Below are 57,671 nucleotides of genomic sequence, written 5' to 3'. Positions count from 1 at the left end.
GCCTTTATGGTTTCATCATTAGTTTATGTCGTCTATGCCCTTGCGAGTTTGGTTAATGGTTATGGTCATATAGGTCATAGCCTTGCATTAACTGGAATATTAATAGGGGCGTCTTTATTATTACTGGCCGTGTATTGGCATATGGTGAGAGCATGCTTGTTGTCAGTAGTATTGCCAAAAAGCCTTAGAGAGTATGTTCCGCCTATAACAGTCTCGTAATAATGGCTTAACAGAGATGATGCTAAACTCTAAGAAATGATTCAAGGTTGCTGAACTTAAGTTTATATGTCGAAAACAAGGTTTTATGAAACGGTTACTGCGTGTGATGAGTGTGATCATCTGCATGTTATACCGCCTTTAAAAAGTGGCGAGCGTTTTAAGTGTGGGCGCTGTCAGCATGTTGTCTTGAGTGTGCATGAACATGTTGAAGGCCGTATATTAGGTACTGTGTTCTCTGCTTTATTGATGCTGTCTTTAGCCTTAGTCTTTCCTTTTCTAGGTTTTTCTAGCCGTGGTGTTGAGCGCAGCTCAACATTGTTGGGTTCTGTTGATGTGCTAATTGGCCAAGACTATTTAATATTAGGCTCTATTGTTTGTTTAGCATTATTCATTTTTCCCGCGATCTACCTGTTTTCTTTGCTTGTTCTATTTTGGTCTTTTAAACACCCTGATATCAGCCTTAATGCACGGCGGCATTTAACTCGCTGGGTTGTCGCTATTCAGCCTTGGCTCATGGTGGATGTTTTTTTAGTAGGAGCTTTAGTTGCTTTGGTAAAAATGAGGAGTTTAGCCGATATAGAGTTAGGTCTTTCGTTTTGGGCATTCTGTGGCTATGTTGTACTTTTAATTAGGACGGTGACTTTAGTAGACCGCCGCTGGTTATGGAACAAAATGTCTGGAGCTGCACCTAACCATGTGATTGAAGACAAACAGCATCCTGACGAGCTGAAAACAGCAAAACTACATTCTTTGATTGGCTGTCATTTTTGCGGTGCAGTATCACCTAACTCCCATAGTCATTGTAGCCGCTGTGGGCATTCTATCCATAGTCGTCGTCCCCATAGCTTAACGGCCAGTATTGCATTTTTAATTGCCGCAGTGATTATGTTTGTACCTGCGAATGTTTTCCCTATAATGCAAACCACTTTTTTAGGTGGTTCGGAGCCCTCTACTATTATGGGGGGCGTTTTTTTGCTTTGGTCTTTAGGCTCATACCCTGTTGCATTAGTGATTTTTTTAGCCAGCGTTGTAATTCCACTGACAAAAATATTGTCGTTGAGTTGGCTGTGTTGGCAATGCTACTACCCGACAGAACACGATATTTTGAAGAAGGTATGGCTTTACCGCGTGACTGAGGTGATTGGTCGATGGTCAATGATAGATGTATTCGTAGTGGCTTTATTGGCGGGTGTTGTGCAAATGGGGAACTTGATTAGTATTTTGCCCGGGCAGGCTGTATTGTCATTTGCTGCTGTTGTGATTTTAACTATGTTGTCAGCTGTCATGTTTGATCCACGCTTATTATGGGACAAAGAAGACGAAATTATGCAGGCGTCAAAAGGGGACGATAAGTGAAAGAAGTTAATCAAAATGTCGAAAGCTTGAAGCGCGTACATTTTAATTCTATTTGGTTGGTGCCCCTTGTCGCTATTCTTGTCGCAAGCTGGATGCTTTACCAAAACTGGGCGAGTCAAGGTCCTGTTATTACCTTAATCGCAGCTGATGCTGAAGGGCTGGAAGCAGGTCAGACAAAATTAAAGGCTCGTAATGTCGATATAGGTAGAGTCATCGATATTCATCTAAGCGGTGAATACGATAAAGCCATTATTAAAGTTCGTATGAATCAGGGTACTCAAGCTATGTTGCTTGATGACGCGAAGTTTTGGGTGGTAAAACCGCGTATCGGTAAAGAGGGTGTAAGTGGCTTAGGGACTCTCTTATCTGGTGCCTATATTGATATGACACCGGGGCAATTAGGTGAAGAAAGTACCGAGTTTAGTCTATTAAACCAACCGCCTTTATCTTCCACTAAAGAAGGAGTGCGTATATTACTTCATAATAATGGCAGCGCTAAATTAGACGTGGGTGCACCAGTCCATTTTCGCGGCTATGAAGTCGGCTACATTGAAGAAGTTGGCTTTGATAGCGATACGAATGCCATCACCTATCGAGCGGTAGTTAACCCACCATATGATAAGTTAGTAAGTCGTAATGTTCAGTTCTGGGTTACCCCTGGTTTATCTTTTCGAAGTTCTGTTCAAGGTTTTGAAGTGAAATTCGATTCACTGGAAAACTTTATTTCTGGTGGTATTTCATTTGGATTAGGTAAAGGAAAAACACTAGGCGAGCCTGTTGAAGATCTCACGCGCTTCCCACTATTTACTTCTAAATATGAGGCGGATAATAATCTCTACAAAGAATCAATCGAGTACGTGTTTCTATTTGACTCCAATATGAGTGGTTTAGCGGCAGGAGCTGATGTTGAATACCGAGGTGTAGTAATAGGCACAGTATTAGAAATGCCATTTACAGGTTTTTCTATCGATGCTTTAGCCTCGCTAGACCGCCCCGTGATCCCAGTATTGGCGAAGATTGAACCACAACGTCTGAATGCCCTCCATGTACCAGAGTCTGAATCGATACAAGCATGGCAAGAGCAGCTTGATGATAAAATTTCTCAAGGGCTAAGAGCGACCTTGATGATAGGTAATTATGTTAATGCGGCTCGTGTAATTAGCCTAGATTACATGGAGGATGCACCAGCAGTCACTATGAATGAGTTTGGCGGCTATAAACTATTTCCAACAGGGCCTGATAGTTTTGCCAATATTGAAAATAAGGTTTCGATTTTATTAGATAATCTGGCTGACGTGCCTTTACAGTCTACATTCAATGACTTGAGTAATATCATGGCGGAAGCGAGTGAAAGCTTGCGTCAGTTACAGGAGTTGAGTAAAAGTGTTCAGCTTTTTATAGAAAAAACAGATACGCAGCAGTTACCCGCAGATTTATCTAAGGTAATGGATGAACTAAATCTAACGTTAGAAACCTATCAAGCGAATGGACAAATAGGTCGCCCACTAAGAGAAAATATGGTCTCCCTAGGTCGTACTTTAAATGAGCTTCAGCCGCTGTTAAGGCAGTTAAGGGAAAACCCAAATACTTTGATCTTTGATAGTGAAGAGCGTTCCGATATTCAGCCTAGAGCAGCAAAATAGTATTAAGAGTGAATAATATGCAGAAATGTAAACTGATCATTAGCCTTTCATTTATTTGGTTATTGACGGCTTGTGCCACCAAAGTGGTGCCCAGTAGCGAGTATTTGTTAGTCGACAAAAATATAAAACAGATAGAAGTGAAAACAACTCCTGCTATGTCGATACAGTTTATGCCTATAACCATGGCAAACTATCTCGCTGGTAATGAGATTGTATTGGTCACAGAGCAGGGGCAGGTATATCGTTCAAAAAACCATTTATGGGCTGAGACCCTATCTCCTCAATTAAGCCGCTTAACACTACAACGTTTAGAAAAAAGTTTACCTAATATTGCTTGGTTTGGTGGTCAACGATTACCTTCAGAAGCCATTGCTGTGCTTAATGTAGAAGTAGACAATTTTTATGCTGACCTTGATGGTACTATTTATATTTCAGGTCGTTGGCAGCTATTATCTGCTTTAGGTGAATTGATTGATTCGAAAACCTTTAATGTAACGGATACATTAAAGTCTGATGGTTATTTAACCATGGTGCAAACCCTTTCTGATACATGGTTTCATAAAGTTACTAATATGATGGCTGATAGCATTGCTGAATCATTGAATTAAAAAGTCAGATCAGAGTATAGAAAATCAAATGTTGTTGACCTTATGAAATATTTAATTTTCATTTTTTTCACGTCTATAGATAAGCTCTCATTATACTTTCGCATTCTCAACCATTAGGGTTGTTTGTAGAGCAACCTCTATAAGGTACTATCTCTTTCAATCCCTTTCTAACTTATTGTTATTTATTGTAATTTCTGTGGAAAAATCTACTTCATATAGCTATGGTTAGCTCGTATTTGAATTTGATGAATATTAAATATAAATATTATTTATTTTCTACTAGGCTTAACCAACAACAGATACTTTTCATTCAAGGTGAAAATACTGGTCACGGATAAAACAGTTTGACTGAATGGGAAATGATAGAACTAATTGATGTTAAAGGATGAATGTTTTTAGTTGATAACCGCTTTTGTATTTAGGTGTGTGGTTATTAAAAGCCGGAAATACTCTTTTAAATTAGGGATTAAAGAATGCTAGATAACGTTAAAATATCAAGAAAAGTCATGTTGTTGATGCTGATTCAACTGCTTATTATTTCAACTCTTGGCTATGTCAGCATGTCAAGTATGTCGAAAATCGGCATAGAAATAACAGACATCGCACATAAGAACATTCCTCTTACTACACAAGTTACTAACATCACAGAGCATCAGTTAGAAGAAGCTATTTTGTTTGAGAAAGTGGTATCTCATTTATTGATCGATTTAGTAAAAGGCAAAGGCACATCATCGGAAAGCTTGAAATTGGCTGATGAGTTAACCAAAAAAACAGCCTCTCTCCATAAGGAGTTAGTTGATTTAGAAAAAGTGATTACAGGCTATATAAAAACCTCTCACAGTGTACAAGAGGAAAGAAGGTACAGTAATTTCCTAACAACGTTCAAGAAAGTTGAGGAAGAATTCTTCCATCTTGAAGAGGCAACTAACAAACAACTTTCAGAAATTAAAGCGAATGGTATTAAAAGCCAGTTAGATAATATTTATAGTTTAGAAAAAGAAAGTGAGACAGTAACTGAACATCTTGTTGAGCTACTTCATGAAGCTCAGAAGTTTTCTATTGAAGCTGCAGAGACAGCTGAAGCGGATGAAATCAAAGCTATTTCATTTATTATTACTATATTAATCCTTTCGTACATTGTTGGTATTTTTGTATCAATTCTAATCGGCCGCTCTATAACTAAACCACTTGGTATTGTTATTGATAGAATTCGCGAGGTGGTGTCAGGTGATGGTGATCTAACTCAGCGTATTAACACAAGCCGAAAAGATGAATTAGGCGAAATTTCGAACCTGTTTGATGGCTTTATGGAAAAGCTGCAAGGCACCATTAAAAGTATCTACACTTCTTCTGAATCGCTTGAAAAGTCCTCAAATACGGCATCTGGAATAATTCAAAACACTCTGCAAAGTGTTGATGTACAAAGGTCTGAGGTCGAACAGGTTAAAGAGTCTGTACGTCACATGAATGAAGCAACAGCAGAAGTGGCTAGGAATGCAGTCGAAGCGTCCACAGTAGCGGATAAAGTAAAAGGAAAAGTATTAGAAGGTAAGACATCAGCGGATGATACACAGGTAATCATCAAACAGTTATCGAAAGAGGTTGCTGATACCTCCAAAGATATTGGTTTGTTGGTAAAAGAAACAGAAAATATTGGGGTATTCTTGGATACGATTCAAGGTATCGCTGAACAAACCAATTTACTTGCTTTGAATGCCGCAATTGAAGCCGCGAGGGCGGGTGAAACTGGTCGAGGTTTTGCGGTAGTAGCGGATGAAGTTCGTTCATTAGCCCAAAGAACCCAAGAGTCTACTGTTGATATACAAGCATTAGTAGAAAAGCTTCAAAAAGAAGCATCTAACGCGATGGAAGGCATGAATAAAGGTGCAGCGATTACCGAGCAATGTTTGACGAAAAGTAATGAAACGTCAGCTGTTTTTGATGAAGCGGCTAATGCAGTCAATGAAATTTCCGCATTCAATATGCAGATTGCTACCGCAGCTGAAGAACAATCAACTGTTGCTGATTTGGTACAAGGTAGTGTTGATAAGATCAATGACATTGCACAGAAAACTCAAGGTGATGCAGTACGTGCCGTAGAGTCGAATACTGAAATTGAAGATCGCTTAGGCGACTTGCATCAAGATTTGAATAAATTTAAATGTTAATTTATTAGTCTGCGGTAAATAAAAAGCCAGCTTTATTTAGCTGGCTTTTTTGTTTGGAACTTAGTTATAACGCTATATTGAATAAACGATCATGTATTCGATGTATTCCATGCAATACATTCTTCTAATGTGACGCCTTGGCCGCCAAAAATATCCAGTGCACTACCAATCGTTAAGTCTACATTCCCATTAGATAATTGCTTTACTCTATCTAGGTCTGCTAATGAACGTGCCCCGCCAGCGTAAGTTATTGCCACAGGGGAGTCATAACTTAGAAAGCGTACAAGGTCTTCATCAATGCCTGCTTGTAAACCTTCAACATCGGCAGCATGGATTAAAAATTCATCACAATGGTCGGCCAGCTCAAGTAAGTTTTCTTTGTTAATTTGAGTCGAAGTGACAGTTTGCCAGCGATCGGTGGCAATATACCAGCCGTCAGCAGTGCGGCGGCAGCTAAGGTCTAGTACTAGATTATCAGTCCCGGTTTCGCGTTTTACCTTGTCTAATCTATCCCAAGAAAACTCACCATCTTTAAATAGGTATGAAGTGACTATCACATGGGAAGCACCAGCTTCTAAGTAGCTTGCTGCATTGCTTTCTTTTACGCCACCACCATACTGTAAGCCATTAGGGTAAGCACGTAGGGCGTTCATCACTTCGCTTTGATTACCTTTCCCGAGAGCAATAACATGCCCGCCAGTAAGATTGTGCTCTCTGTAAAGAGAAGCGTAATACTCGGCATCGTATTGACTGACAAAATTTTCTGTAGCGCCTTTGTCGTTTAAACTACCACCAACAATTTGTTTAACTTTACCCTGATGTAAATCGATACAAGGACGAAATTGAGTCACGCATAGCTCCTATTTATGGGATCGGTAAAATAGCTGAGCAGCAAAGTATAGCCGATAAAAAGGCTTTAAACGATGATCCACAGCAAACTGCCCGTTGTGCTGTTACAATCTGTGCCACATTTTATTTGAATAACGAATAGGCCATTATGTTACAGCTCTCAATCGCGGTTACCATTCCCGACCATGAAATTGAATTAACTGCTATTCGTGCGCAAGGTGCAGGGGGGCAGAATGTCAATAAAGTTTCCTCTGCGATTCATTTGAGGTTCAATGTTCCCCAGTCGTCTTTGCCAGTATTTTATAAGGAAAGGCTGCTAGCACTGACGGATTCTCGCCTAACCAAAGATGGCGATATTATTATCAAGGCACAGCAACACAGAACTCAAGAGCTTAACCGAGAAGATGCCTTGCAGCGCTTAAAGTCTTTGATTTTGCAGGCTATACAGGTACAGAAATCGCGTCGACCAACTAAACCGTCTCGTTCTTCTCAAAAGAAACGTGTCGATAAGAAGAAACAAAAGGGTAAGATCAAAAGTTTAAGGCGTAATAACTGGGATTAATTGTTTTTTAAAGAATTTTTCCGATGTTTGTAATAAGTGGCTAACTTACACGTCCAATCTTAATACATCTTATTTTATCAAGCAGAAACTCTACTTTATGAACATATTGCCTTTATCTAATAGCATTGGCGCTTTAGTTGAAAACATAGATCTGTCGACAATCACAGAAGGTGATTTTCACTTCTTATATGCGGCTTTTTTACAACATAAAGTCTTATTCTTAAGAGACCAAAGTATGACGCCTGCAGAGCACCTTGCACTGGGGAAACGTTTTGGCAGTTTAGAACCAGTGCATCCCTTCTTTCCTCATGTGGAAGATAATGATCAGGTAATTATTATTGAAACATCACTGGGTAACCCACCGGGGGAAAGTTTTTGGCATACAGATATGACATGGAAAGATGTACCGCCTAAGTGTTCTATATTGCATGCGCAATATGTTCCTGAAGAAGGGGGCGATACTATCTGGTGTAATATGGCTGCAGTCTGGAAAAGCTTACCTGAAGATGAAAAAGCCTATTTACGAACATTAAAAGTATCCCATGAATTACATGCTTTTAAAGGTAGTCGTTATGATAAAGAGGAGTCTGGTGGCCAAAGCTATGCCGATAAGGTTGCTCAGCAATATGAGCCAATAGTGCGTTCAATGGTGCAAGTTCACCCCGAAACGCAAGAGGAAGTGCTATACATTAATGAACAGTATGTTCATTCCGTTATTGGTTTGTCGCCGCTAGAAAGTGATGCTTTGCTATCTCGCTTATTTGCAAAAGCGAGAGAAGAACAATTTCAAATCAGGTTTTCTTGGCAAGCCAACTCGGTTGCGATTTGGGATAACCGTATAACTCAACATTATGCAGTAACAGACTATGGTGATGCAGCAAGAAGGCTTCATCGTGTCACCGTCAGTGGTTAATTAGCTGTAAAAATAATCAACAGTAGTTATGGTCAATTAAATGAAATCTAGCGTATCCCAAAAAATTGAAAGTCCTTGTATCCGCAATTGTTGCTTAGATAAACAAGATGTTTGCGTTGGCTGCGGTCGTAGCCTTAGTGACATTATGAACTGGCAAGCTTTCTCTGATGAAGACAAGCTTGCTGCGTTGTCTAGAGCGGACATTAATCGTCAAAAGCTATGTAAGAATTAAATCGACAGAACTCTATAAATTATCTACTCCCTTTCTTTTTTGCATTCAGCATGCATTTCCCTGTATTTACAAATTCTTTGCACTTCCGCTTCTCTTGATCTAACGCAATGTTTTACGGCACAAGTAAGCCCATAATTCGTTCTGATAGTAGTTTCAGTGGGTGAAGCTACGTAGGGTGGTGTTCCGTAAAAAGCACAAGTCATCAGGGTGCTTTAATCTGGCCACCTGTTCTCAATCAAAGAATGGGGCTAATTCATATGATTAACGAAACTGTCGTGGAGTTATCACGTTTTCAGTTTGCCTTCACAGCGCTATACCATTATTTATTTGTACCTTTAACGTTAGGTATGACTTTCATGTTAGCCATCATGGAGTCTGTTTACGTTATTACAGGTAAGCAAGTGTATAAGGATATGGTGAAGTTTTGGGGCAAGTTGTTTGGTATCAACTTCGCATTAGGGGTCACGACTGGTTTAACCATGGAGTTTCAGTTTGGTACTAACTGGTCTTATTACTCTCATTATGTAGGCGATATTTTCGGGGCTCCTTTGGCTATTGAAGGCCTAATGGCGTTCTTCCTTGAATCAACATTAGTTGGTTTGTTCTTCTTTGGTTGGGATCGTTTGAGTAAGGTTAAGCATCTTATGGTGACATGGGGTGTTGCTTTAGGCTCTAACTTATCGGCCCTATGGATTTTGATTGCCAACGGCTGGATGCAAAACCCAGTAGGTTCAGAGTTTAACTATGAAACCATGAGAATGGAGCTGGTAGATTTTGGCGCATTAATCATGAACCCAGTTGCCCAAGTGAAGTTTGTACATACCGTATCGGCAGGTTATGTGACTGGGGCGGTTTTTGTGCTGGCGATTTCCAGTTACTACCTATTAAAAGGCAGAGACCTTGCTTTTGCCCGTCGCTCTTTTGCAATCGCGGCTGCATTTGGCTTGGCGTCGACGTTGAGCGTTATCCTTTTAGGTGACGAGTCAGGCTATGAACTGGGTGAAGTGCAAAAAGTAAAATTGGCTGCAGTAGAAGCGGAATGGGAAACCCATGAAGCACCAGCGCCATTTACCGTGATCGGCTTCCCTAATCAAGAATTAGAAGAGACTGAATACGCGATCCGTATACCTGCTTTGATGGGGATTATTGCGACACGTTCTTTGGACGAAGAAGTGCAAGGTATCAAGGAATTGAAAGAGCATAACCGTCAGCGAATTATCAACGGTATATATGCTAATCAATTGCTTGAGGAATTACGTTCAGGCTCACAAGACCCTCTTGTTAAGGAAAACTTTGATAAGGTCAAAGACGACCTAGGTTATGGTCTTTTAGTAACCGCATTCAATGAGGATATCAATCAAGTCTCGTCGGAAGATATTGATAAAGCGGTTGAATACTCTATCCCTCAGGTTGCACCGTTATTCTTCTCGTTCCGAATTATGGTGGCGAGCGGCTTTATTATGCTGTTTATGTTTGCCGCTGCGTTTTACCAAAATGCACGCCGTCGAATTGGTCAAAACCGCACCATCTTGAAATTTATTATTCTTTGTTTGCCATTGCCTTGGATCGCTAACGAAGCTGGCTGGTTTGTAGCTGAGTATGGTCGTCAACCTTGGGCGATAGGGGAAATTCTACCTGTGCATGTTGCTGTTTCTAGTTTATCAGCGGGTGAAATCTGGTTGTCTTTGGCTGGCTTTACCTTGTTGTACACAGTGTTCTTGATTGCGGAAATGTATCTGATGATTCGTTTTGCAAAACAAGGGCCTTCCAGTCTGCATACAGGGCGTTATGCGCTTGAACAAGAAACCGCTCAGTTGAAGCAGGGGGTGTAAGATGGATTACGAATTATTAAAAGTGATTTGGTGGGCTTTGGTTGGTGTATTGCTGATTGGCTTTGCAGTGACTGATGGCTTTGACATGGGCGTGGGGAGTTTGTTGAAAATAATCGGCGGAACAGACTCCGAGCGCCGCATCATGATCAACTCTATTGCTCCCCATTGGGATGGGAATCAGGTGTGGTTTATTACCGCTGGTGGAGCATTGTTTGCTGCTTGGCCTGTTGTCTATGCTACGGCATTTTCAGGTTTTTACTTCGCTATGATGCTAGTACTTGCCGCATTGTTCTTCCGCCCAATTGGTTTTGATTACCGTTCTAAATTAGAGAGCTCAAAGTGGCGTGAGAGCTGGGACTGGGGGATTGTCTTTGGTTCTGCCGTACCGCCTATTATTTTTGGTGTAGCGTTTGGCAATTTGCTGCAGGGCGTGCCTTTTGAGTTTGACCAATATCTACGTGCGACTTATACGGGGTCTTTCTTTGCCTTGCTTAACCCATTTGCCATAGTGTGTGGTTTGGTCAGCTTGCTAATGATTATGACTCAGGGCGGAGCTTGGCTATTGATGAAAACGGATGCTGAACTCCATGCTAAAGCGGCTAAGTCTACAGCAGCAACGGGGGTGCTAGCGGCTGTACTTTTCATATTAGCGGGTGTCTGGTTAGCATTTGGTATTGATGGTTATGTTATTACCAGTGACATCAACGGCAATGAAGCATTAACACCGCTAATGAAAACCGCCGAAGTACAAGAAGGGGCTTGGCTAGCAAACTATGACAAATACCCACTGCTCATGTTGGCGCCTATTTTGGGTGTTGTGGGAATGTTATGTGCTTCTTTGTTGGGTTTACTGAAAAGAGCTTTCTTGTCTTTTGTTAGCTCTTCTCTTGGCTTGGCAGGCATTATCGTTACCGCTGGTGGCTCTATGTTCCCATTCCTAATGCCGTCTTCAAGCTACCCAAGTATGAGTTTGACTATGTGGGATGCAACTTCAAGTGAAAACACCATGATGATTATGTTTGTGGTGGCCTGCATTTTCGTGCCAATCGTTTTGGGCTACACACTATGGAGCTACTTTGTAATGTACGGACGCTTCACGAAAAAGCACATAGAAGAGAATACCCATTCTTTGTATTAGAAGGCTTTATTGCTGGGAAGCTTGAGTAATGAGCCTGTCTATTTGGCTAGGCTCATTACTCGATAACAAACATTTTATCGGTGGGGGAAATACCCCACCTAGGAGAAACATTATGTGGTACTTCGCTTGGGTTCTTGGAATCTTGCTAGCTTGTTCTTTCGGAATTATTAATGCTGTTTGGTTAGAGTTCAGTGGTTATGAGGGTGAAGAGGAACAGAAGTAATTGCTATGCAAAAGAAGAAAGCGGCAAAGCAAACTGGCCGAGCTAAAACACCGGAGGCGATATTTCTTAATCAACTAGCGGAATCGCAATCTGCTAGATATCGTGCCGCGAAAGGTATAGGTAGTCTGTTCGTTGTGGCTTTGGTGGTGCAAGCGTGGGCATTTGCGCATGTGTTTGCTGAGCTCGCCTTGCATCAGTCGTTTTCTATGCTGTTCTTGTTTCTAGGGTTGTCGGCTCTATGGTTGCGGGCATTTTTGAGTTTTCTAAGAGAGCGTGTTTGTACCAGTGCTAGCCGTCATATCCGCTATGATTTACGAAAAAAGCTGTTATCGCACCTCACGAAACTTGGGCCTGCTCGATCAAGAATAGATGAGGATGCTGCGTTGTCGACACGTGTTTACGAGCAGGTAGACGCGTTAGATGATTTCTTCAGCCGCTATAAACCTCAGGTGTTTATGGTCGTACTCATTCCTTGTGCCATTTTGCTTTCTGTTGCCCCTATTTCTTGGATTGCATTAGGAGTATTCATAACCACAGCTCCTTTGGTGATTGTCTTTATGATATTTGTTGGCCACAAAGCGGCACAGGCCAATCGTCGCCAATTTAATGTGCTGGCGATGCTTTCTAATCAGTTTATGGATTTAAGTGTTGGTTTGGCAGAGTTGAAGCGGTTGGGCAAAACTCAACAGGCGAAGTCTCGCTTGTCAGACAGCTCTGGTGAATACCAAAGAACCACGATGAATGTGCTCTATTTGGCTTTTTTATCGACGGCTACACTAGAGCTATTTGCTTCACTGTCTATCGCTATGATTGCCTTGTACCTAGGGCTTGGCTTGTTGGAATCATTACCGTGGCAGGTGGGGGAATCTCCGGTGCCCTTAGCACAAGCCATGTTCCTATTGTTGCTCGCTCCAGAGTTCTATTTACCTCTTCGACAACTCGGTAACGATTATCACGCTAAGCAAAAAGCAGAAGCGGCTACTACCGATCTAATGGCAATTATCAACACAGAAATAGCTATTGTTCGATCTTCAAACCTTAAAGAAGAAAACACTTCTCGTGATAATGCACTGATATGCTTTGAAAATCTAAGCTGGCAAGAGTCGGGGCGCCAGAGATTGGCGGCAATAACAGGAAGCATTTATGAGGGTGAGCGCGTCTGGCTAAGTGGTGAGTCTGGTATAGGTAAATCGAGTTTATTGTATTTATTGCTTGGTTTCGATGCTGCTTACCAAGGGCAGTTATCCGTGAAAGGTCGTCATTTATCTGAGCTACTTACTTGTCCTCAAACGTTATCTAAATGGCGACGCTCTTTGGCTTGGTTGCCGCAAACACCTGAGTGGGTGAATGGCAGTATTCGACGAAATTTATTACTTGGGATAACACCCCCAACAGAGTTGGCAATAGAAGATGCATTACTGAAAAGCCAATGCGATGAGTTTATAAAACCTTTGCCAGATGGTTTAGATACAGCATTAACTGAGATAGGAACAGGTTTGTCGGGTGGGCAGATGCAGCGGCTATCTATTGCTCGTGCGTTATTATCTGGGGCCGAGGTTTGGTTATTAGATGAGCCTTGTTCTGGGCTTGATCAAGAAACAGCCCAATCTGTATTAGCTACTTTAGAGCAGGCTTCTAAAGGCAAAACGGTATTGGTCGTGAGTCATGATACACACCCAATTTATTGGGCTGATAAGCATTGGTCCCTGACACAAGGAGGTTTGTATGAAGAAGACAAACAAGCTATCGCTTAAAAGTCTGATATTCAGCAACCTTTGGGGTTTTATGGTCCCCGTTTTTTTGGGGCTCGTAGCGAGTCTTGCAGGTGTTGCATTGCTTGGTGTGTCGGGTTGGTTTATTTCAGCGGCTGGATTAGCAACAGCGTTGGGAGCACACCTATCTTTTAACTACCTCACCCCAGGTGCCATTGTTCGAGGTTTAGCCATTTTTCGAACAGCAGGACGGTATGGTGAACAAGTTAGTGCTCATAATCACTTATTAGGGCTGTTGCGCACCTTGCGTCTATGGGTCTGGGATAGGCGAGTCGAACAAGATGCTACAAATTTACAGCAGCAAAGTAAGGGAGACTTACTGCAACGCTTAGTAAATGATCTAGATATGATTATTCGCTGGCCCTTAGTGGTCTTCTTGCCTTGGTTATATGCCTTATTGAGCTATGTTGCTATGGCTGTTTTTGCGTACTTTTTACAGGCTGATTTGTTGTACCCCATTGCCGTATGTGGCTTCTTTCACTTGTTGATTATCCCTTATTTAGCTGGGCACTATGCTCGCCAAGCGGTTCATATTGGACAAGTTTTAGGAGTGTATCGTCGTAGCCGATTCGTGAGTGTTTTTTCTGCGTTAATTACGTTAACCATTCGTGGCCACTGGCAAGAGTATGCCCAGCGTTTAGGGTATTTAGATGAGAAGCAAAAAATAAAAGAGGCTGCAATTCAAAATGCTGTGAGCGCTGGTCGTCTTGGTGCTTACTGCGTCACCATTATGCTCTTAGTCGTAAGTTTTTATGTCTTGGCTTTTTTTGATTCTGAAAGCCAGCGTTGGAGTTTGGTCGAGGGGGTAAAAGGTACTTGGGTAGTGGGTTTTGTTCTGGCCGTGCTTGCCCTTAATGAGCTTGTTCTTCCATTAGCGCAAGCTTTTGTCGCACAAGGCCAGTCTCAAGTAGGTTTGCACAGACTAAACCAGTTGCAAACGAGTTGTACTTCTAGCACTGCAAAAACTGCCCATGATGACTTTAAGGTGCATCAACTGAGCTTTAAACAATGGCATGGCTTTCATGCTGTTAATGGTATGGGAAATAAACCATTAGATTTAGACATATACCTTGGTGATAGATTGTGGATTTGTGGCAGTAGTGGGTCGGGGAAATCTACATTGCTTGCCGCCATGGCAGGTGACTGCTTATCAAAAGGAGAGGTGTTTGTTAATGGTGATAAATGCGATCTTTTTGGTAATGAAACCTACCAAAAGCAAGTGAGCTATTTGCCCCAGAGTCCTTATGTCTTTCAGCAAAGTGTTGCTGCGAATTTGCGTTTAGGGAAAGAAGATGCAACTGAAGATGAGCTATGGGAAGTACTAGAGGCTGTGGCACTGGCTGAGTGGGCTAGAGCTCTGCCTAATGGCTTGGCAACCTTGTTGAGCTTCCAAGGGCGTGATTTATCAGGAGGACAACGAAAGCGCTTAGTATTAGCTCGCCTTCTGCTGAGAAATGTCCCAGTCCTATTATTAGACGAACCTTTTGACGGTTTAGATACTGCTTCAATACGGTGTATTAGTCATGCGCTCCAGCATGATTTTAGACCCAATATATTGGTGTTAGTTAGTCATGTTAGTAGCTCGCTTGGAGATAGTGCGAAGAAAATCGAGCTTTAGGAGAGGGAGGAGCGAATATAGTTCTAAAATAAATTTTCTAATAGTTTTGAATATACTAGCCTCAGCATATATATTTTCCTGTAAGCTTTTTTATTATCTTAAAATCGTCTATTTTTATAACAGATTCTGAATGACGTGATATAAATGATGTTTATTCAGTAATAAAATCAAAAATAAAGACTATCTACAATTAAAATAAAAAGTGCGCAAATGGAATTCCCCAAGGATTGGTTAATATAGGGTGTGGAATAGCAGGTAAACATAAGACGATGTTGAATACGCTTATTGGCCGATTGTATATATTCTCAATTTTTATTGTTGCGCCCTTCTATACCCTCATTTATCTGAACTTTGATTACAGCCGATCTATTGTTCAGGATGAGCTGCTTCATACCGCGCGGCTTGTTTCTAATCAAGCGGTAGAAAATCAAGAACGCCTCGTTGAAAGTACCCAGCTTTTTCTCTCTTCCTTAGCTTCTAGTTCACAAATTCAATCCCCAGACTCCGAGGCTTGCCGTCAGTTTGTTAGTTCTATAACGCCTTTGTTTGGGAGGTATGTGAATATTGGCGTCCCAAATAAAGAGGGTATTTTGACTTGTAATGGTACTTTGCTTGATTCTCCCGTGTATGTGAATGACCGCGATTATATCAAAGAGGCTTTGAGTACAAATCGCTTTACAACCAGTGGTCTACACATAGATAGAGCTACTGGTCTGCCAGCTATTAATTTTGCCTATCCAGTTCAGGCTTATGCTTACTCTAATCAAGTTGTTGGCGCGGCTGTGGCTGTTGTCTCTTTGGAGTGGTGGAGCAAATTACTTAGTGATAGTCCGTTACCTGAAGGCAGTGTGGCTTATATCTTAAACAGTGACGGTGTTGTGAATGTGAGCTTTCCATCTCATATAAGGTATGAAGAACCCCAGTCATTTGGCACCATTGTGTCTTCTCAAGATGGCGTAAAAAGGGTGTTTACACAACAGCAAGTAGTTGGGGCTAATAATGAGGTCTTGCTCAGTTTTGTTATTGGTGTCGCGGTTGACGAGCCTCTGCTGAGGGTCAATAAGCGTTATACGGCTGCGGTAGCTGTATTTTCTTTTCTTGTGATAGCTACTTTGTTGCTTATTAGATGGTTTTTTATTCGCTCGATCACCAACCCGCTGAAAAAACTGTCTTTATTAGCGGAAAGGCTTGGTAGAAACGAAGAGTCTATTGCACCTGAACCCTCAATTGGTGTGAAAGAAATGTGCGCTTTGCAAGGCAGTTTCATTGACATGGCGAAACGTAAAGCGACAGCTGAACAAAGAATTATTTCCCAATCACAAATAGATACCCTTACTGGAATCGCTAACCGTGATGCGTTTCTTTTATCGTTAGAAAAAATTATCGAGGAGAATCAAGGTCAACATCGAATCAGTGTGGTGCTAATTGACCTAGATGATTTTAAAGATATTAATTCTAGGGGGCACGAAATAGGTGATTACGTTTTAAAAACCGTTGCATCTCGATTAATACATCAAGTGCCATCGGCACGGTTATTTAGTCGTTTGGGCAGTGATGAATTCATATTTATTCTAGAAGGGGAAGATGCATCGAAAAGTCGAACCCTGTCAGTATGTGAAAAAGTAAAAAATGTAATATCCCAGCCGATTTTATCCGAGCATGGTGATATTGAGTTAACAGCGAGTATGGGGGGGTCTTTTTATCCTGATGATGGCGAGAGCGTTAAGACTATTTTGAGTGCAGTGGATCAGGCTATTTATCTGGCAAAACAACAGGTGAGAAATACTATTAGTTTCTTTAGTGAGGAACTGAAAAGTGCCCAATCTGAAAAAATGGAGCTAGTAAAAGACTTGCGTAACGCAATAGCTAATAAAGAACTCTACTTAGTTTACCAACCTATTTTAAGTGTCAGGGGCGAAGTTATTAAGTTCGAAGCCTTGATACGTTGGCAGCATCCTAAAAAAGGCCTAATTGCACCAGACAGGTTTATTGGTTTAGCAGAGGAGTTTGGGCAAATCAGAGAAATAGGGCTATGGGTTATTCAGGAAGCAAAGCGTGCCCTACGGTCTATTCAGAAAGTGCATGGAGATAATGTTCAGGTGAGCGTGAATGTTTCACCGGCTCAATTATCGAAGTATCAAAGTGAAAATGATTACCTTTTAGAAGAGCTTATTACTGAGTGCCACGGGAAAAGTGAAGAGGCTAGCCCGAACAAATTAATTGTTGAAATCACCGAGCATCTTTTAATGAACTCAGATGAAAGCACTCGTAAAGCATTACTATCCTTTAGGGATGAAGGTATTCAGGTGGCATTAGATGATTTTGGTACTGGGTATTCGTCCCTAGCTTATATCATGAATTACGAGATTGATTATCTGAAAATTGATAAGAGCTTTGTACAGAAACTAGGAGCGGAGTCTGCTTCGGAAACCTTGTGTGAGACTATTATCTCAATGGCCCATACCCTTGGCGTTAAAGTTATTGCAGAAGGGGTGGAAACACGTGAACAAGCAGATCTTTTGCTGGCCTACGGTTGTGACTACTTGCAGGGCTTTTACTTTTCTAAGCCTCTTACCCTATACAATGCACTCTCTTACAAAGCGGTTAAGATTAGCTAGTTTTAGCATGTCGTGAGACTGTGGAAATGTGTGGCTCAATGCTTCTTCAATCAATCCAACTATGATTGAATGAGCGTTGTTATAGTGGAAAAATACTCAAGATAAATACAAATCATTATGAAAATTTGTATTTATCTTTATAATAGCGATTCAAGCAGTGCTTATGCTCTCAAAAAACATTAAGTGCATCATAAGATAAAGGAAAATTAAGATGAATAAGAAACGCCCAGTGAATCTGGAGCTGAATACCATAAGTCTTCCTATCACGGCGATTGCTTCTATTTTACATAGAGTGAGTGCCGTTATTATTTGGGTGGCTTTAGCATTCTTTTTGCCTACTTTGTATATTTCATTGGGCTCACCTGAAGGCTTTGATAGCGTGAAGAGCATGGTTTCAGAAAACTTCCTTGCTCAATTTGTCATTTGGGGCTTCCTAACTGCAGGTGGCTATTACGCTATGGCTGGAATGAAACATATCATCCAAGATATGGGGCATTTTGAAGAGTTAGAAAGCGGTATGCTGATTTCGAAAGTTGTTATCGGTGTGGGTATTGTCATTAGTTTATTATTTGGTGCGTGGATATGGGCTTAGGTTTAGCGCGGGACAGCCGCAGTGGTACAAGAGAGTGGATTTTTCAACGTGTTAGCAATGCTGCAATCATCCTTTGGGGCGTTGTTTACCTTGGACTAATCTTATCGCAAGCTGAAGTGACTTATGATAGCTGGGTGGCGATACACAATGCTACTTGGTTCAAACTGTTTTCTACACTAGTTTTAGTTTTAGCAATGATGAACTCAGTTATAGCTGGATGGCAAATAGGTACAGATTATACGCAAAAGGTACCTGTTGCAGGTTTTGAGTCTGCTTACCATTTCTTTTATAAAGTGGTAACACTTTGCTATTTGCTATTAGGTCTAACCATTCTTTGGTTCTAGATTTTAGACTGAATACATAGTTATTTAGATTTAAAAAAACTTTTTAAAAGCCCCGATGATAATTATTGTCGGGGCTTTTTTTCTTAGGAAAAAGAGCTGTCAATAAAGCTAATTTTTTAGAGTGTTATGCGAAAAAAGCGCTAGTCTATATAAGAAGTGATATCTATCTTGTGCCTTAAGAGGCCTTTAATATATTGTTTGGGAATAGAAATAACTGCTATAAATGGCTAAGGATGTAAAATGTCGCAGCTTGAATTAGATACTTATAAGCAGCTAGTGGAAACTACTCCGGTACTGTTTTATGTCGTTGATGTTAATTTAAATTATACCTATATAAGTCCTTTTTTTGCGCGTATTCATAATATTACTCAAGAAGAAGCAGTTGGCTTATGCATTTCGGATGTTATTGGTGAAGAGGGCTTTAAGGGTAATTTTCCTCATTATCAGGCCGTATTAAATGGGGAGTCGATAGCTTACGACTCCTTTTTTATTAAACCCGATGGTAACCCTCATTATTATCATGCTATTTACACACCACTTGAAGATAGTGGCGAAATTATTGGTTTCACAGGTGTGGTGATTGATACCACTGCTGAAAAGACTTTGGATAGGCTGGCGAAAACAGATGAACTAACTTCTCTAAAAAATCGACGAGAATTTGAAGCCTATTTAGAATCATTGTTGAAATCTGACGATGCTCAAAACCATACTCTATTATTGGTTGATATCGATCACTTTAAATCCATTAATGATGATCTTGGGCATGGCGAAGGCGATAAAGTATTAGTTAAATTTGCTCGTATTTTAGAGGGAACCATAGCAAGTGCTGGAGATGTTTATCGAGTAGGAGGCGAGGAGTTTATGGTTATACTGCCTCACATGTCTGATGACACCTTGATAAAGGAAAAATCGAATGAATTACGCTCTAAAATAGAATCAGCTAAATTAACTGCTACAAGAAGAGTAACCGCGAGTATTGGTGGAACGACTTTTAATCATAAAAGTGTGCGAAGTGATTTGCTGCGTAAAGTAGATGGAGCCTTATACACGAGTAAAGAAAATGGTAGAAATTGCGTGACTATTCTGTAATAGCCTTTAATCTTAAAGCCAGAATGAGTAGCTCTTCTGATTTTATTTTTTTGTATGGATATCAATCTAAGACTTAAAAAACAAATAGAAGTGTGGCTCTCTTTGACCTTTAGCAACCTACCCCTGCCCTGTTGATAAACAGATATAGAGATTAAAGTTGGAGTCTATGAATAAGAAATCGTTAGGTGATGCTGTTCGACTCCCGTGTGGCGTTTTACTGAAAAATAGGTTTGTAAAGGCCGCTATGTCCGATTCTTTAGGAAATGGGGCTGGTGATGCAACTAGGGATCAAGCGCGCTTATATGAGAAGTGGGCTGAAGGTGGAGTGGCTCTTTCTATTATCGGAGAGGTTCAAGGGGACTTTCGCTATCCAGAAAAGCCTGGAAACTTAGTTCTCAATGAAGATAGTGACCTTGGTACGCTGCGAGATTTAACTAGCAGAGCTTCAATTAATGATACGCATGTATGGGCTCAGATTGGTCATGCAGGCGCACTTTCTGACCCTCTTATTAGTAACCCCGCAGGACCTTCCGAGTTAAGCTTTGATGAGTTGAAGTGTCGAGCTTTGTCTCTGGAAGAAGTGAGGGCTCTACCTGAACAGTTTGCAAAAACGGCTTTAATCGCAAAGTCGGCAGGATTTACCGGAGTTCAAATCCATGCTGCCCATGGTTTTCTACTAAGCCAATTCTTATCCCCTTTATTTAATCACCGAGAAGATGAATATGGCGGCTCGATAACTTGTCGTAGTCGAATTGTTCTTGAGGTCATTAAGGCTGTTAGAGCTGCGGTTGGAAGTGAATACCCTATAGGGATCAAGATAAATTCTTCTGATTTGCTTGAAGGTGGTTTGGTTGAAGATGAGGCGCTGGAGTTGGTAGCTCTACTGAACGCATCTTCTATTGATTTGATTGATATTAGCGGTGGTACCTATTTTCCTGGTGCTAAGGCAAGTTCTGATGCATCGGCTAACGGCCCTTACTTTTTAAAATTCGCACAGCAAGCTCGAAAACAAACAAGAATCCCTTTAATGCTAACGGGTGGGTTTAAAACTCGGGATCAGGCATTGTCGGCGCTCGAAGAGGCTGATATCGATTTTGTTGGTTTGGCCCGCGCTATGATCATCTCCCCGAGCTTACCTAATACTTGGCTAGAACAAGGGGAGGATCCCGTATTTCCTCGATTTACATCTACGCAACCTGGTGGTGTAACAGCTTGGTATACCATGGCAATGACGGCACTAGCTAAGGATGATAGCCAGACCTTTGATACGCAATTGCAGGCGGCTCTTCAAACTTATGAAAAAAGAGATGCGCTACGCCGGGATACCTGGCGAAAGAAATTTACCCGCTAAATTCGTATGCTGTTTGTATTTCTGATGCCTTGATGCTTATCTTTTTATTTTTCTCATTCGTGGCACTTATTTTCTAGATAGGTGCTCATTCTCCTGTTTTGTTTTTAGTCAGTAGTGCGTAAAATGCGCTGCGTTCCTTGCTGTGGGAATAACCTACTAAAATAGTCGGGTAAATACTTGATAAAAACAGTAGGTTTTGTGTAGTATTCACCTCCACATGAAAAATCTTATTGGATAGCTTATGCGCTTAACAACAAAAGGTCGTTATGCGGTAACCGCCATGCTTGATCTAGCATTGCATTCAGATCAAGGGCCAGTGTCCTTATCGGACATTTCAAATCGGCAAGGAATCTCTCTTTCTTACCTTGAGCAGTTGTTCTCAAAGCTTCGCAAGAGTGTATTGGTTACTAGTGTGAGAGGGCCGGGTGGTGGCTATCGATTGAGCCGCTTAAAAGAAGACATTTTTGTCGCCCAGATAGTTGATGCCGTTAACGAGTCTGTTGATGCAACAGGCTGCAGTGGGCGCAGTGATTGCCAGGGTGGAACCACATGTCTAACCCACTATTTATGGTGTGATTTAAGTGATCAGATTCACGATTTTTTAAATCAAATTAGTTTGGCTCAGCTAGTTGCAAGAGAAGATGTAAGACAAGTAGCTGAACGACAAAGTATTGAAAGCCAACAAACTTGTGTTGATGACAAAATTAACGCGGCCATTATTGGCTAGAAAAGTATTGGCTAAGTAAAGAATAAATTTAGTAGAACCTGTGACTCTCATATTGAGAGAAAAGGGTTCCTATCAAAAGTGAGCTTTTATATATGACTGAGCAGATAGATAAGGCGCTGGCAAGAGAATACGAAGCGGGTTTTGTTTCTGACGTGGAATCAGAAACCTTTGCACCCGGTTTGGACGAAAGTGTTATCCAGCGTATTTCTAAAATGAAGGGCGAACCTGAATGGATGCTTGAATGGCGCTTAGGTGCATTTCGCGATTGGTTGCAGATGGAAGAGCCTGATTGGGCTTTAGTGGATTACCCAAAAATCGACTTCCAAGCGATTTCCTACTATTCCGCACCAAAGAGCATGAAAGATAAACCTAAGTCTCTTGATGAAGTAGACCCTGAATTACTGCGTACCTATGAAAAACTAGGTATCCCTCTTATCGAGCAGCAAATGCTTGCAGGTGTTGCGGTTGATGCTGTTTTCGATTCTGTCTCTGTCGTCACCACTTTCCGTGAAAAGCTAGAAGAGGCGGGCGTTATCTTCTGCCCTATCTCAGAAGCGATTCAAAAATACCCAGACCTAGTTAAGAAGTATCTAGGTAGTGTTGTTGCTAAAAAGGATAACTATTACAGCGCGTTGAATTGCGCAGTCTTTACCGATGGTTCTTTTGTCTATATACCAAAAGGCACCCGTTGCCCTATGGAACTATCTACTTACTTCCGTATTAATGAACAAAATACAGGGCAGTTCGAGCGTACCTTGATTATTGCTGATGAAGGCAGTCACGTTAGTTATCTTGAAGGTTGTACCGCGCCTCAACGTGATGAAAACCAATTACACGCTGCAGTGGTTGAATTGGTTGCTATGGATGATGCCGAAATCAAATACTCTACGGTGCAGAATTGGTATCCGGGGGATGAAGACGGTAAAGGTGGTATTTATAACTTCGTAACTAAGCGTGGTGTATGTCATACCAATGCCAAAATCTCTTGGACTCAAGTGGAAACAGGTTCAGCGGTTACTTGGAAGTACCCAAGCTGTGTATTGAAAGGCGATAACAGTGTTGGTGAATTTTACTCAGTGGCATTGACCCGTGGCCGCCAGCAAGCGGATACAGGTACGAAAATGATCCACCTTGGTAAAAATACCAAGTCGACCATTATTGCTAAAGGTATTTCAGCAGGAAAAAGTAATGGTAGCTACCGCGGCTTGGTGCGAATGGCTGCTGGTGCTGAAGGTGCCCGTAACTTCACTCAATGTGACTCTCTACTGATTGGCGATCAATGTGGTGCCCACACTTTCCCTTATGTCGAAAGCCGTAACCCTTCCGCTATTATCGAGCACGAAGCGACCACTTCAAAAGTAAGTGATGAACAAATGTTTTTATGTCAGCAACGTGGCTTGGACCCTGAAAAAGCGGTTTCCATGATAGTGAATGGCTTCTGTAAGGAAGTATTTAAAGAATTACCAATGGAATTTGCTGTTGAAGCAGGCAAATTACTAGAAATAAGCCTTGAAGGCTCTGTAGGTTAAGGAATTATTGAACATGTCTAATAGCAACAATTTGTTGACGATAAAAGATTTATACGCAAGCGTAGAAGAGAAGCAGATCTTAAAAGGACTTGATCTAGAAGTTAAGCCGGGTGAAGTGCATGCCATCATGGGGCCTAACGGTGCCGGTAAAAGTACTATGGGTTATGTATTGTCTGGTCGCGAAGGCTACACAGTAGATAGTGGTAGTGTAGTGCTCGGTGGTGAAGACTTGCTTGATATGGAAACAGAAGAGCGAGCTCGCGCAGGTTTGTTTCTTGCTTTTCAGTACCCTGTAGAAATTCCTGGTGTGAGTAACCTTGAGTTTTTGAAAGCTTCTGTTGATGCTCAACGTGAAGCGCGTGGAGAAGAAGCGATTAGTTCAGCAGATTTCTTAAAAGAAGCGAAAGCGGCCTGTAAAAAAGTTGATCTGCCTATTTCTTTCCTAAAACGTGGCGTCAACGAAGGTTTTTCTGGCGGTGAGAAAAAACGTAATGAATTGATGCAGATGCTATTGCTTCAGCCTAAACTTTGTATCCTTGATGAAACCGATTCAGGTCTAGATATCGATGCTCTTCAAGTGGTTGCAGAAGGTGTAAACAGCCAACGTTCAAGTGACCGCAGTTTTATTGTTGTGACCCACTACCAGCGCCTTCTTGACTACATCAAGCCTGACTTTGTTCATGTACTTTCAAACGGCAAAATTGTGAAAAGTGGTGATGCGTCATTGGCTCAAGAACTTGAAGCTCAAGGTTACGCTTGGTTGCAAACAGAACCGACTGAAGACGAGCTTGAGGGGTAACGAATGAGTGCATGGTTAGAAAGTGCCATCGCTCGTGGGCAGGATAATAGCGATTGGCTAGCGCCAAAACGAGCTCACGCTCTGGAGCTATTATCTGCAACGAAATGGCCAACGCGTAAAACAGAAGCGTGGCGTTATACTCCTTTACGTCCTATAGAGCGTAGCAAAGCGGTTCCAGTTGAAAATCAAACGGGCTTATTGCCTCTGGCGATTGATGGTTTAAATGCTATTGAATTGGCTTTCGTTAATGGCCAACTAGATAAAGTTCAACTGGCAGATACATTACCAGAAGGCTTAACGATTGCTCTTGGTAGCGAGTTAAGCCCAGAACAGCAAGCTTCTGCATTACAAGAGTTCTCAACGATTAAGCCTGAGCGCCACCTTTTTGGTTTGGTGAACGATGCCTTAGTAAATGATGTTGTGATTGTCTCTGTTGAAGAGAATGTAAAAATTGATGAGCCTGTTCGTATTAGTTCGCTATTGAGCCAAGGTGCTGAGTCGCATACTCGTGTTCTAGTGTCTCTTGAAGCTGGTGCTCGTTTAACGGTTATCGAAGATGTTCAAGCGCAAGGCGATTCCTTAAGTACGGCTTTTGTTGAGTACAATATTGCTCCAAAAGCATATCTAGAGCATTACCGTTTTGCGCTACAAACGGGTAGTAACCTTGCTGTAGGTGGTTGTCACTTTAACTTGCATGACCACGCTAAAATGAACAGTACGATTGTGGCTTTTGGTAGTGAATTATCTCGTTTAGATACCGATATTATCCATGCTGGTGAGTTCGCTGACGCTAAGCTGAATGCTATGTATTTGTTGGACGATAAGGAGTTGTTCGATTTACATGCCACAGTTGAGCATGCCATGCCTAACGGTACTACCGAAGAAAATGTGCGTTGCATCGTCGCTGACCGCGCACGTGCGGTATTTAACGGCCGTATTCATATCCATAAAGATGCTCAGAAAACCTTGGCGGAGTTGAATAACCGTAACTTGTTATTGTCTGATAAAGCCGAAATCAACACTAAGCCAGAGTTGGAGATTTATGCCGATGATGTGCGTTGTGCCCACGGTGCGACAGTGGCGCAAATTGACAAGCAAGCTTTGTATTACTTACAAACTCGTGGCGTAAGTCGTGCAAAAGCACAGGTAATGCTGAACTTTGGTTTTATTAATGAGCTGATTGATTTGATGCCAAATGAAACCTTGGCTGAGTGGATTCGCCCAATAATCCGTGAGCGCTTTGCGCAAATGGAAGTGATGTAAGCGAGAAAAAATATGAGTTTTGATGTCGATGCTGTTCGTGCTCAATTTCCGATTTTAAAGAGAGAAATTGATGGCAAGCCGCTGATTTATTTAGACAATGCGGCGACAACCCAAAAGCCACAGTGCGTGATAGATGCTCTGGTAGATTACTATACGACGTGTAACTCAAATGTTCATCGTGGTGCCCACCGTTTGGCCGATGAAGCGACGCGAAATTTCGAAGCCGCTCGCGACATTATCAAAGACTTCATGAATGCGCCTAAGCGTGAGGAAGTGATTTGGACGACAGGGACCACAGAGGGTATCAATATTGTTGCCAATGGCTTGGCTTCCTTGTTGTCTCCAGAAGATGAAGTCATTGCTACACAAATGGACCATCACGCTAACTTAGTGACATGGCAGCAAGCTTGTAAAGCATCTGGTGCAACATTAAGAACCATCCCAGTCACCGATGATGGTGAACTTGATCAAGCCGCTTATGAAGCTATGTTGAGTGAAAAAACACGTTTTGTTGCTTTTCCTCATGTTTCAAACGCATTAGGTACTATCAACCCTATTAAAGAAATGACAGCGAAAGCGAAAGCGGTTGATGCATTGGTATTAGTGGATGGCGCCCAAGGTGCTGCCCATGGTTGGGTTGATGTGCAAGATATTGACTGCGACTTCTATGTTTTGTCAGGTCATAAACTCTATGGCCCGATGGGAATTGGTGTGCTTTGGGGGCGTGAGTCTGTACTCGAAAGCTGGCCTGTCTGGCGTACTGGTGGCGAGATGATTTCCACAGTGACGCTGCAGGATGCGACGTGGAATGTACTGCCTTATCGATTCGAAGCTGGTACGCCAAATGTTGCAGATGCCATTGCCATGGGGGAAGCCGTGCGTTGGTTCTCTGCTTTGGATCAAGCCGGTGTTGCAGCCCATGAGAAGGCTTTGCTCGATCATGCGACCAAGCTGGCAGAAGAATTTGAAGGCCTTACCATCATAGGTAAGGCAAAGAGTAAAATTGGTGTTTTGAGCTTTGTTTTGGATATGGGGCACCCTGCAGATATCGGTTTTTTACTAGATCGACAAGGCATTGCTGTACGTACTGGTGATCATTGTGCGCAGCCTTTAATGGCTCGCTTTAATGTACCGGGTACGGCTCGTGCATCCTTCTCAATTTATAACACTTTAGAAGAGATTGATGCCTTCTTTGCGGCTTTGAAAAAAGTACGCACTATGTTGGCTTAGGAGATTGTTATGACAGCAACTACATTCGATCCCGCTTCTAGCGTGTCTTTAAGCGCTAAGGCAAAAAAATACTTTGCTTCTAAATTAGTTAAGCAACCAAACAAATTGATTCGCCTAAGTACCAAAGAGAGCGGCTGTACAGGCTTTGCTTATGTGTTGGATATTGTCGATGAAGCTTCTGAGTCTGATGTTGTTTTGTCTTTTGATGGCCTAGACCTAGCTGTGGATTCGGCCTCTATCAATATGCTTAATGGTACTGAAATTGATTTAGTGCGAGAGGGTGTTAACGAAGTGATAAAGTTTAATAACCCGAATGTTGTAGCTGAATGTGGCTGCGGCGAAAGCTTTAGTGTGAGCTAATTTTAATGCAAAAAATGGTTGTGACACAGCGTGACTGTCCTGCGCGCAGGGTGCCGAATGGGGTGCCTGCAATAATTCCTGAAGGACAATTTATTACTATTAATCAAAGTCTAGGTGGGAATTATACCGTCACTTGGCAGGGTAATATGTTGCGTATTGATGGTACTGATGCCGAAGCAATAGGCCAGCAACCTGAAGTATTAGACTTTGCCGATCTTGGCTCAGAAAATATTAGCGAAGACCAAGTATGGCAAGCATTAGACAGTGTATTTGACCCTGAGATTCCGATTAGTTTGGTGTCATTAGGTTTGGTCTACAAGGTTTCTTTAAACCAAGAAGAGAAATCTGTGTTTATCCAAATGACATTAACCGCACCCGGTTGTGGTATGGGTCCTGTTTTGGTGAGTGATGTAGAGTATCGCGTTGCCAAGGTTCCTAATGTGGAAAATGTGAACGTTGAATTAGTGTTCGATCCACCTTGGTCCCGTGAAATGATGAGTGAAGAAGCTCAGTTAGAAGCAGGGCTTTTCTTCTAACTACTTCGGTGGCAAGCAAGAATCGAATACAATAGTAGCGGCCTTAGTCTTTGACTAAGTGCCGTTTTTCTATTTTGTATGTTTATTAAGTGGTTTATTGACAGGATAAGAGGCATGGCTTTACCGAGTACAGAAGATATTATTGATGACTTGTCATTTTTTGATGATTGGGAAGACAAGTACAAATACATTATCGATTTGGGGAAATCCTTACCCGCTTTTGATGATGAGTGGCGTACTGCTGAGCGATTGGTAAAAGGGTGTCAAAGCAGCGCATGGATTCAGCCAGGAAATGCGCACGATGAGAAGAAAGGTGAGTTGTTAACCTTTTCTGTGGACAGTGATGCCATTATAGTTCGTGGCCTTTTAGGTCTTGTGCTGGCCGCATTGGATCGTAAGACGCCTCAGGAAATATTGGATTTTGATGTTTCTGGCTACTTTGAAGAGTTAGATCTTGAGCGTCATTTAAGCCCGACCCGTGGTAATGGGCTACGCTCGATTGTTAGTCGCATAAAAGGTATTGCACAGGCCGCTGTTTAGTCTGTTCGTTTTAATTGGAGAGTTCGAGATGTTAACCCCTGTGTATTTAGATAATTCCGCCACTACGCCAGTTGACCCTAGGGTCGCCGAAAAAATGATGGCTTGCTTAACGCAAGATGGCAATTTTGGTAATCCTGCATCTCGTTCACATCTGTTTGGTTGGCGTGCCGAAGAAGCGGTGGAAGAGGCAAGGTTGAATGTGGCCTCTTTAATTCATTGCGATGCGCGGGAAATTGTTTGGACATCAGGGGCAACCGAAGCTAATAACCTTGCCTTAAAGGGAGTAGCGTATGCTTATCGTCAAAAAGGCAGGCATATCATAACTTCAAAAATTGAACATAAAGCGGTTCTTGATCCGTGTAAACAGTTAGAAAAAGAAGGTTTTGAAGTCACTTATCTGCAACCAGATCAGCATGGCATGATTTCACCGAATCAAGTAAAAGAAGCTCTTCGAGAAGACACCATTTTAGTGTCTTTGATGCACGGTAATAATGAGTTGGGTGTGCTGACGGATATTGCAACTATTGGCGAGATTACCCATTCTAAGGGTGTGTTTTTACATGTTGATGCGGCCCAAACAACAGGTAAAGTCGCAATCGATGTTAATTCTATGAAAGTGGATTTAATGTCATTAACTGCCCATAAAACCTATGGTCCAAAAGGTATTGGTGCCTTATATGTTCGCCGCTCTCCTAAAGTTAAACTAGAAGCTCAAATCCACGGTGGTGGCCATGAGCGTGGTATGCGTTCAGGCACTTTACCTACTCATCAAATTGTTGGAATGGGCGAAGCGTTCCGAATTGCTGGTGAGGAAATGGCCAGTGATTGCACACGTATTCAATCTTTGCGCGATCAGTTGTGGTTTTCATTAGAAGAATTGGGTGGTGTCCACCTAAATGGTGATTCTGAATCTAGGGTTGCAGGCGTGATTAATGTGGGTTTTGAAGGTGTAGATGGTGAAGTCTTGCTGATGTCATTAAGTGATGTGGCTGTCTCGTCTGGTTCGGCCTGTACTTCGGCTAGTTTAGAGCCCTCTTATGTATTGCGAGCTATAGGCCTAAAAGATGAGTTGGCTCATAGTTCCTTACGCCTTTCCGTCGGACGTTTTACGACGAAAGAAGAAGTTGAGCGTGCAGCTGAAACCATTAAAAAAGCGGTTTCTGGCCTTAGATCAACAACCTAGAATGCACTTTCAAAGTTTTTCTTTATTTGGTACTAAATAATCACATTTTCACCATGCATTTTTAACGAATACATGGGTATAATCCACGCGCTTAACCTTTTATCATTGGGCGGATGGGAACATTGCCCTTAAAATTTATATTGGAGTCATACCATGGCGTTAGAACGCACTCTATCTATCATCAAGCCTGATGCTGTTGCTAAAAATGTAATCGGTGAAATCTACACTCGTTTTGAGCGTGCTGGATTTAAAATTGTTGAAGCGAAAATGATTCAACTTGACGACGAGCTAGCTGGCGGTTTTTACGCTGAGCACAAAGAGCGTCCTTTCTACAAAAGCCTTGTTGAGTTCATGACATCTGGTCCAGTTGTGGTTTCTGTACTTGAAGGCGAAGGTGCTGTTCTAAAACACCGTGAATTGATGGGTGCAACAAACCCAGCTGAAGCAGCTACTGGTACTTTGCGTGCAGACTACGCAGTTTCTATTGATAATAATGCTGTTCACGGTTCTGATTCTCTTGAATCTGCAGCACGTGAAATTGCTTACTTCTTCGGTGAGTAATACGTAGGATTTAGGTCCTCAGGAAATATAAAAAAGCGGACTCTTGTCCGCTTTTTTACAGAGGCTTCTGAAAAGACTTTTCTTTTCAGAGGCTTTTTTCGTTTACACTTAATGCTACATGTAGCAAGCGATACTAAATTATGACTGACATTAAAAAAGTAAACCTACTGGGTTTATCTCCACAGAAACTGATTGAATTCTTCGAGTCTATTGGTGAAAAGAAGTTTCGTGCCACACAGGTAATGAAATGGATTCATCAAAAGGGTGCCGAAAACTTCGATGAAATGACGGATGTCAGTAAAGCGCTGCGCAGTAAACTTGAAAAAATTTCCGAGATTCGTGGTCCAGAAGTGGTATCACAGAATATTTCGAAGGATGGTACTCGAAAATGGATTATTCGTACCGAAGGTGGCAATAATGACTGTGTAGAAACGGTTCTGATTCCGGATGGCAATCGTGCAACGCTTTGTGTCTCTTCACAAGTGGGTTGTTCATTGGATTGTAGTTTTTGTTCGACAGGGAAGCAGGGGTTTAACCGTAACTTAACGCCAGCTGAGATCATCGGCCAAGTATGGATCGCCATAAAATCTTTCGGCCCTATGGATCCAAATGGCCCTCGCCGCGTGACCAATGTGGTCATGATGGGCATGGGTGAGCCTTTGATGAACTTTGAGCCCGTTGTCGATTCCATGATATTGATGATGCATGATAATGCCTATGGGATGTCTAAACGACGCGTCACACTGAGTACATCGGGTGTTGTACCTAAGATCTATGAGTTGATTAAGAGAACAGATGTTTCCTTAGCCATTTCTTTGCATGCGCCTAATGATGAGTTGCGTGATGAGCTAGTGCCGATTAATAAACGCTTTCCAATCGCTAAGTTATTGGAAGCTTGCCAGCACTATTTAGAAAACCTTCCAGATAAGAGGCATATTACAATTGAGTACACTCTTATGTCTGGTGTGAACGACAATGAATCGCAAGCCCATGAGTTGGCAGTTTTATTGAAGGATTTAGAGTGTAAAATTAACTTAATTCCCTTTAACCCTTTCCCTAACTCAGGCTACGAAAAACCATCTAACAATAGAACGCGTAAGTTCCAAAAAATCTTGGCGGATACAGGGTATACAGTGACAGTAAGGACGACTCGCGGTGATGATATTGACGCAGCTTGTGGTCAGTTGGTTGGTGACTTCCACGATAAAACCCGTCGTAGCCAAAAATACATAGAGCTAAAAGAAGTAAATAGTTAAACCTTTTAGATAAAATTTGTATATGACAAGGATGTCTGTATGCGATTATTTATTCTACTTATCAGTGGTCTACTGATAGTGTCGTGCTCCTATCAAACGACACATCCCAGATTAATTTCCCCTCAAGAGCGTTTATCTATCATTCAAGTGAATATGCTGCTTGGACAGCACACTTTAGCGAAACGGCATTTAGATCAAATTGAAAAGCATAACCAAGGTCGACAATATTGGCGGTTAGTGAGCCTTTATTGGCAAGAAGTAGGCTCATCCAGTGATGCTTTATCTACCTATGAGAAAGCGCAACTTTCATACCCTAATGATGCATTTATTTTAAATAACTATGGTGTTTTGTTAGGTTCAAACGGTCGTTGGGATGAAGCTTGTGAGGCATTTAAAAAAGCGGGCTTAAATAGTCAATTTAAACGTCAATCAGTGCAAATAAACCTAGCTAGGTGTGCATTACGTCAAGAAGAAGTAAAAAACGCTAGATTATATTTAAACCAAGCAAAAGAAATCGCAGAATTACCCCTGATAGGTTTGATGACCGAGCTGATTCTTGTTTTAATACAGGGTAATTATAATGAAGCTCGTAATATATTTAGCGACATCAAAACGAGGAACTTAATGACTCGTGAAAATGTCCATTTTAATGAATATAACTGTCTGTCGAGGCAATTTATCGCACTCGAAACTGACCCTGCATCTTATTCATCTTCGAGCACTTTTTACTGCCTAAATGGCAAGGTATGAAACATGACAACGCGATCAACTATTGATGCTGCAGAAAACACCGCAATTTCTGAAGAAGAAATTGGCAGCATGGAAATGATTAATATCGGTGAACAGCTTAGTGCTCAACGACTACATCAAAACCTATCTGTTGAGCATATTTCCAAAACTCTGAAAATCACAGAAAGCCAAGTCACTGCATTAGAAAGTAATGATTTTGGTTTTTTTCGATCTACTACTTTTGCTCGCGGTTATCTTAAAAATTACAGTAAATATTTAGGTTTAGATACGGGCATAATATTAAGTGTATTTGATGATGTATTAGCTCATGAAAAAGAACCTAAAGTTCAGTTTGTAGATAAGGTAAACAAGCAGACACACTTTGGTGACCCTATTGTTATATTCATTTCCGTTGTCATTGTAGCTATTTTAGCTTTTTTTGTATTTTGGTGGCCGCAAAACTCTAGTGTTGTTGGACTGATTCCAGAAGACGTGAAGCAGGGTGTAGAGGAAGTCTCCCCAGAATCTAATCAACTTGATCCAGTTAACTTACTTGATCAAGTTGATAGTAAAAACGTAGCAGATGCTGAAAACGATAATGAAGCCTTTTCTAGTTCAAATTCTGCCGATACTGATGTGCAGCAAGAAGCGCCTTCTGAAGAAACCTCTGAAAATGTTTCAGTCGGAGAATCGGTTGCTATGGAAGATGAGCAAACCATTGAAGTGGTGACGGGACTGTCTGCGGAAACGAAAGCGATTTTAGCGGATGCTGGTGTTAACCCTGAAGAAGTTGAACGTACTACTCAACAGGTATTGGAAGGTAAGCAGGATGCTGAGCTAGTTGAAGTAGATGTAGAAGAAAATAGTACAGAGCTTGTTGTTGACGATATAGAAATGACTTATGTACGTGACTGTTGGACAGAAGTGCGTGATGCAACAGGACGGATTTTATTCTCTGGTGTGAAAACAGCAGGAAGTTCCTTAACGTTAACGGGTCAAGCCCCTTACCGTGTGGTATTAGGGTATGCAAAAGGTGTTTCAGCTTTGAAGTTCAAGGGTGAGCTCGTTGATATTAGTCCTTATATTCGAAAAGATTTAGCTCGATTTGAGTTGAAGTAGAGATTTTATATGCATTTTGAATCCCCAATTAAGCGCCGAGTATCCCGCCAAATAATGGTCGGAAATGTTCCTGTTGGCGGTGGCGCTCCAATCAGTATTCAAAGTATGACGAATACTGAAACCTGTGATGTAGATGCCACTGTCGCTCAGATTCGAGCTATTGCAGATGCTGGTGCCGATATTGTTCGTGTCTCAGTGCCATCTATGGAAGCCGCGGAAGCTTTTAAGCAGATACGAGAGTCTGTTTCTGTACCTCTTGTGGCGGATATTCATTTCGATTACAAAATTGCGCTTAAAGTGGCTGAGTATGGGGTTGATTGTTTACGTATCAACCCGGGGAATATAGGTGCAAAACACCGTGTTCGGGCTGTGGTAGATTGTGCACGAGATAAAAACATTCCAATTCGTATTGGTGTAAATGCTGGCTCATTAGAGAAAGAGCTACAGAAGAAATATGGCGAGCCAACACCTGATGCATTAGTTGAATCGGCTTTTCGTCAAATCGAATACTTTGATGAATTGGATTTTCATGAGTACAAACTAAGCTTGAAAGCTTCCGATATTTTCATGACAGTGGAAGCTTACCGTAAAATAGCTAGTCAAATAGATAACCCACTTCATTTAGGGATTACGGAAGCTGGTGGCTTACGCTCAGGTACTGTGAAGTCCTCTATTGGCCTTGGTTTACTTTTAATGGACGGTATCGGGGACACGCTACGAGTGTCGTTAGCTGCTGACCCTGTGCAAGAGATCAAAGTCGGTTGGGATATGTTACGTAGCTTAAAACTGCGTAGCCGAGGTATTAATTTTATTGCTTGCCCTAGTTGCTCTCGCCAGAACTTTGATGTCATTAAAACCATGAACCAACTAGAAGAGCGTTTAGAAGACGTTGTTGTTCCTATGGATGTCGCGGTTATTGGCTGTATCGTGAATGGACCAGGTGAAGCGAAAGAGGCTGATATTGGTTTAACGGGCGGCACGCCTAATAATCTGATTTACCAAGACGGTAAACCAGAGAGTAGAAGTAAAAATGACGATTTAGTTGATAACTTAGAAAAAACGATTCGTGCAAAGGCAGCGGCTAAAGAAAAAGAGCTCGCCAACATTATTGTAAAAGATTAGAAAGGATCCATTGTGGCTCGTAAAATTCAAGCGATCAGGGGAATGAATGACATTTTGCCTGATCAGTCTTCGGTGTGGTTATACCTTGAAAAAACTGTAGCTGACTTAGTTAAATCCTATGGTTATCAGCAAATTCGCTTTCCTATTGTTGAGAATACGGATTTATTTAAACGCGGTGTAGGTGAAACAACGGATATTGTTGAAAAAGAAATGTACACCTTTGAAGACCGTAATGGTGAGTCTCTTACTTTACGTCCAGAAGGTACGGCAAGTTGTGTACGAGCTGCCGATCAAGCAGGTTTACTTTATAACCAAGTACAGCGTCTGTGGTATGCGGGACCAATGTTTCGTTATGAGCGCCCCCAGAAAGGTCGTTATCGTCAATTTCATCAAATGGGTGTTGAAGCTTTTGGTATCGCAACGGCAGATATCGATGCTGAACTCATTATTTTAACGGCTCAGTTATGGAAAAAACTTGGCTTGTTAGAGCATGTCGAGCTGCAGCTGAATACCATTGGCTTAGCGTCAGAGCGTGAGGCCTATAAAGCTGCTTTAGTTGATTATTTGACTGAGTATAAAGACAAGCTTGATGAAGATAGCCAGCGTCGATTAACAACCAACCCATTGAGAATCTTAGACTCTAAAGATGAGTCGACTCAAGAGATCTTAAAAGCAGCACCAACCCTTGAAGATTATATCGGCGAAGAATCTCAGGCAGACTTCGACTTCTTGCAAAGTGTGTTAACAGCGAATGGCATTCCTTATGTTATCAATCGTCGCTTGGTTCGCGGCTTAGATTACTACGGTAAAACGGTTTTTGAATGGGTAACCAGTCACCTTGGTGCTCAGGCGACGGTTTGTGCGGGTGGCCGATATGACGGTTTGGCGGAACAATTAGGTTGCAAGGGTACACCGGGCGTTGGTTTTGCAATGGGAGTTGAGCGACTAATCCTATTACTTGAAACCTTAGATCTCATTCCTGACTCAGCTAAGTTCTCCACAGATGTTTTTATTATGAGCGTGGGTAACGATGCGGAAGTGGCGTCTTTTGTGTTAGCAGAGCAGTTGCGTCAAGAGCGAAAAGATATTGTCGTGCTACGCCATTGTGGTGGTGGAAGTTTTAAAAACCAGATGAAGAAAGCAGATCGATCACAAGCACGTTTTACTCTTATTTTAGGGCAAGACGAAGTCGATCAGGGTATTTGTCAGGTTAAGAATATGTCTACTGGTAAGCAGCAGTCCTGCTTGCTTAAAGATGTTGCGTCTTTAATTAGTAAATAAGTTTATCGTATTGAATAGAGTGCTGTTATGAATTTTCTAGCAGCCTCTCTGATGAGGAAAAACAAGTGGCAGAGTTAAAAACCGAAGAAGAACAGATTGAAGCGTTTAAAGTATGGTGGAAAAAGAACGGTGCTAAGCTAGTGCTTGCTGTTGCAGTATGTGTGAGTGGTTATTTTGGCTTTCAAGCTTGGCAGACTAGCCAAGAGAATTACCGAAATGAAGCTTCTTCCTTATACCAAAATTTGATTGAAGCGGCGGCGAATTTAACAGAAGAAGAAAATCAGCAAACCGTTAGTTTCGTTGCAAAGCAATTAAAAGATGATTACGCAGATACTAGCTATGCGATGTTTGCACAATTATTTGTTGCTCGTATTGATGCCGAAAGAGGCGAATATGATAATGCCATTCAATCTTTAGAGAGTGCTATCAGTTCTACGGATGACGCGTCTTTCATTGCCATTGCTAACCTTCGCATTGCTCGACTTTTACTTCAGAAGGAAGACTATTCTGCTGCCATGGAGCGAGCTGAGAAGGTGACGGAAGAAGAGTTTGTTGCTCAACAACAAGAATTAATTGGCGATATCTTTATTGCTCAAGGTAAACGAGACGATGCACGAACTGCCTATGAAAAAGCCAGTGAAGCATTAGCTGCGGGTGTTAATCATCCATTATTAAGCATTAAACTTCAGGATCTGGTGAAAGGCTAATGATAAATAAGTCTGTTTTTATTGCGTCCTTGTTCTCTGTGCTGTTGGTTCAAGGCTGCTCCAATGCACGCCCAGACCTGGATGATCTTCCTCGTTTAGAAGAGCGACAAGTTGAACTTAAACGATCTTGGAAAACCAGTGTCGATGGTAATTTTGGTGAATCAAGCGAACGCTTTAATCTCGTTGCTGAAGACAATGCTTTATTTTTAGTGACAGAGAAAGGCACTTTATACGAATTAGCCCAGAAAGATGGCCATAAAAACAGCAAGGTTGAAACGAAATACAAAGCTAGCTCAGGGGTGACTCGCAACGGCGATACTTTGTATTTTGGTACTTATGATGGTTTCTTAGTTGCCGTGTCTTTATCAACTAAAGAAGTATTGTGGGAAACGGTTTTAAGCTCAGAAGTGTTATCGGAAGCCTCTTATGCCGCTGGTAAACTGGCAGTGCAAACAACAGATGGGCGTTTGAGCCTGCTTGATGCTCAAACTGGTGCTATCTTGTGGGGCGCAAAAGAAGATATACCTGCACTAACTGTTCGAGGTACAAGCTCTCCTATAATTTATCAGGGCAAAGTGCTAGCTGGTTTTTCTAATGGCAAACTCAATGCTTACTCCTTACAATCAGGCGCATTGCAGTGGTCTTATGAAGTTGGTAAACCAGAAGGGCGCTATGAAATTGAAAGGTTAAGCGATTTAGACGGTCGTTTGGTAGTAAATAATGGTGTTGTATACGCAGTCGCTTATAATGGTAACTTGGTAGCGCTTTCTGTTAGTTCAGGTCGTCCTCTTTGGCAGCGTAATATTCCAAGCTCAGTTGGTTTAGCAGTGAAAAATGATCAACTTGCTGTCGTTGATATGCAGAGCAAAGTCATACTGCTGAATGCTAAGAACGGTTCCGAAATATGGCAAAATAATGAGCTGGTGAATCGAGATTTGATTTCTCCAGAGTTTTTCCGTGACTATCTTGCTGTTATTGATAGAGAGAGTTATATACATTTACTCGATTTGACGACAGGCAATATTGCAGCTCGAAGGTTAACTAACGATGATGTACCACCGGGTAGTCGTCTTGTAACGGGCAGTAATCAACTATTTCTTCTTACGCCGGATGCAGATGTAACGGCTTTAAGCTATTAACATATTTGCTAAATGTGTTTAGCGATTTTTAAGAGGCTATCACTCTTTAGGGAGTGGTAGCCGCTTTGTATTTTTATAGGTAAAAAAATGATTCCAGTAATTGCATTGGTAGGTAGACCCAATGTTGGTAAGTCGACCCTCTTTAACCAATTAACGCGTTCTCGTGATGCGTTGGTTGCCGATTATGCGGGATTGACCCGTGACCGAAAATACGGTGACGGAAAAATCGGAGAGCATGAGTTCATTGTGATTGATACCGGTGGTATTAGTGGTGATGAGCAAGGTATTGATGAAAAAATGGCTAGGCAGTCATTGCTAGCGATTGAAGAAGCGGATGCCGTACTCTTTTTAGTCGATGGTCGCCATGGCTTAAATCCTGCCGATGAAATGATCGCGGATCACTTAAGACGCTCTAATAAACCTGTGTCTTTAGTTGTAAATAAGACGGATGGCATTAACGAAGATATCGCTTTGGCAGATTTTTATTCGTTAGGTTTAGGCGAGTTACACCCAATTGCAGCTTCTCACGGTAAAGGTGTACACGTACTAATAGATAAGGTAATGCTACCTTTTGCCGCTCAGGTCGAAGAAGCGAAAAATAAAATCAACGTTGAATCACGTGGTATTCGAATTGGTGTAGTGGGTCGCCCTAATGTGGGTAAATCTACTTTGGTTAACCGCATGCTAGGTGAAGACCGTGTTGTGGTTTATGACATGCCGGGTACAACACGAGACAGTGTGTATATTCCCTATGTACGTCATGAAAAAGAATATACCTTGATTGATACGGCAGGGGTTCGACGTCGTAAACATGTTAAAGAGGCGGTTGAGAAGTTCTCTATCGTAAAAACTCTACAAGCAATTCAAGATGCTAACGTGGTGATTGTGGTGATTGACTCCCATGAAGACCTTGTTGAGCAAGATCTACATATGATTGGCTACGTATTGGATGCGGGCCGCGGTGTGGTTATTGCTATCAACAAATGGGATGGACTGCAAAAAGACGACCGAGAGCATATTAAGAAAGAAGTTGAGCGCCGCTTGGGCTTCGTGCCTTACGCTAAGGTGCATTATATTTCTGCTCTTCATGGCACGGCTGTTGGTGATCTATACGATACCATCGAAAGTACTTATGAGTCTTGTTATACAAAATGGTCTACGAACCGCCTGACTCGTATTTTGGAAGATTCTATTACTGAGCATCAGCCGCCTTTAGTGAATGGCCGACGCATTAAATTGAGATACGCTCACCAAGGTGGTTCGAACCCTCCGCGTATCGTTGTGCATGGTAATCAGACAAATTCATTACCGGGAAGCTATAAACGTTATCTGGAAAACAAATTTAGAACCGTATTGAAAATTACGGGTACGCCGATTATTTTTGAATTTAAATCTTCAGAAAACCCTTTTGCTCCAAAGAAAAAATAATGCCTCGATAAAGTGAAGGTGATAAAAAACCGAAGTGGATTTAGGTCCAGCTTCGGTTTTTTTGTGATTGGATTTTATGCCCTAAAACTTAGCGTGTTCTTGCTTTTGGCTTGCGCTTCTTTTGAGTGTTAGATGGAGAAGAGCGGCCAGTTACAGAAGCTTGATTATTTTTCTTTCTCGCCTTCTCAGCTGCCATATTTTTAGCATTAGTCGGTCGGTTTGAAGTATGGGACGCTCCAGTACTTTGTCCCGGCTTAGCTCTTTTGGGGCGACGAGAAATTTGTTTGTCCTTATCTTCGGCTGGTACTAGCTTGTTAAGTCCACTACCTATTAGATCAGCACGACCCATTTTAATAAGTGTGTTTCTGAGGTCTTTCCAGTTGTTCTGGTCGTGGTAACGCAAGAAGCCTTTTTGTACTGTACGCTGTTTGTAATCCTTCGGCGTGTAGACGTCTTCACTCTTATAGGTCACTGCCTTTAGTGGGTTTTTCCCTGAGTGGTACATAGCCGTCGCTAGAGACATTGGTGACGGGTAGAAGGTCTGAACTTGGTCAGGTTTAAAGTCATTGTTCTTCAACCACAAAGCAAGGTTCATCATATCTTCATCAGAACTGCCGGGATGCGCAGCGATAAAGTAAGGGATAAGGTGTTGCTTCTTGCCTGCTTCTTTTGAGTATTTATCGAACATACGTTTAAAACGATCGTAAGTTCCCATACCCGGTTTCATCATTTTCGAAAGCGTGTCTTTCTCAGAGTGTTCGGGGGCAATTTTTAATAGGCCGCCAACATGGTGTGTAACCAATTCTCTAACGTATTCAGGGTCTTCAACAGCTAGGTCATAGCGTAAACCTGAAGCAATAGATACTGTGTGTATGCCATCTACCGCGCGTGTTTTACGGTACAGGTCTGTGGTTGGGCTGTGGTCTGTATTTAGATTTGAGCATATTGTGGGGTACACGCATGATAGTTTACGGCAAGATGCTTGAATTTCGTCATCGTTGCAATTCAGTGTGTACATATTTGACGTCGGCCCACCAAGGTCGGATATGTGACCAGTAAACCCTGGTACCTTATCTTTTATATCGTCGATTTCTTTTAAGATAGACTCATGGGAACGTGATTGAATGACACGACCCTCGTGCTCAGTGATCGAGCAAAAAGTACAACCGCCAAAGCAACCACGCATGATATTGATCGAGGTCTTGATCATATCGTAGGCTGGGATACGTGCTTTCTTGTATTTGGGGTGAGGGACTCGCGCATAAGGCAAATCAAACACACCATCCATTTCTTCTGTCTCTAATGGAATTGGTGGTGGGTTAACCCAGATTTCTTTTTTGCCATGTTTCTGAATTAAGGCGCGGGCATTATGGGGATTAGATTCAAGATGCAATATACGGGAAGTATGCGCGTATAGAACAGGGTCTTTAGATACTTTTTCAAAAGAGGGTAGGCGAATATAGGTCTTTTCAGGGTCGAGTTTTTCTTTACGGCGTAATGGCGCAGGAATTACTCGGATCGGCATGACATCCGATTCTTCTTCTTTATTTGTTTGGCACTTACCCTCTGGAATATATTCATAAGGGCTGTAAATTTTGTCTACTTTTCCGGGCCAGTCGACGCGAGTTGAGTCGATTTCGGTATAACCGCCGGGAGGGGTATCTCTAACAATCGTGGTACCACGAATATTACTTAGCTCATTAATGCTTTTGCCCATAGCCATTTCATGGGTAACTTCAATAATGGCGCGCTCGGCGTTACCATAAAGTAAAATGTCGGCAGTAGAGTCGATAAGAACGGAGCGTCGAACTTCATTGCTCCAGTAGTCATATTGGGCGATACGGCGTAGGCTAGCTTCAATACCACCGACCATCACTGGTACATCATTAAAGGCCTCTTTACAGCGTTGAGAATAGACAATTACAGCTCGATCAGGACGCTTACCGCCAACACCATAAGGTGTGTAGGCATCATCGTTACGTACTTTTAAGTCGGCAGTGTAACGGTTGATAAGGGAGTCCATGTTGCCTGCAGTAATACCAAAATAGAGATTGGGGCGGCCTAATCGCATAAAATCATTGGTATTACGCCAATCGGGTTGGTCAATGATACCGACACGATAACCTTTAGCTTCTAATAGGCGGCCTAGAACAGCCATGCCAAAGCTAGGATGATCGACATAGGCATCGCCAGTGACAATGATGACATCACAACTGTCCCAGCCAAGAGCATCCATTTCTTCACGAGTGGTGGGAAGGAATGGCGATACGCCATAGCATTCTGCCCAATAGGATGGGTAAGAAAAAAGCTGTTTGGCGGTTTTGTGTCGTTTAATCATTCTTTGCTCTTGGCGCTAGCCTATTTAGGGTTATCTATGAGCCATACACCTAAGTAAAATGGCGTAAAGCTGAAGTGGCTATTATCCCAGAAAAGGCTGATAGTAAATAGCCATATAAACAGCCTCTTTCATGTGTTCTTTATCTAGGCTGGAAATTAACAGATAAGTTATAAAAGAAGTTAAAAACGCCACACACTTTCTTCAAAAAAATCATAACCCCTAGCTTTGTATTGGGGATCTAGTTGGGTTAGGTTTTCTGAAGATATTTTACTGATTTTTTCTCCCCACAAATCGATAACTTCTTGTGATAAGACAGAGTAGGGTGGCTTATTTAGTTCACCGTCGTGTTGGAGTGACACTAATAGTAGCTCAGCACTAGGTGTTAAGCGCTCTATTGTGTGCTTAACATAATTTGGCCTCTCAGGTTTCGCTATAGCGACCATAGCAGCACGGTCATAGCAAGCGTCGAAACCTTGCTCTTGAAACTTGAAATAGTCTCCTTCAATAATTCGCAATGGAAGTTCTTGCACCATATGTACTTTCATACCATTTTCGAATTGAGTGGTCTCAAAGGTAAAATCATTATCGGCTAAAAATTGCATTACGGCCAAAGGGGATAATTCAACCCCAGTTACTTGATAACCTTGCTCAGCAAGCCAAACCATATCATTAGACTTGCCGCATAAGGGGACCAGAACCTTACTGTTAGTAGGAAGTTTAGGCCAAAACTCAATAAGCTTGTGAAAGACCTCTTCTTGATGAAAGCCAATTTTTCCTGATACCCAGCGTTCTAGCCAGAAATCATTTGTCATGTGATAGCCTCTTAAGAAATCATTTTCAGTTAGTGGTTTTAAGTGTCAGTATAAGCTCGAAATATTATAGTGTGTTTGATTCTATTTTATTAACTAAGTGTGGAGGAATTATGTCATTAGAGAATGCTCCAAAACATATTCAGTTAGCCGTGGACTTAATTGAATTGTTAGAAACAAATAATGTGAGTAATCAGCTTGCTGTGGAAGCTTTAGAACTTGTTTTAGCGGATTTCAAAAACAAGCTTGAAGAGGAAGGATAGGAGTAAAAAATGCGAGTACATTGGGAAATATACTCGCATTAAAAGTGCTTAAAATGGATCAAATATAGTGCTTAGATCTTGAAGATAGACGCTTTCTCTTCATATTCTTTAGTTACTTTTGAAACATCGTCACTGCTGTCTAGTAAGGCATGCATTTGCTCAGCCAGTACTTGAATAGCTTGAGCATTTGTACTGACTTTCTCGTGGATAGAAGAAATAATCTCTTCTTGTCTTAGCGTGTCACTTGCTATACTTTGGCTTGATACTGCAATCTGACTTACGTCTTCAGCGCGCTTCAATAAGCCATCGGAGATTTTTAGTGTATGTTCAACACTAACAGATGTTCTTTCTTTTCCAGATTCAATTGAACTAACCGTTTTACTAACACTACTGTTTAGCTTGCTTAGAACTTTTTCTATTTCGTCTGTAGATTCACTTGATCGTTGAGCAAGAGTACGTACTTCATCCGCTACTACAGCAAAGCCACGACCCGTCTCACCTGCGCGGGCTGCTTCAATAGCAGCGTTAAGAGCAAGTAAGTTAGTTTGCTCAGAAATACTGCGAATAGACTGTAGAAGTTGAGTGATAGCGTCAACATCTGAAGTTAAGGCTTGCAACGCATCCGAAATCGACTCGGTATCTTCTGCCAATAATTTCATGTCATTCATAATAGTCATTGCTTGCTTACTATCATTAACCGTGTCTTTTTCAAGGTTGCGAACGATTTCAGCAGAAGTATTACTATTATTTGAAACTTCTTTCATAGAAAGAGCGACTTCTTCTGATGCAGATGAAGCCTCTTGGGAGCGGTGTTTACTGGCTTCGACACTAGAGCTGGCCTCTGCACTCACTTCATGAATTTGATGGCTAGCAGTGACTAAAACTTTTGCAATACGCTGATAGTCAGAAAATAAACTAGAAAGCTGATCTAATAGGCTGTTAAGAGAACGTTCGGCTGTTGATGCTGGGTTTTCAATGCGGATTGATAGGTCGCTGTTCGCCGAAATTTCTTCAATGGCACTGGCGATGTTTAAGTTCGCAGAAGATGCTTTGGTCATCAAGTGGGCCATGTAAATCAACATAGCAGCTTCAGCAATGGCAAATACACAATGGACAATCATAATTCCCATGCTGTGATGGCCACTAAAGATTGCAAATGGCATATCTCCGATATGTACACCAGCCATTTGTACATACATTCCACCTATGTGGTAAATCGCGGTTGTCGCCAGAGCGGCAACAATAGGTTGCCATTTTTGGTAAATCAAAAACACTACCATAGAAGCAAAGATGTGAAAGTGCATTTCCACTAAGCCCAATTGGCTTTGAATTAATGCAGAGGAAGTCAACATCATGATAATGCCGGCTAAGATAGAAAATAGCAGTTGACCTTTAAATAAGCTGTAAGCTATCTGAGTTGCGATTACGATAAGGACAGCAGCGACAGCAGCAAAAGAAAATAATTGTTCTCCAACTAAACCGCTGATCAGTAATACTGGCGCTTGAGCCATCAATAGACGATAGACAAAACTGTCATTTTTTAAAGTTCGCTGTGTCGATATATTCATTTGGTCATCCACAATAAATAAAGAGTTTAAACGTTGTAGTTATCAATAGGATTTATACTTGTCTGCAGTATAAATAGCAATCTCCATCGGCTCAAATTAGGGCTGTTTTCGTTTGTTTTTTGTGTTTTTTTCAGTAAAGAAAGTAACTATCATTATCACCTTCTATAGCGTAATCACTTATAGCTTTGTTGCTATAAAAATGCCCTTTGAATCAGAGTATTCAAAGGGCATTGTTTAGGGAAGGTACGAACAAGTCCACTGGCTTCAGCGTGTGGATAAACCTTTATCATTCGAGGCAAGCTTCGCAGTCCAATATTGAACATATTGGCAAGAAGCTTAACAAAGAATGAAAAGTGTTTAGCTCACGCCATTCGGGTCTTTCAGAGAAACGGCCTCTCTAGATTAATAGTGGTCAAAAGTAAGAGTGATTGAAAGGTATTAACATTCCTACTCACTCTTGCCTTGATAGACCGTTTCTCTGATAAGACTGAAGCTCAGAAGACTTATTCGACCTTGCCTAGTATTGCTCATTGTGCTGATTTAGCACTGACTAGAGCATGTTTTTGGCATTTTCAGTTAACTGAATAGCAGAATCACAAGCATTCGCAAGTTCAACGCCTTTTTTTACAAAGTGGTGGCTGAAGTAGGTTTTATGCTCATCATGCTCGTGGAAGTTATGAGGTGTTAATACAGCGGTCAAAACAGGCACTTCTGTTTCTAGTTGAACTTGCATTAGGCCGCTACAAACAGCCTGAGCGACAAATTCATGACGATAGATACCGCCATCAACAACTAATGCACTGGCAGCAATAGCAGCATACTTTCCAGTTTTAGCTAATAATTTAGCCTGTAAAGGAATTTCATAGGCACCTGGTACGGCAATAACGTCAATCAGTGCAGCGTCATAGCCGCGATTGATTAGTTCACTTTTAAATCCCTCCAAGCAGTTGAGAACAATCTCTTCATGCCAAGTGGCGTGAAAGAAAGCAATACGTTTTTCTGATGGAGTAAAATTCGTTGAGCTCTGATTCATTGTAAAATCCTAAAAATATAAGGTGAATCAGGGCGAACGGGCAGGCAAATACACCAAATAAATGGCATACCTTTAGATGACAAGCAAGAAAGCTTAATCACTATTTAGGTGTTGTCTGACGCGCTCTCTATCATCCGGACTATAACCGTCGGCTCTGGATTCACACCAGATCTGCTGACCCTAAAAGTTATTAACTACTAGGCGCTCGCGGGCTTAGAAATAGATTCTTTACCGCCGGTGGGGAATTTCACCCCGCCCCGAGAACGAAATCGGATAAATCCGACGGCGAGAATATACCTGTTTATAGGGTAAATTGTCAAAGAAGATAGGTCAGTGAAAATGATAGAAAATTAGCAAATTCTAGTACTCATTTAAGTAACGGGTGGTTTCTGACACATCTATTTTAAAAGGCTTTCTAAATAAGATTTAAGAAGGCTTTTTAAAGCTTGAATTTCTAGCTGGTATACATCGTGCTTAGTATAATCAGCATATATTTATTCATTTAATTTAGAGGTCAATATTTTCATGGCAACACCATCTCAACACGACTTAAGAAATAACTTCCGCGCACTATTAGCCAGCGATAAATGCTACTACACAGCTTCTACATTTGACCCTATGTCCGCACGTATTGCAGAAGACCTTGGCTTTGAAGTCGGCATTTTAGGTGGTTCCGTTGCTTCTCTTCAGGTTCTAGCAGCACCTGACTTTGCGTTGATTACTTTAAGTGAATTTACTGAACAGGCTACTCGTATTGGTCGCGTTGCCCGCTTACCTATTATTGCGGATGCCGATCATGGTTATGGTAATGCCTTGAACGTTATGCGCACCATTGTGGAGCTAGAGCGTGCTGGCGTTGCCGCCTTAACTATTGAAGACACCTTGTTACCAGCAAAATATGGCCACAAATCAACGGACCTAATTCCAGTTGATGAGGCTGTTGGTAAGTTAAAAGCGGCGTTAGAGGCACGCATTGATCCAGTAATGAGTATCATAGCTCGTACCAATGCTGGGCAACTAACAACGGAAGAAACGATTGAGCGTGTAAAGGCGTACCAAGCGGTTGGCGTTGACGGTATTTGCATGGTTGGTATTCGAGATTTCACCCATTTAGAAGAGATTTCCCAACATCTATCCATTCCAATTATGTTGGTGTCTTATGGTAACCCTGAGTTACAAGATCGTGAGCGCCTTGCAGAAAATGGGGTGCGTATTGTAGTGAATGGTCATGCTGCATATTTTGCCGCAATCAAAGCGACCTACGATTGTCTTCGTGAGCAACGAGGGATTGCGGAAGGCAAACTTAATGCATCAGAGTTATCAACTCGTTACTCGACCTTGGAAGAGAACCGAGTTTGGGCGAGTAAATATATGGATGTTCAAGAGTAGTATTTTATAATCGGGGCATTATCAAATGTCAGATTAGCAAAAAGGCCTGTTTCATCAGTTGATGGAACAGGCTTTTTATTTCAAAGGTGCCTTAAATGAAATCAGTTGATGACTCGTTATGAGGTTTGGACTTAAAGCGGGCTAATAAGTGGTGAATATCTTCTTTTATCATCAATAGCACAGGGATCAGAATGAGAGTGATGACCGTGGCAAACATGATGCCATAAGCAAGGGATACTGCCGCTGGGATCAGTGCTTGTGCTTGACGTGATGTTTCACCCAAAATAGGAATGAGCCCTGCAAAAGTGGTGAAGGACGTTAAAAGTACCGCTCTAAGGCGGCCACGGCAAGCCATGCTAATGGCTTGTTTCACGTTACTTGTTTGATGTCGCAAGTCATTAAAACGTGAGACCAGCAATAGACTATCGTTTACGACCACACCACTTAGGGCAAGAATACCATTTAAGGACAGTATGCCTAGCGATAAATCATTCATCCAGTGACCTAGGATAGCGCCAATGATCCCAAATGGGATGGCCATCATAATGATAATAGGTTGAGTATACGATTTAAGAGGAATAGCGAGCAGACCGTAAATAATCAGCATGGCGATGAGGAACATCTTAGACATGGAAGACTGTGTTTCTGCCCTTTGTTCCGCTTCACCTGAGAAGTAAATAGAGACTCCGGCAAACTGACGCTCCATTTGCGGAACAATAGCATTTTGTAAATATTCCACGACTTCCGTAGCGGACATTTCGTCTTTGTCTACCTCCGCAGATAAATACAGAGACCGCTTACCATCAATACGTACAATGGTAGTCTCGACCTCTTGCTGCAATAAATTGGCGACCGAGGACAACGGAATTCTTGTACCATCGTCTAACAATACTCTGGTGTTGAGTATCTCCGCAGGTGTTTCTTTCTGGTCTTCTGGGTAGCCTAAAATGACTTCTACCTCAGCATTATCTCTTTGGTAGCTTTGAACATCGTTACCGTCAAAGTTGAGGGATATTTGTGATGCCAAATCGCTGGTGGATAAACCGAGTAGACGCCCCTGTTCATTAAGCTCTAGGGCTAAACGGGATTCTGTGGGTGAGGTATTTTGCTCGACGCCTGTGACGGCAGGGAGAGTATCAAGCTGAATGAGTAACTCACTCATCGCACCATCTAATACGCTTGAGTCATTGCCTCTCAGCTCGATCTTTAAGGCATCGACAGTTTCACGAGAGCTGCGTATTCTCAGGTTTTTAACACCTTCAGGTGTCCCTGCAATTTGCTTCCATTTGGCGGCAAACTGAGCCGAAGTGTAGGGTCTATTTTTGATGAGCTCAATTTGAATATTGCCAGATTGATCACCACTGGATCGAATCTGTAAGCTGCTAATAGCTACTTCACCTTTGGGCTCAGATTTTGCTGGTGTTTTGCCTGCGCTAGCTTGTGGAGTGCCAGTATCAGTACCAGTGCCAGTAGGGCGGCCTTTGCGCTCATTAGAGCCGGAGCGAAGAGCAATATCTGCCTGATAGGCCGCTTCTTCTAAGGTCAATAAGGCTTGTTCCGTTTTGCCATAACTCACATCATTGTACATGGTGACACTTCCGCGAACTGTGTCTCCCGGTATCTGAGGGAAGAAGCTCACGCGAACGACACCCGTTAACGGCAGTGAAATGACTAAGATGAAAATAGCGACAAAGAGCAAACAAATGGCGTATCTGTGGTTAAGAGAAGCATCAATGCTTGGCTTGTAGATGCGATCGCTAAACCATTGCAGGCCACTATCTGCGCCATGCTGTACCATCGCCCATAAAGTCGAAATAGGGTTGGTACGTACTGATTTACGAGTATTTATATGAGCTAAGTGTGCTGGCAAAATGAGTTTAGACTCAACCACCGACAATATTAGACAGATGGCTACTACCATAGCAAATTGTGAGTAGACTTGGCCTAACCGCCCTTCAATATTCGACAATGCCCAAAAGGCCGCTACAGTAGTGAAGACACCAAATAAGGTCGGAACTGCGACCCTCATGGTGCCTTTGATAGTACTGGCAAGAGTATCGCCTTCTTTGGAACGAACCGTATAAACGCTTTCACCTACCACCACAGCATCGTCTACAACTATGCCCAATGCCATGATGAAGCCAAAGGTGGTAAAGAGGTTTAAGGTTAAATCAATACTGTCTCTACCCATTATGAACAGGGTGCCAAAAAAGATAAAAGGCAACCCCATAGCAACCCAGAAAGCGACCGTGATGTTTAAGAAAATAGCGAGCAAAACGAATACTAAAAGAATCCCTGTGACCGCATTTTCTATCATTAAATCAATACGATCATTAATGGATTCACTTCTGTCATACCAAGTACTCATGGTGACATTATTAGGAAGGCGGCCACTTTCTTGCCACTTTTGTACAATTTCCTTGGCGGCACTGACAGCATTGGATATGTCGGTTGTACCCGTTGCTAACACTTGAATTGCCACACTGTTTTGACGGTTATAACGGGAAAGAGTGAAGGTGTCTTCGTCAAATGTATCGCGAATAGTCGCGATATCACTTAGTAGTAATTCTCCACCATTGGCATTTACCTGAATCGGGATGTTAGCGAACTGAGGTTTTAGGTAAGCCTGTTCGGAGGCACTAACAGATAGGTAAATGTCTTGGTTGCTAAGAGTGGCTACTTTTGCCGTAGAGGACTCGGCGTTAATGGCAGTGGCAATATCCGTTAAAGAAAGTCCATAAGACTCTAGCTTTTCTTTGTTTACCTCCACTTTCATTACAGGATCGAGCCAGCCTGTTAATGAGGTTTCCCCTATATCTTCATGGGCGAGTAAGTCGGACTCAAGCTCATCGACAAGCTTTTGCAGTGTGCGACGGTTTGCGTCCCCATAGAGTTGCACCCATAAAGCATGTTCTTGTCTTACCGCCTTGGAGACAACGGCTGGATCGGCATCGTCAGGAAAGGAATTGATCTGATCCATTTCATTTTGCACGTCTTCCATCAAGGTGTCGATATCATAATCATCGAGCATCTCAATGGTCACACGAGTTGAACTGGCCGTAGATGAGGTGGTGATATTTTTTACCCCAGGTGTCGCTTGCAGGGCTTGTTCAATTGCTATAGCAATGCCTTCTTCGTTTTCTTTCGCTGAGCCGCTGTCATTGCTAACAGAAATGGCCACTCGGTTAGGCGTCAGGCTAGGGAAGGCTTCTTTATTTAAATTGCCCATATTGATCACCCCTAAGGTGATGACCAATATTAATAAGAGGTTGGCAGCTACAGGGTTGTTAGCAAACCAGGGGATGATCCCTTTGTGTTGCTGGTCTACTGGGCTCATGATTTACCGCCTTGTTTTACTGGAGAAACAAGAGTGCCTTCTAAATAGCTGTTATAGGGTTGTACTAAAACTTGAACCGTTTCACCTTGTAAGCTTTCAGGAACAGGAACATAAATGTATTTTGCATCCACAAAGCTGGGTGTTGTTTCAAAAGTAGCGAGTCGACTGTTTTCATCAAGGTACCAGATTTCACTTCTTTGGCTTAATGAGGTGTTTGGTAAGCGCCACAGATTATCTTGTTGTTTTCCTTCAAGAGTGACTTTAACAAAGGTTCCGGGAATTAAAATCGGAGTCTGCTCGAGTGGTTTATCAAGACCAACCGTTAGGCTACGCATACGGGTTGCTTCGTCAATATGTAAACCAACACTAATAATTTTTCCTTGCCATGATGCATTGGTATCGACACTTTGAATAATGGCAGGAGAGCTGGAAGAAACTAAAGCCTCTTCATTTGCCAATTGAGTCCAATCGCTACTAGGAAGATCGATTTTGATTTCGGCTCTGTCGATACTATAAAGGCTAGCTATTTCACTGTTTGCGGTTAAATAGCTACCGGGTGAGATACTTCTATTAATAATTAATGCATCAAATGGTGCCAGTATTTTTGTTTGAGTTAGGTCGTCCTGAGCTTTTTTAAGAGCCGCTTTTGCTGCGTCATATTCCGCTTGCACCGCTTCTAATTGTGGTTTACGAAGCACTAGATCGGAATCTGGCTCTTCTGAAAAACCTGAAGCTTCCCACTCGGCTTTAGCTTGATCGCCTTGGCGTTTCTCTTCTTTAAGCGCAAGCTCGGCACTGGCTAAATCTTTCTTTGCGCTGGCGAGATCACTTTGTAATTCACTATTCGACAATTGAGCTAAAAGCTGACCTTTCTTGACTATTTTTCCAGATTCAAAGTCATTAGATATCTGGCTTACTGTGCCGCTCACTTGGTTTTTAATGGTGATAGAATATCTAGGCTTAACCAACCCCGAAGCTTGAATCATAGGTGCATAAACACCTACTTCAGCATCAATAACTGTCATTTTGATCGCTTGTTCTTTTGCTGCTGGGCGAGGCTTTCGAACTTTATTTTCTTTTGCTTCGATTGCTGCGGTAACATATAGATAAGCCCCAACAACGCTTGCCAGTGCCAGAATTAAAGTAATCCAAAGTGAAAGACGTTTCATTGTTTGTTAGCTCCAAGACCCAATGCGAGTCCTAAATCGACTCGGTTAGATAGACGTTGATAAATAATATTGTCGAGTTGTGCTTCAAGATCGTAAGTGGTGGTTTGCACATCAATGAGGTCACTAATTTCAATTAGCCCACTACGATACTTTTTCTCATATTGAGATAGGTTCTTTGTTGAACTATTCAAAGCGTCTTGAATGTGTTGCTCTTGCAACGAAAGCACTTTTTCTTGTCCTATTGCGGTTTCTACTTCATTTACTGCAGTTAATAATGTATCTCTGTAATCTTGGTAGGCCTGAGCCGTTTCTAACTTGGCCACCTCGACGGCCGCTTTTAATTGACCACCGTTGTAAATTGGCTGAGTTAGTTGCGCTAGCAAAGTCCATAAAGGCTCACCGAATAGAGCTTTTGTTGGAGACGATGCAGTTTCACTGAGGGTTGCTTTTAAGCTGATACTAGGGAGCATATCTTTATAGGCAACAGAGGTATTAAGATCTGCAGCCTCTATGCTGAGGTAAGCGGCTTTAAGATCTGGCCGACGACTTAAAGTTTGAGTTGGAAGGTCACTTAAAGGCAAAATCACTTGAGGGTAGTGGGTATTCGTTACCAAATGAAGAGATTCTGTACTACCTAAATATACCTGTAGTGTACGTAGCTCCGCCGCCAAATTTTCTTCCAGTTCGATAAGGTCTGCTTTCGATTGTGATGTTGAAGTACGAGACGAATCTAACTCTTCAAGACTACCAAGGCCATTTCTAAAACGTTTCATGATCAGTTTTTCATTGGCGCTTAATAAGGCTAGGCGTTTCTTCTCGATATCTACCGCATGTTGTTTTGCCGTAATGGCTAGCCAAGATTTAATGACGTTAGCGACCAGCAAGTCTCGGCTGGCCTGGTAAAGGGCTTCTTCACTAGCGAAAGACTTCGCAGTGGATTGCTCTGAGTTGGCAAGCTTACGCCATAAATCCAGCTCCCAGCTTATTGTTAAATCTGTATCGAAGCTAATGTCATCTCCTTCGGTTTTATCACCTGAAAAACCTGCTTCAACGACAGGTAGAGAGTCACCATATTGGCTGCGTAGACTGATCAAGCTTGCTTGCAGAGTATGTTTGGTTTTCTGTAAGTTGGGGTTGGCTTCTAATGCTTGTTGAATAAGACTATCTAATTGGGCGTCTTGAATTAGGTCTGTTAAATAATTAGCAGAAGTGGCGTTATCAAGTGACTGCCAGTTCGATGCTTTATCTTTGTCGATGAGTTGTAACTCATCTTCTACAAGGGGAGAGTAGTCCTGTTGCTTCTCTGTGGTACTACAAGCAGAAAGAGCTAAGCTGATGCACAGTGCTCCAACATGTTTTGACGACTTGAACATTATCTAGGTTACCCTTCTCAATACGTGAGTTAACGCCATACCTAATACCAGTGCTGAGATGATTATAACTATTTTGTTATTAAGTACTTTTGAATGTAAAAAGTATCACTTTTTATTCACAATTCATGGAAGGGAATTTTCGTTTATTTACATTTATGGCAAGAGTTTATGGTGAATTGAATATATCTGGAGAACTGGAAGCGAAAGCTATTGTAGGTGGGTGTTATTAAAAGAATATAATTTAAAAAGGGCTACTGATACAAGTTAGCCCCTTTTTATTGTAGGAATTTAAACTAGCCGTCTTGATTGATTGACTGTATTAGAGCTAGTTGTGTTTGCTTAGCTTTGTCGTTATCAACCTGACAAGTTCCTGCTGCTTGGTGTCCACCACCGCCATATTTAAGGCATAGCTCACCAACATTGGTTTTTGAGCTTCTATCTAAAATAGATTTACCAATGGCGAAAACAGTATTTTGTTTTTTCAAGCCCCATAAAACATGAATAGAAATATTACATTGAGGGTACAAGGCATAAATCATGAAACGGTTACCCGCATAAATGACTTCTTCATTTCTTAAGTCTAGAACGACTAAGTTATTATGTACGGTAGCGCAACGAGCAACTTGTTCGGTGAACTTTTCAGCGTGTTCTTGGTATACATTGACACGTTCTTTAACGTCAGGGAGGGCGAGTATTTCCGTGATAGTGTGATCTCGACAGTAATCGATTAACTCCATCATTAATTGGTAATTAGAAATACGGAAATCACGGAAGCGACCTAAACCGGTACGGCTATCCATAAGGTAGTTTAATAACACCCAGTCAGTTGGGTTAAGGATCTCGCCTTCACTGAATTGCGCAGCATCGGCTTTATCAACCGCTGCCATCATGTCAGACCATGCTGCTGGGAATCTTTCTGCGCCACCATAATAGTCGTAAACAACGCGGGCAGCGGAAGGTGCATTAGGATCAATAATATGATTGTCTTGTTTATTTCCTTCGCTACGAGTTACTTCGCTAAGGTGATGGTCAAACGCAATGAAACAGCCCGGTACATAGGGCAGGTTGGTTGTAATATCTTTTTCTGTGATGTCGATAGTGCCATCTTGCATATCTTTCGGATGAACAAATTTAATGTCATCAATTAGGTCTAATTCCTTTAGGAGTACGGCACAGACTAGGCCATCAAAATCACTGCGAGTTACTAAACGGTATTTCTTATTACTGGTAGAAATAGTAGACAAAGTGCTCTCCCCTCAAAATAGGAAATAATGTGGATTTGAATTTAATTCAACTTATCATTTTTTAAACTATTTTTCTAAAAAGAATTTTTAAAAAATGTAATGATTTCAAACACTTTCTCGACCATTAGGTCAGCTTTTTGTTTTTATGGTTTGAAAAATAAACAGTTTGTTTGAATCGTTCGCAGTAATTGCCTAAACTAGGCCTTAAGTTATGCCTGTATATGCCGATATTAAGGTACTTGAGAATTAATACTCAGCCCATTGAGCACGAGTTCGAAAACACAGAGTCTGTAAACGTTATTTAGGTCTTGTATTATGTCTATATCACCTCTAAATTCTGCAGCGAGTAATCCATACGCTACGAGTGCATCGAAAACGGCTGCCGCCAAATTGCCTCAAGCAGTGGAGTCGGATAGTGATAAAGGTCTAAATGTAAAACCTACGGCCACTAAAGAAGCGGACTCAGACGCACCAGCATTGGAAGATAACGTTAAGTCTTTTGCTTATGGTTTCCTTGGTTTTGATAAGCCTAGTGAAGTAGAAGAAGAGGTGGTTGAAGAAGTGGAAGTGAAAACTGAAGCGGAAGAAAAAACTGACGATGCTTATTTTGCAGGCAAAGTGGCAAAAGGTATTGGCACATTAGGAACTATTATTGCCATTCTTGTATGATTTTATATGCCAAATATCTCTATAGTCTTTTTTAGACTCTAATCCTTTCTTAATAACTATTCAGCCTTTGAAAACGCTTTAATTTCCTTTGCCAGCAATTTAATAGCTTCTTCTCTCCTATGAGTGTTTTGTTCACTGAAATTTAGCCTAAAGCAGTTTCGGTATTTTCCTGTTGCTGAGAATAAAGGACCAGGTGCAAAGCCGACACCGACTTTACGGCAGCTTTCTATCAGTTTCATCGTATCTATGTCGTTATCCAGTTCTACCCAAAGAATGAAACTGCCTTGTGGGAAACTTACCCTTGTATTGCTTGGGAAGTAGTCTTTGATCGCTTTGAGTAAATGGTCCCTTTGCGGTTCGTATTGATGGCGCATTTGACGAATGTGCTTGTTGTAACCTCCTAAGCGGATGAACTTCTCGATCGCTAATTGCGGGAAAACAGGGCACATAGAACTGCTTACGTATTTGATATGAGTCACTCTGTCTCTATAACGCCCCGGCGCTATCCAACCGACTCTAATACCCGGTGCAATAGACTTAGAAAAAGAGGAGCACAATAGAACCCGACCATCCGTATCAAATGATTTTATGCTTCTCGGGCGAGGGAACTGATATGAGATGTCCCCATAAATATCATCTTCAATAATGGTGATGTCATAGGCCTGTGCCAGCTTATAGAGTTGTTCTTTTTTCTCATCTGGCATGGTGTAACCCATTGGGTTATTACAAGTCGGAGTGACAAAAATGGTTTTGATTGGCCATTGATCTAGTGCCAGTTCAAGTGCTTCGATACTCATACCTGTTTCTGGATGAGTTGGAATTTCCATGGCTTTCAAGTTGGCTGCTTTAATCGCTTGCATAGAACCGTAAAAGCTCGGTGATTCTATGGCTACTATGTCACCGGGCGAAGTTACGGCTCTTAAACACACCGAAATAGCTTCTTGGCAGCCTGAAGTGATAACAAGATCGTCGGGGTGTAATTGACAGCCTGACGCCACCGCTAGTCGGCATAACTGAGTGCGCAGGGCTTCGGAGCCCCGAATATCTGAATACCCTAAACCAAGTTCAGGTTTGTGCTTAGATAGATCAGATAAGGTCTTTAATAAAGGTTTTAGGGTCGGAGCTCGCATATCTGGCATAGCATGTTGCAACTGTACGCCCTTTTGGCTTGCTCGAATCATGAGCATATTGAGGACCTCCTCCCACTGAGACACTTCTAAGGGTCTCTGTGGAGGTCGAGAAATGCTGGGTAGACTCCCGCCTTCCGTTCGGCAAACAAAATACCCCGATTTCGGCTTTGCTTCGACGAGTCTATCTTGCTCCAGTTGTCGATAAGCCTCTTGTACGGTGGAAATACTAACACTGTGTTCTTGTGCTAATTGGCGTACAGAGGGAAGCTTGTCACCTTGCTTATAAAAATCATGCTGAATGTGATCTCGTAAACGTTGAGCAAGTTCTTTATATAGCGCCATGATTTCTCCTAGAAGACATAACCGGAATTTCAAATGGAGTATTTATTGTAGAACGAATTTGAACACCTATTAACCATACAGATGTGGATTTCTTTTACCATACAGAGAGATTTTCTTGTCTTCTGTATGGTTTAAATAGCAATTTTCTACATCTGTATTGAATATTCGCTTTTCGTTAAAGTAATCACTCATACACATCAGGGCAGATTGAGAATATAGGCTTTTATTTGTACTGATAGGTGACCAGTGAAATTTAAGGAGAAGGTTATGTTAATAATTAGTTTATTTGTTCATATCCAACAGTGTGTGGTGCGTTTCCGTAGCCGTAAAAGGTTAGCGCGTTTAACTACACATGAGCTATCTGATGTAGGTATCAGTTCTGAGTGTCGTAATAAAGAAGTTGCTCAAGCTACCCTGTATGGTTTTACTCAAGATGTACTTTCAAAAGTGAAAAAGTAGGGGTATCTAGTCATGATAGACTGGTCTTATTTATTGGCAGTGGCTTTATTTGCGTTTGTTATGTCAGGCACCCCTGGGCCCAATAATATTATGCTATTGGCGTCTGGGGCTCAGTTTGGCTTTATTCGTACTTTGCCTCACATGTTGGGCATCAGCGTTGGTGTCGCTACTTTGGTGACAGCAGTGTTGTTAGGAGTGGGGGGCTTATTTCTATGGTATCCGCCTTTATATGTACTGTTGAAATGGCTAGGTGGGGCTTACCTTCTATTTCTAGCGTGGAAGATTGCGTCCGCTCCCGTGACGAACTTTTCGCAAGAGCAGACTGCCAAATCTGAGCCCATGCGCTGGTGGCAAGCTGCTCTGTTTCAATTCGTTAATCCTAAAGCATGGATGATGGCGATTAGTGCCATTAGTACTTTCGCTATTCCTGGGGAGCTGTATGCCCAGTCAGGCATTTGGATAGTGTGTGTTTTTACTTGTGTGAATTTGCCAACAATTTCTATCTGGGTTGGGCTAGGAACGAGTATTCGCCGCTTATTAACCAATGTGAAACGGCAAAGAATATTTAATATTGTGATGGGGGTTGTTACAGGGCTCACTTTAATCATGATAGTGATTGATTAGAGTGCTAAGTATGGCAGGTATATTGAGTATGCTTGTATCTATCTACTAACAAGACGCAAAAGCCGATATTCTTAAAACAGTGCGAAACCGCGTGAGTTATTAGATTATCGCTCATTGTAGAATTATTTGATTATTAACCTAATTATAGGAAACGAAATGTCTTCAACGGAAGCGACATCATCACTGCCTAAATACGTTTATTTATATTTCTTATGTCAGTCTCTTAATGCCACTTCTGCGGTTATTTCCGTCACTGTGGCAGCCACGGTAGGCTTACTTATTGCTCCAAGTGAAGGTTGGGCTACCTTGCCCTATGGCATGCAATTCTTATGTATGTTGCTGGCGACTTATCCCGTGTCTGTCTTGATGACAAGGAAAGGTCGTAAGTTTGGTTTCGTAGTGGGGGCTTTAGGTTTGGCTAGTGCAGGTTTGGTGGGTTATCACGCGGTGATGGAAAACTCTTTTATCGCATTGATGCTTGCCCATTCTCTACTTGGTATATCCATGGCTTGTACTAACTATTATCGTTTTGCGGCGGTGGATAACCTGGTTGGAAAAACCAAAACTAGAGCCGTGTCATTAGTGATCGCTGGTGGCTTGGTGTCTGCTGTGCTCGGCCCTTATATTGGTAGTACCTTCCGCGAAGTGGATGGCTTTCCCTTGTTTGCCTTATGTTATATGGCTTTGGTTGCGCTTGCCGCAGTGAATATACTGATTATTGCGCTACTTCCTAAGGAAATAATGGATAAAAAAGTTAATACTAGTGACAGTAAAATAAGCACCGATGCTCCTAATTTTCTGACGAATGTATCGCCTTTGTTTTTTGTTGCTGTTTTATCTGGTGCTCTTGGTTTCGGCCTAATGAACTTAGTGATGATCCAATCATCATTACAAATGCACCATCTTCATGTGCATTTTGACCATTCTGCTATGGCCATACAGTGGCATGTTGTTGCTATGTTCGCACCTTCTTTTTTATCTGGTTTTTTAGTAGGTAAGCTTGGCCATCAGAAAGTTATTTTTACGGGGCTTGCTCTATTTATGGCGACTTTTTTGATTAACCTTTTTGCTGATGGCTATGCCTCTATTCTGGTGTCGTTAATTACACTTGGACTAGCATGGAACTTCACCTATGTAAGTGGTAGCGCTTATATCTCTGTCGTTTTGGAAGGCAATAAAAGTGCTAAAAAGTTACAAGGTGTGGGAGAAACAGGAATTGCCCTATTTGCTATGGCAGGAGCCATGACACCTGCGTTGTTAATTTCGAGCATAGGCTGGAAAGGTACTA

General features: G+C 41.8%; 52 protein-coding genes and 1 riboswitch (2 of these 53 cut by a window edge). Of the genes, 42 read left to right on the top strand and 10 right to left on the bottom strand.

Features of this window, described 5'->3' with window-relative positions; translation table 11 throughout:
* From OFY17_RS06825 to OFY17_RS06805, 5 genes are all read left to right on the top strand, one after another.
* On the top strand, nt 1-219 hold the 3' end of the coding sequence (locus OFY17_RS06825; protein ID WP_263529985.1) for a hypothetical protein. The gene continues 783 nt to the left of window position 1, outside the view; only the last 219 of its 1,002 coding nucleotides appear in the window; its start codon lies off the left edge, out of view; its stop codon occupies nt 217-219.
* Nucleotides 220-285: 66 nt separating this feature from the next.
* Nucleotides 286-1,575 (top strand): paraquat-inducible protein A, encoded by a 1,290-nt coding sequence (locus OFY17_RS06820; protein ID WP_263529984.1) that lies wholly within the window; start codon nt 286-288, stop codon nt 1,573-1,575.
* A complete protein-coding gene (gene pqiB, locus OFY17_RS06815; protein WP_263529983.1) occupies nt 1,572-3,218 on the top strand; it encodes an intermembrane transport protein PqiB in 1,647 nt (548 codons plus the stop codon). The genes OFY17_RS06820 and pqiB overlap by 4 nt, the downstream gene beginning before the upstream one ends.
* 17 nt (nt 3,219-3,235) lie before the next feature.
* Nucleotides 3,236-3,826 carry a PqiC family protein gene (locus OFY17_RS06810; RefSeq protein WP_263529982.1) on the top strand — a complete coding sequence of 197 codons (591 nt, stop codon included), beginning with the start codon at nt 3,236-3,238 and terminating at the stop codon, nt 3,824-3,826.
* A gap of 473 nt (nt 3,827-4,299) precedes the next feature.
* On the top strand, nt 4,300-5,994 hold the full coding sequence (locus OFY17_RS06805; RefSeq protein WP_263529981.1) for a methyl-accepting chemotaxis protein: 1,695 nt from the start codon (nt 4,300-4,302) through the stop codon (nt 5,992-5,994).
* Between the two features lie 89 nt (nt 5,995-6,083).
* On the opposite strand, the gene hisA is transcribed toward OFY17_RS06805, so the two are convergent.
* The gene (gene hisA, locus OFY17_RS06800) at nt 6,084-6,845 is read right to left on the bottom strand and encodes a phosphoribosylformimino-5-aminoimidazole carboxamide ribotide isomerase (protein WP_263529980.1); all 762 of its coding nucleotides are present in this window, start codon (nt 6,843-6,845) and stop codon (nt 6,084-6,086) included.
* A gap of 146 nt (nt 6,846-6,991) precedes the next feature.
* Here hisA and arfB point away from each other — a divergent pair, with 146 nt between their 5' ends.
* From arfB to der, 31 genes are all read left to right on the top strand, one after another.
* Nucleotides 6,992-7,405, top strand: a complete 414-nt coding sequence (gene arfB, locus OFY17_RS06795) for an alternative ribosome rescue aminoacyl-tRNA hydrolase ArfB (RefSeq protein ID WP_263529979.1) — start codon at nt 6,992-6,994, stop codon at nt 7,403-7,405.
* Nucleotides 7,406-7,502: 97 nt separating this feature from the next.
* Nucleotides 7,503-8,318 (top strand): TauD/TfdA dioxygenase family protein, encoded by an 816-nt coding sequence (locus OFY17_RS06790; RefSeq protein WP_263529978.1) that lies wholly within the window; start codon nt 7,503-7,505, stop codon nt 8,316-8,318.
* Nucleotides 8,319-8,358: 40 nt separating this feature from the next.
* Nucleotides 8,359-8,550, top strand: a complete 192-nt coding sequence (locus OFY17_RS06785) for a DUF1289 domain-containing protein (protein ID WP_263529977.1) — start codon at nt 8,359-8,361, stop codon at nt 8,548-8,550.
* 257 nt (nt 8,551-8,807) lie between these two features.
* Nucleotides 8,808-10,382, top strand: coding sequence for a cytochrome ubiquinol oxidase subunit I (locus tag OFY17_RS06780; protein ID WP_263529976.1), 1,575 nt, complete (start codon nt 8,808-8,810; stop codon nt 10,380-10,382).
* A 1-nt stretch (nt 10,383) separates the two neighbouring features.
* Nucleotides 10,384-11,520 carry a cytochrome d ubiquinol oxidase subunit II gene (gene cydB, locus OFY17_RS06775; protein ID WP_263529975.1) on the top strand — a complete coding sequence of 379 codons (1,137 nt, stop codon included), beginning with the start codon at nt 10,384-10,386 and terminating at the stop codon, nt 11,518-11,520.
* Between the two features lie 112 nt (nt 11,521-11,632).
* Nucleotides 11,633-11,743 (top strand): cytochrome bd-I oxidase subunit CydX, encoded by a 111-nt coding sequence (cydX, locus tag OFY17_RS06770; protein WP_212918295.1) that lies wholly within the window; start codon nt 11,633-11,635, stop codon nt 11,741-11,743.
* A gap of 5 nt (nt 11,744-11,748) precedes the next feature.
* On the top strand, nt 11,749-13,497 hold the full coding sequence (cydD, locus tag OFY17_RS06765) for a thiol reductant ABC exporter subunit CydD (RefSeq protein ID WP_263529974.1): 1,749 nt from the start codon (nt 11,749-11,751) through the stop codon (nt 13,495-13,497).
* The gene (locus OFY17_RS06760; protein ID WP_263529973.1) at nt 13,469-15,133 is read left to right on the top strand and encodes an amino acid ABC transporter ATP-binding/permease protein; all 1,665 of its coding nucleotides are present in this window, start codon (nt 13,469-13,471) and stop codon (nt 15,131-15,133) included. Before cydD ends, OFY17_RS06760 begins: the two co-directional genes overlap by 29 nt.
* A 269-nt stretch (nt 15,134-15,402) precedes the next feature.
* Nucleotides 15,403-17,751 carry a bifunctional diguanylate cyclase/phosphodiesterase gene (locus OFY17_RS06755; protein WP_263529972.1) on the top strand — a complete coding sequence of 783 codons (2,349 nt, stop codon included), beginning with the start codon at nt 15,403-15,405 and terminating at the stop codon, nt 17,749-17,751.
* Between the two features lie 211 nt (nt 17,752-17,962).
* Complete coding sequence (sdhC, locus tag OFY17_RS06750) at nt 17,963-18,343, top strand: succinate dehydrogenase, cytochrome b556 subunit (protein ID WP_263529971.1); 381 nt, start codon at nt 17,963-17,965, stop codon at nt 18,341-18,343.
* On the top strand, nt 18,334-18,687 hold the full coding sequence (gene sdhD / locus OFY17_RS06745) for a succinate dehydrogenase, hydrophobic membrane anchor protein (protein ID WP_263529970.1): 354 nt from the start codon (nt 18,334-18,336) through the stop codon (nt 18,685-18,687). Before sdhC ends, sdhD begins: the two co-directional genes overlap by 10 nt.
* Before the next feature lie 240 nt (nt 18,688-18,927).
* Entirely contained in the window at nt 18,928-19,776 is an 849-nt protein-coding gene (locus OFY17_RS06740; RefSeq protein WP_263529969.1) for a sensor domain-containing diguanylate cyclase, read from the top strand.
* Nucleotides 19,777-19,942: 166 nt separating this feature from the next.
* Nucleotides 19,943-21,127: an NADH:flavin oxidoreductase/NADH oxidase family protein gene (locus tag OFY17_RS06735; RefSeq protein WP_263529968.1), complete on the top strand. Its 1,185-nt coding sequence runs from the start codon at nt 19,943-19,945 to the stop codon at nt 21,125-21,127.
* Between the two features lie 241 nt (nt 21,128-21,368).
* Complete coding sequence (iscR, locus tag OFY17_RS06730) at nt 21,369-21,854, top strand: Fe-S cluster assembly transcriptional regulator IscR (protein ID WP_263529967.1); 486 nt, start codon at nt 21,369-21,371, stop codon at nt 21,852-21,854.
* Nucleotides 21,855-21,946: 92 nt separating this feature from the next.
* The gene (gene sufB, locus OFY17_RS06725) at nt 21,947-23,383 is read left to right on the top strand and encodes a Fe-S cluster assembly protein SufB (RefSeq protein WP_263529966.1); all 1,437 of its coding nucleotides are present in this window, start codon (nt 21,947-21,949) and stop codon (nt 23,381-23,383) included.
* A 13-nt stretch (nt 23,384-23,396) separates the two neighbouring features.
* Nucleotides 23,397-24,182, top strand: coding sequence for a Fe-S cluster assembly ATPase SufC (gene sufC / locus OFY17_RS06720; RefSeq protein ID WP_263529965.1), 786 nt, complete (start codon nt 23,397-23,399; stop codon nt 24,180-24,182).
* A 3-nt stretch (nt 24,183-24,185) separates the two neighbouring features.
* Nucleotides 24,186-25,445, top strand: coding sequence for a Fe-S cluster assembly protein SufD (gene sufD, locus OFY17_RS06715; protein WP_263529964.1), 1,260 nt, complete (start codon nt 24,186-24,188; stop codon nt 25,443-25,445).
* Nucleotides 25,446-25,457: 12 nt separating this feature from the next.
* The gene (locus OFY17_RS06710) at nt 25,458-26,675 is read left to right on the top strand and encodes an aminotransferase class V-fold PLP-dependent enzyme (RefSeq protein ID WP_263529963.1); all 1,218 of its coding nucleotides are present in this window, start codon (nt 25,458-25,460) and stop codon (nt 26,673-26,675) included.
* Between the two features lie 9 nt (nt 26,676-26,684).
* On the top strand, nt 26,685-27,035 hold the full coding sequence (locus tag OFY17_RS06705) for a HesB/IscA family protein (protein WP_263529962.1): 351 nt from the start codon (nt 26,685-26,687) through the stop codon (nt 27,033-27,035).
* 5 nt (nt 27,036-27,040) lie between these two features.
* Entirely contained in the window at nt 27,041-27,571 is a 531-nt protein-coding gene (gene sufT / locus OFY17_RS06700; protein WP_263529961.1) for a putative Fe-S cluster assembly protein SufT, read from the top strand.
* A 114-nt stretch (nt 27,572-27,685) separates the two neighbouring features.
* The gene (locus OFY17_RS06695; RefSeq protein ID WP_263529960.1) at nt 27,686-28,111 is read left to right on the top strand and encodes a SufE family protein; all 426 of its coding nucleotides are present in this window, start codon (nt 27,686-27,688) and stop codon (nt 28,109-28,111) included.
* Between the two features lie 28 nt (nt 28,112-28,139).
* Nucleotides 28,140-29,294 (top strand): IscS subfamily cysteine desulfurase, encoded by a 1,155-nt coding sequence (locus OFY17_RS06690; protein WP_263529959.1) that lies wholly within the window; start codon nt 28,140-28,142, stop codon nt 29,292-29,294.
* 153 nt (nt 29,295-29,447) lie between these two features.
* Complete coding sequence (ndk, locus tag OFY17_RS06685) at nt 29,448-29,855, top strand: nucleoside-diphosphate kinase (protein WP_263529958.1); 408 nt, start codon at nt 29,448-29,450, stop codon at nt 29,853-29,855.
* Nucleotides 29,856-29,995: 140 nt separating this feature from the next.
* Nucleotides 29,996-31,111: a 23S rRNA (adenine(2503)-C(2))-methyltransferase RlmN gene (rlmN, locus tag OFY17_RS06680; protein ID WP_263529957.1), complete on the top strand. Its 1,116-nt coding sequence runs from the start codon at nt 29,996-29,998 to the stop codon at nt 31,109-31,111.
* Nucleotides 31,112-31,150: 39 nt separating this feature from the next.
* Nucleotides 31,151-31,861 carry a tetratricopeptide repeat protein gene (locus OFY17_RS06675; protein ID WP_263529956.1) on the top strand — a complete coding sequence of 237 codons (711 nt, stop codon included), beginning with the start codon at nt 31,151-31,153 and terminating at the stop codon, nt 31,859-31,861.
* 3 nt (nt 31,862-31,864) lie between these two features.
* Entirely contained in the window at nt 31,865-32,959 is a 1,095-nt protein-coding gene (locus tag OFY17_RS06670; protein ID WP_263529955.1) for a RodZ domain-containing protein, read from the top strand.
* 9 nt (nt 32,960-32,968) lie between these two features.
* Nucleotides 32,969-34,081 (top strand): flavodoxin-dependent (E)-4-hydroxy-3-methylbut-2-enyl-diphosphate synthase, encoded by a 1,113-nt coding sequence (ispG, locus tag OFY17_RS06665; RefSeq protein WP_263529954.1) that lies wholly within the window; start codon nt 32,969-32,971, stop codon nt 34,079-34,081.
* Nucleotides 34,082-34,093: 12 nt separating this feature from the next.
* Nucleotides 34,094-35,362 (top strand): histidine--tRNA ligase, encoded by a 1,269-nt coding sequence (hisS, locus tag OFY17_RS06660; RefSeq protein WP_263529953.1) that lies wholly within the window; start codon nt 34,094-34,096, stop codon nt 35,360-35,362.
* Between the two features lie 65 nt (nt 35,363-35,427).
* Nucleotides 35,428-36,069: a YfgM family protein gene (locus OFY17_RS06655; protein ID WP_263529952.1), complete on the top strand. Its 642-nt coding sequence runs from the start codon at nt 35,428-35,430 to the stop codon at nt 36,067-36,069.
* Nucleotides 36,069-37,208 (top strand): outer membrane protein assembly factor BamB, encoded by a 1,140-nt coding sequence (gene bamB / locus OFY17_RS06650; protein WP_263529951.1) that lies wholly within the window; start codon nt 36,069-36,071, stop codon nt 37,206-37,208. The genes OFY17_RS06655 and bamB overlap by 1 nt, the downstream gene beginning before the upstream one ends.
* Nucleotides 37,209-37,295: 87 nt before the next feature.
* Entirely contained in the window at nt 37,296-38,636 is a 1,341-nt protein-coding gene (der, locus tag OFY17_RS06645; protein ID WP_263529950.1) for a ribosome biogenesis GTPase Der, read from the top strand.
* A gap of 88 nt (nt 38,637-38,724) precedes the next feature.
* Here the strand turns inward: der and OFY17_RS06640 are convergent, their stop codons facing one another.
* Together OFY17_RS06640 and OFY17_RS06635 are read right to left on the bottom strand one after the other, a co-directional pair.
* A complete protein-coding gene (locus OFY17_RS06640; RefSeq protein WP_263529949.1) occupies nt 38,725-40,974 on the bottom strand; it encodes a YgiQ family radical SAM protein in 2,250 nt (749 codons plus the stop codon).
* Between the two features lie 179 nt (nt 40,975-41,153).
* Complete coding sequence (locus tag OFY17_RS06635; RefSeq protein ID WP_263529948.1) at nt 41,154-41,786, bottom strand: class I SAM-dependent methyltransferase; 633 nt, start codon at nt 41,784-41,786, stop codon at nt 41,154-41,156.
* 110 nt (nt 41,787-41,896) lie between these two features.
* Here OFY17_RS06635 and OFY17_RS06630 point away from each other — a divergent pair, with 110 nt between their 5' ends.
* Nucleotides 41,897-42,046: a YbaM family protein gene (locus tag OFY17_RS06630; RefSeq protein ID WP_263529947.1), complete on the top strand. Its 150-nt coding sequence runs from the start codon at nt 41,897-41,899 to the stop codon at nt 42,044-42,046.
* A gap of 71 nt (nt 42,047-42,117) precedes the next feature.
* Here OFY17_RS06630 and OFY17_RS06625 read toward each other — a convergent pair whose 3' ends face one another.
* Complete coding sequence (locus tag OFY17_RS06625) at nt 42,118-43,614, bottom strand: methyl-accepting chemotaxis protein (RefSeq protein ID WP_263529946.1); 1,497 nt, start codon at nt 43,612-43,614, stop codon at nt 42,118-42,120.
* A gap of 550 nt (nt 43,615-44,164) precedes the next feature.
* Nucleotides 44,165-44,647 (bottom strand): 6,7-dimethyl-8-ribityllumazine synthase, encoded by a 483-nt coding sequence (locus tag OFY17_RS06620; protein WP_263529945.1) that lies wholly within the window; start codon nt 44,645-44,647, stop codon nt 44,165-44,167.
* Nucleotides 44,648-44,765: 118 nt separating this feature from the next.
* Nucleotides 44,766-44,916: riboswitch (FMN riboswitch) on the bottom strand.
* A 256-nt stretch (nt 44,917-45,172) separates the two neighbouring features.
* On the opposite strand from OFY17_RS06620, the gene OFY17_RS06615 reads away from it, so the two are divergent.
* A complete protein-coding gene (locus OFY17_RS06615) occupies nt 45,173-46,036 on the top strand; it encodes an isocitrate lyase/PEP mutase family protein (RefSeq protein ID WP_263529944.1) in 864 nt (287 codons plus the stop codon).
* A 91-nt stretch (nt 46,037-46,127) separates the two neighbouring features.
* Here the strand turns inward: OFY17_RS06615 and OFY17_RS06610 are convergent, their stop codons facing one another.
* From OFY17_RS06610 to OFY17_RS06595, 4 genes are all read right to left on the bottom strand, one after another.
* Complete coding sequence (locus tag OFY17_RS06610; RefSeq protein WP_263529943.1) at nt 46,128-49,373, bottom strand: efflux RND transporter permease subunit; 3,246 nt, start codon at nt 49,371-49,373, stop codon at nt 46,128-46,130.
* Nucleotides 49,370-50,542: an efflux RND transporter periplasmic adaptor subunit gene (locus OFY17_RS06605; RefSeq protein WP_263529942.1), complete on the bottom strand. Its 1,173-nt coding sequence runs from the start codon at nt 50,540-50,542 to the stop codon at nt 49,370-49,372. The genes OFY17_RS06610 and OFY17_RS06605 overlap by 4 nt, the downstream gene beginning before the upstream one ends.
* Nucleotides 50,539-51,915: a TolC family protein gene (locus tag OFY17_RS06600; RefSeq protein WP_263529941.1), complete on the bottom strand. Its 1,377-nt coding sequence runs from the start codon at nt 51,913-51,915 to the stop codon at nt 50,539-50,541. Before OFY17_RS06600 ends, OFY17_RS06605 begins: the two co-directional genes overlap by 4 nt.
* A gap of 293 nt (nt 51,916-52,208) precedes the next feature.
* Nucleotides 52,209-53,159: an exopolyphosphatase gene (locus OFY17_RS06595; protein WP_263529940.1), complete on the bottom strand. Its 951-nt coding sequence runs from the start codon at nt 53,157-53,159 to the stop codon at nt 52,209-52,211.
* Between the two features lie 315 nt (nt 53,160-53,474).
* Between OFY17_RS06595 and OFY17_RS06590 the strand changes: the two genes are divergently transcribed.
* The gene (locus OFY17_RS06590) at nt 53,475-53,828 is read left to right on the top strand and encodes a hypothetical protein (protein ID WP_263529939.1); all 354 of its coding nucleotides are present in this window, start codon (nt 53,475-53,477) and stop codon (nt 53,826-53,828) included.
* 56 nt (nt 53,829-53,884) lie between these two features.
* Here OFY17_RS06590 and OFY17_RS06585 read toward each other — a convergent pair whose 3' ends face one another.
* Complete coding sequence (locus OFY17_RS06585; protein WP_263529938.1) at nt 53,885-55,300, bottom strand: aminotransferase-like domain-containing protein; 1,416 nt, start codon at nt 55,298-55,300, stop codon at nt 53,885-53,887.
* Between the two features lie 267 nt (nt 55,301-55,567).
* Between OFY17_RS06585 and OFY17_RS06580 the strand changes: the two genes are divergently transcribed.
* The 3 genes from OFY17_RS06580 to OFY17_RS06570 form a co-directional block, all read left to right on the top strand.
* The gene (locus tag OFY17_RS06580; RefSeq protein WP_263529937.1) at nt 55,568-55,759 is read left to right on the top strand and encodes a DUF1127 domain-containing protein; all 192 of its coding nucleotides are present in this window, start codon (nt 55,568-55,570) and stop codon (nt 55,757-55,759) included.
* Between the two features lie 12 nt (nt 55,760-55,771).
* The gene (locus OFY17_RS06575) at nt 55,772-56,383 is read left to right on the top strand and encodes a LysE family translocator (RefSeq protein ID WP_263529936.1); all 612 of its coding nucleotides are present in this window, start codon (nt 55,772-55,774) and stop codon (nt 56,381-56,383) included.
* A 156-nt stretch (nt 56,384-56,539) separates the two neighbouring features.
* Nucleotides 56,540-57,671 carry the 5' portion of an MFS transporter gene (locus tag OFY17_RS06570; RefSeq protein ID WP_263529935.1) on the top strand. Its footprint extends 92 nt past the window's final position, so the window shows 1,132 of its 1,224 coding nt (coding positions 1-1,132); the start codon lies at nt 56,540-56,542; the stop codon falls past the right edge of the window.

Source organism: Marinomonas sargassi (genome assembly GCF_025716875.1).
Classification (GTDB): Bacteria; Pseudomonadota; Gammaproteobacteria; order Pseudomonadales; family Marinomonadaceae; genus Marinomonas; species Marinomonas sargassi.
The sequence above is the reverse complement of the archived record's forward strand: the minus strand, read 5'-3'. Positions and strand labels throughout refer to the sequence as shown.

Coding starts and splice junctions, on each gene's coding strand:
- OFY17_RS06820 (WP_263529984.1), top strand. CDS start 286: ATGTCGAAAACAAGGTTTTATGAAACGGTTACTGCGTGTGATGAGTGT.
- OFY17_RS06810 (WP_263529982.1), top strand. CDS start 3,236: ATGCAGAAATGTAAACTGATCATTAGCCTTTCATTTATTTGGTTATTG.
- OFY17_RS06805 (WP_263529981.1), top strand. CDS start 4,300: ATGCTAGATAACGTTAAAATATCAAGAAAAGTCATGTTGTTGATGCTG.
- arfB (WP_263529979.1), top strand. CDS start 6,992: ATGTTACAGCTCTCAATCGCGGTTACCATTCCCGACCATGAAATTGAA.
- OFY17_RS06790 (WP_263529978.1), top strand. CDS start 7,503: ATGAACATATTGCCTTTATCTAATAGCATTGGCGCTTTAGTTGAAAAC.
- OFY17_RS06785 (WP_263529977.1), top strand. CDS start 8,359: ATGAAATCTAGCGTATCCCAAAAAATTGAAAGTCCTTGTATCCGCAAT.
- OFY17_RS06780 (WP_263529976.1), top strand. CDS start 8,808: ATGATTAACGAAACTGTCGTGGAGTTATCACGTTTTCAGTTTGCCTTC.
- cydB (WP_263529975.1), top strand. CDS start 10,384: ATGGATTACGAATTATTAAAAGTGATTTGGTGGGCTTTGGTTGGTGTA.
- cydX (WP_212918295.1), top strand. CDS start 11,633: ATGTGGTACTTCGCTTGGGTTCTTGGAATCTTGCTAGCTTGTTCTTTC.
- cydD (WP_263529974.1), top strand. CDS start 11,749: ATGCAAAAGAAGAAAGCGGCAAAGCAAACTGGCCGAGCTAAAACACCG.
- OFY17_RS06760 (WP_263529973.1), top strand. CDS start 13,469: ATGAAGAAGACAAACAAGCTATCGCTTAAAAGTCTGATATTCAGCAAC.
- OFY17_RS06755 (WP_263529972.1), top strand. CDS start 15,403: ATGTTGAATACGCTTATTGGCCGATTGTATATATTCTCAATTTTTATT.
- sdhC (WP_263529971.1), top strand. CDS start 17,963: ATGAATAAGAAACGCCCAGTGAATCTGGAGCTGAATACCATAAGTCTT.
- sdhD (WP_263529970.1), top strand. CDS start 18,334: ATGGGCTTAGGTTTAGCGCGGGACAGCCGCAGTGGTACAAGAGAGTGG.
- OFY17_RS06740 (WP_263529969.1), top strand. CDS start 18,928: ATGTCGCAGCTTGAATTAGATACTTATAAGCAGCTAGTGGAAACTACT.
- OFY17_RS06735 (WP_263529968.1), top strand. CDS start 19,943: ATGAATAAGAAATCGTTAGGTGATGCTGTTCGACTCCCGTGTGGCGTT.
- iscR (WP_263529967.1), top strand. CDS start 21,369: ATGCGCTTAACAACAAAAGGTCGTTATGCGGTAACCGCCATGCTTGAT.
- sufB (WP_263529966.1), top strand. CDS start 21,947: ATGACTGAGCAGATAGATAAGGCGCTGGCAAGAGAATACGAAGCGGGT.
- sufC (WP_263529965.1), top strand. CDS start 23,397: ATGTCTAATAGCAACAATTTGTTGACGATAAAAGATTTATACGCAAGC.
- sufD (WP_263529964.1), top strand. CDS start 24,186: ATGAGTGCATGGTTAGAAAGTGCCATCGCTCGTGGGCAGGATAATAGC.
- OFY17_RS06710 (WP_263529963.1), top strand. CDS start 25,458: ATGAGTTTTGATGTCGATGCTGTTCGTGCTCAATTTCCGATTTTAAAG.
- OFY17_RS06705 (WP_263529962.1), top strand. CDS start 26,685: ATGACAGCAACTACATTCGATCCCGCTTCTAGCGTGTCTTTAAGCGCT.
- sufT (WP_263529961.1), top strand. CDS start 27,041: ATGCAAAAAATGGTTGTGACACAGCGTGACTGTCCTGCGCGCAGGGTG.
- OFY17_RS06695 (WP_263529960.1), top strand. CDS start 27,686: ATGGCTTTACCGAGTACAGAAGATATTATTGATGACTTGTCATTTTTT.
- OFY17_RS06690 (WP_263529959.1), top strand. CDS start 28,140: ATGTTAACCCCTGTGTATTTAGATAATTCCGCCACTACGCCAGTTGAC.
- ndk (WP_263529958.1), top strand. CDS start 29,448: ATGGCGTTAGAACGCACTCTATCTATCATCAAGCCTGATGCTGTTGCT.
- rlmN (WP_263529957.1), top strand. CDS start 29,996: ATGACTGACATTAAAAAAGTAAACCTACTGGGTTTATCTCCACAGAAA.
- OFY17_RS06675 (WP_263529956.1), top strand. CDS start 31,151: ATGCGATTATTTATTCTACTTATCAGTGGTCTACTGATAGTGTCGTGC.
- OFY17_RS06670 (WP_263529955.1), top strand. CDS start 31,865: ATGACAACGCGATCAACTATTGATGCTGCAGAAAACACCGCAATTTCT.
- ispG (WP_263529954.1), top strand. CDS start 32,969: ATGCATTTTGAATCCCCAATTAAGCGCCGAGTATCCCGCCAAATAATG.
- bamB (WP_263529951.1), top strand. CDS start 36,069: ATGATAAATAAGTCTGTTTTTATTGCGTCCTTGTTCTCTGTGCTGTTG.
- der (WP_263529950.1), top strand. CDS start 37,296: ATGATTCCAGTAATTGCATTGGTAGGTAGACCCAATGTTGGTAAGTCG.
- OFY17_RS06640 (WP_263529949.1), bottom strand. CDS start 40,974: ATGATTAAACGACACAAAACCGCCAAACAGCTTTTTTCTTACCCATCC.
- OFY17_RS06635 (WP_263529948.1), bottom strand. CDS start 41,786: ATGACAAATGATTTCTGGCTAGAACGCTGGGTATCAGGAAAAATTGGC.
- OFY17_RS06630 (WP_263529947.1), top strand. CDS start 41,897: ATGTCATTAGAGAATGCTCCAAAACATATTCAGTTAGCCGTGGACTTA.
- OFY17_RS06625 (WP_263529946.1), bottom strand. CDS start 43,614: ATGAATATATCGACACAGCGAACTTTAAAAAATGACAGTTTTGTCTAT.
- OFY17_RS06620 (WP_263529945.1), bottom strand. CDS start 44,647: ATGAATCAGAGCTCAACGAATTTTACTCCATCAGAAAAACGTATTGCT.
- OFY17_RS06615 (WP_263529944.1), top strand. CDS start 45,173: ATGGCAACACCATCTCAACACGACTTAAGAAATAACTTCCGCGCACTA.
- OFY17_RS06610 (WP_263529943.1), bottom strand. CDS start 49,373: ATGAGCCCAGTAGACCAGCAACACAAAGGGATCATCCCCTGGTTTGCT.
- OFY17_RS06605 (WP_263529942.1), bottom strand. CDS start 50,542: ATGAAACGTCTTTCACTTTGGATTACTTTAATTCTGGCACTGGCAAGC.
- OFY17_RS06600 (WP_263529941.1), bottom strand. CDS start 51,915: ATGTTCAAGTCGTCAAAACATGTTGGAGCACTGTGCATCAGCTTAGCT.
- OFY17_RS06590 (WP_263529939.1), top strand. CDS start 53,475: ATGTCTATATCACCTCTAAATTCTGCAGCGAGTAATCCATACGCTACG.
- OFY17_RS06585 (WP_263529938.1), bottom strand. CDS start 55,300: ATGGCGCTATATAAAGAACTTGCTCAACGTTTACGAGATCACATTCAG.
- OFY17_RS06580 (WP_263529937.1), top strand. CDS start 55,568: ATGTTAATAATTAGTTTATTTGTTCATATCCAACAGTGTGTGGTGCGT.
- OFY17_RS06575 (WP_263529936.1), top strand. CDS start 55,772: ATGATAGACTGGTCTTATTTATTGGCAGTGGCTTTATTTGCGTTTGTT.